The organism is Bifidobacterium sp. LH_416, from assembly GCF_056357055.1.
Genome location: NZ_JBKEVJ010000004.1, coordinates 115,343 through 173,013 on the forward strand (window position 1 = coordinate 115,343; position 57,671 = coordinate 173,013).

Sequence of the window (57,671 nt, forward strand, 5' to 3'; positions counted from 1 at the left end):
GCCGCTCGAAAATCTGAGGGGTACCCGTATATGGTGCAGCTTATCGGTTACTACATGTGGCAATCGGCTCAGCGCCAAGGCTCACGTGTGATTACTGCCGATGATGTGGCAGTAGGTTTTTCGGATGCATTACTGGCCTTTGACGATGCAGTATGTGCGCCGGCACTGGATGGCATTACCGGCGCAGAAAAGCTATTCCTTATGGCTATGGCTCAGGATGCTCCGAATCCTACACAGGTGGGCGATATTGTGGGCCGTACGCGTAGAAGTCGAAGCTGGGTGAGCAAATATCGGGCAATCCTTATTAAAGACAAACTCATCCGCTCGTCCGGTCATGGTCAGTTGGAATTCACAGTGCCGCATTTAGGCCAGTATTTGCAGTCATTGTAGCGCCGGACGATCAATTCATCGGAGTCGAGCCGGCGCTTGTAGCAACGGTGGCAACGTTAGAAGCTCAGCACTTCGATGCGGCCGGTGTCGAGCTGATAACGGGCGCCCACAATCATGAGCTGTTCGGAAGCCAGCGCCTGCTGAATCACGGGGGAGCGGTCCACCAGCGTTTCAATGGTATGCGCCACATGCACGCGCTCGATGTCGTCGAGGCAATCGAGCTCAGCCTCGCGTGCCTGCCAAACGGAAATGCCGGCCTGGCGCAGCACAATGGAGTCGGACTGGGCGATGCGCTCGTCCAAATCATCCATAATGTCCGCAGTTTCCGAGGAATCTTCGGCTTCGGCGGTGATCGTGCGCAGTAGCTCGTTGTATTCGCGCTCGGCAACTTCCAGCGCGCCGCAGCGGCCATGGCCCAGCACGCACAGCAGGCTGACGTGCAGCTTCTTCACCGCGTATTCCAGTGAAGCGATGACGGCGTCATCAATCATCTGGCCAGCGGTACGCACGGTGAACAAGTCACCTAAGCCCTGATCGAAAATGATCTCCGGAGGCACGCGCGAATCCGAGCAAGACAGTACGGCTGCATCCGGCTTCTGGCCGTCAGTGAGCATGTGGCGGGTTTCCTTATCCTGCCAAGGGTGCTCGGCCTTGCCTTCGGCGAAGCGCTTGTTGCCCTGGAGCATGCGGCTCCACGTGGCGTTGGCGGTGGACTCGTGCAATTCGCTGGGCAGGGGAGAGGTTGGCGGAACCGACTCAGCGGGTTGCGGTGTTGGCGGTTCCTGCTGTGCTGGCTGCTGTGCTGGCTGCTGTGCCTGGGATTCCTGTGCTGCCTGCTGCTCCGGTGCGGCTGGTGCCGTCTGTTCGTTCTCGTTCTTGTTCTGTATATCCTGCATGTTCTGTTCAAAGTCCGACTGTGTCATAAAACCTCCATAATCGGCTTATTGCTAGCTCTTCATAGTAGCGGGGGAGGTGGTACCGGCTTATTTTTTCGAGATTTGGCCTACGTTCGTGAAAATAGGTCGCTGAAACCGGCGATATCTATCGAGCAAAATCATAAGCGCGCTGTGATAAGGCTCATAGGGAATTTCGATACGCTACCGAAACCTCCACGTTACGATAGAGATTGGCAATGCTAACGGATTCCCGAAAGGACCGATGATGACTCTTCTGCAGCATGAACTGACCGATTTCAAGGTGAACGCTTTCCAAAACAACGACTTCCATGAGGTGACCAAGGAAGACGTGCTGGGCCACTGGTCCCTGTTCTTCTTCTACCCGGCCGACTTCACCTTCGTGTGCCCCACCGAGCTTGAAGACCTGGCCAAGAACTACGCCAAGTTCAAGGAAATCGGCTGCGAGATCTACTCCGTCTCCTGCGACACCCACTTCGTGCACAAGGCTTGGCACGACGCCAACGAGAAGATCGCCAAGATCGAGTACCCGATGCTTGCCGACCCGACCGCCCTGCTGGCCAAGGATCTCGACACCTACAACGAGGCCGATGGCATGGCCGAGCGCGGTGACTTCATCGTGAGCCCCGAGGGCAAGGTCGTGGCCTACGAGGTCATTTCCTCCAACGTGGGCCGCAACGCCGAGGAGCTGCTGCGCCGCGTGCAGGCCTCCCAGTTTGTCTACGAGCACGGCGACCAGGTCTGCCCCGCCAACTGGACCCCTGGCGAGGAAACCATCGAGCCCAGCCTCGACCTCGTCGGCCAGCTGTGATCAATACGTTTTTTCGTGGCTCCCTCTGATGAGGGAGCTGTCAGCGAAGCTGACTGAGGGAGAGAAGCTGCGGCGTAGCCGCTGAATAAGGTATCGGCTAAAAGCCGATTCGATATGCTCGGCGAATGCGCCGCGGTCTCTCCCTCAGTCTCACTCCGTTCGACAGCTCCCTCGTCAGAGGGAGCCTTTTATCGGTAAGGAACTTTTCATGAGTGAATCTCAAAACAACCTCTACGATGTTGTGGTTATCGGCGGTGGTCCTGCTGGCCTGACGGCCGGCCTGTACCTGGCCCGCGCTCGCTACCGTGTGCTGATTCTTGAAAAAGATGATTTCGGCGGCCAGATCACCATCACCAACGAAGTCGTCAACTATCCGGGCGTGGGCCGCACCACGGGCCGCGCGCTCACCCAAACCATGCGTCAGCAGGCTCAGGACTTTGGTGCCGAATTCCTCTCCGCCGAAGCCACCGGTCTCGACGTGGATGGTGACATCAAAACCGTGCACACCTCACGCGGCGACCTCAAGACGTTCGGCATCCTCATCGCCACCGGCGCCAGCCCGCGCAAGCTGGGCTTCGAGGGCGAGGCCGAATACGCCGGCCGTGGCGTGGCCTACTGTGCCACCTGCGACGGTGAGTTCTTCACCGGCAAGGAAGTGCTGGTGGTCGGCGGCGGATTCGCCGCGGCCGAGGAATCCGTGTTCCTGACCAAATACGCCTCCAAAGTCACCGTGCTCGTGCGCGAACCGGACTTTACATGCGACGCCGCAGTGGCCGCCGAAGCCAAGAACAACCCGAAGATCGACGTGCGTTATCAGGTCGAGCTGAAGGGCGTCACCGCCGGCCAAGGCGGCCTGCGAGAAGCCTCGATCCTGAACCTTGCCACCGGCCAGACCGAAACGTGGAAGCCCGCCGACGCCGGCACCTTCGGCGTCTTCGTGTTCGCCGGCTATGTGCCCGCCACCGATCTGGTGCGCGGCGTAGTGGAGCTCGATGATCACGGTTACGTGGTCACGCACGACTACCTCGAAACCTCGGTGCCGGGCGTATACGCGGCCGGCGATCTGCGCGTCAAGAACCTGCGCCAGGTGGTCACCGCCACCGCCGACGGCGCGATTGCCGCCGTGGAACTGGAGCGTTATGCCAAGCAGATGAGCGAGAAAACCGGCTTGGTGCCGCCGCGTCCCACTGCTTCCGCTTATGAGGAGTCCGAGGCCAAAGCCGCCTCCGCCGCCTCGGCCGCTGGCACGACGCCCACCCCGGCTCCCGCCAAGCGCAGTGCCGATGCCGCATCCAGCGCCGCCAAGAAGTCCGGCGAACTGTTTTCCGCCGCCATCAAGCAGCAGCTTGGCGTGGTCTTCGGCCGCATGGCCCGCCCGGTCACCCTTGCCCTTGAGCTGGACAGCACCCCGCTTTCGGCGGAATTGCAGGGGTTCATCGGCGAGATGGTCGCGTTGTCGAATGGCAAGCTGAACTCGGTCGCCGTCGATGCCGCAGGGCTGATCACGGCGGTGGATGGTGCTTCTGCGCCTACTTCTTTGGTGGTTGGCGAGCCATTGGCCGTCACTTTGCCGGACGGCACCGAACTGCCCACTTATGGTTCGTTGGACGATTCCGGCCGCGCCACATTCGACGTCGCCGGCGTCCTGCCGCTCGCCCGCCCAACTGTGCGCATCTGCGTGCCGGCTGAGGGCGACGGCAAGGCCGGCAAGGACGGCAATGGTTCACTGGTCTTCACCGGTCTGGCCTTCCACGGCGTACCTTCCGGCCACGAGTTCAACTCGTTCGTGCTTGGCCTGTACAACGCGGCCGGTCCCGGCCAGCCGCTGGGCGATGACCTGGTCGAACGCGCGAAGTCCATCACGGGCCCGCTGAACATCATGATCCTCGTCTCGCTCACCTGCACGATGTGCCCGGAAACCGTGCTTGCTTCCCAGCGCATTGCCTCCCTGAGCCAGGCCGTGCGCGCCGAAGCCTACGACGTCTCGCACTTCCCCGAACTTAAGGACCAGTACGGCGCGATGAGCGTGCCCTGCATCGTCATCACCCACGCCGACGGCACCCAGCAAGTCGAATTCGGCAAAAAGAGCATCCCCCAAATGCTCGAACTGGTCGGCGCGTAAGCCGCACGGCCTCAGGTACTCAACAGCAACAACAACGATTCTGCCAAAATCGTGACGTACATCGATTGATGCGATCGATGCGCCCGACTCCGGCAGAATCGTTGTTTTGCGGCAGCTCAGCCTCGGTCTTCGACGGCCTTCGTGACGTTTCTGTCGCCGAGGTACTTGACCAGGCTGATGCTGATCAGGGCCACAACGAACAGGCCGGTGAGCACCGGGATGAGTGCGGCGTAGCGGTGGGCCTGATCAGGCGCGTGGGCAACTACGAACGAGGCCAACTGGTTGCCGGACAGACCGGCGAACGCCCAGGCGCTCAGCGTCAGACCGTGCGTGGTGGAGACGGTTTTGGTGCCGAAGTGCTGATCAAGCAGCACGGGCAGCGTCGAGAAACCGCCACCATAGCCCGCGTTGACGAGGAACAGCATCGCCAGCACGGCCCACAGCAGAGCGTTGCCGATGCTGTTGGTGAAGATCTGCAGCAAGCACACGGCAATCGACATGATGAAGATTACCTGATAGACGGTCTCGCGGCGCTTCAGGTGGTCGGAGAGTGTGGAGAAGCCCACGCGGCCAGCCGTGTTGAACACGGAGTCCACGGCGAGCACCAGTCCGATGATGCCGGAGATGGCGGCGGCAAACTTGGCGGGGTTCAGGTTGGCATACTGCGGGAAGGCCTTGAGCACATCGTGCAGGATGTCCTTCTCTTGGCTGATGAGGGCCAGGCCACAGGTGATGTTGATATAGAAGGCTATCCAGATGCCCCAGAACACGGGCTTCTTGAGGATTGTCTTGCGGCTGACGTGTGAGGTCGCGGGATCATACACCCAGCCGGCCGGACGCTTGATGAGCAGGAAGCCGACGAACATCATCACCGCGTAGACCGCGGCGAGGATGAAGAACATGCTGACCAGGCCAACCGTGCCGATGAGATATTCCATCAGTGGGCTGGCAATGGCCTTGGCCAGGCCGAAACCGGCGACGGCGATGCCGGTGGCGAGGCCCTTGTTGTCGGCGAACCAAAGCATCAGGTTCTTGACCGGAGTCAGATAACCGACGCCCAGGCCGATGCCCATGATCGCGCCATAGCAGATGAACACGCCCGGCAGGAAGTTCAGGGCGATGCTCACGCCCGTGCCGGCGAAGCCGACCACGAAGCAGACCATGGAGACGAGTGCGGATTTCTTGATGTTTTTCTCCACCATCGGCCCGGCAAACGCGGCGGACATGCCGAGGAAGAAGATGGCGAGTGAGAAGCCCCATTCCACGGAGGCGGGGCTGGCGTGGAGACGGTCAGCGATAAGCTGCTTGAACACGCTCCAGCAATAGACGGTTCCGATTGGGATATGAATCAGCAGTGCAGGGATAATCGCGCTGGTCCAACGATTCTCGGTAAACCTTGCCATATATGGGCGGATCCTTTCGTAACTGGTGTACGATGGCCTGCCGGCCCGAACGAGAGTCGCCTCGCCCATATCCACGCACATCACGGCGGCATGCCCCGTGAACCGTCCGGGCTGCACGAATCGAATCAAATCGAATCGTGCGAACTGCGAACAATTCGCTAAACATCCTTGGTGTGCATTTCATCGGCGCTGCTGGCTCTTGTCGACGCCGACAAACAGCACTATAACGCTGTTACGGGGTTGCCATGGCTGATTTCTGTGGTCGGAAGCTATGAGCTTTCTCACATCGAAAACAGTTATATGACGGTATCGGCGTGATTGATACGTGACGTCTGCCCGTGGACGCGGCATATCCCTCTCGGAAAACAATGACTCCGTCATGTCCATTTCTTGGTTTGACATGTTTTCGTTTGCAGCGTCGGTGCTCACCACGGTGACCGCGGCGTTCGAGTCGCCGGGCAGGGCCTCGACCGAGGGTCTCATCCTCGGCTGAGATGTGGGCGGTACTATGGATTCTTATCGATAAGGTTCGTGATATGCGGAGATGGTAACGATGGTGACCTTAAAGGATGTCGGCGAACTGGCCGGAGTGACCGCCACCACCGCCTCCGCGGCCCTGCGAGGCAAGGATTACGTCAAGCCCGAAACCACGCAACGCGTGCGTGACGCCGCCCGCAAACTCGGCTACAAAATCAACCTGTCTGGCCGGTCCCTGCGTTCTGGGCGGTCCGATACCATCACCTTCCTTACCTCGGGCCTCGAGGGCGACTATTTCTCCCATCTGGCCATGTGTGTGGCTGAGGAAGTGCACAAGCGCGACTCGCACATGCTCATCGAACTGTCCCGGTATCTTACCGACGACAACGATCTGTCGTACACGTTTTCGGACGGCATCATCGCCATCAATGCGCCACGTGCGGTCGATATCCTGAAGCGGCATCCGGCCGTCATGCTGGAAAACTACGACACCAGCCTGCCTATCGACACCGTGAACGCGCCGAGCGACGCCGGCTCACGGGCGGCAATCGAACACCTTATCGCGCGTGGCTGTGCGCGCATCGGCATCGTCGGCGACAATCACGATCCCAACAATCCCAGCATCATTCCCGGCTCGCGTGATATTCGTATGCGGGCCGCCAAGGAGACGATTCTCGCGGCCGGACTGCCGTTTGACGAGCGCCGTGATTTCATCAAATCCTCGTGGTCGATTGACGGCGGTATCGAGGCCGGGCGCGGCTTGGCCAAGAAAGGCAAGTGCAAGTACGACGGTCTGTACTGCCTGAACGACGGTATTGCGCTCGGTATTCTGCGTGGTCTGGCGGACGATGGCGTAAGTGTGCCGGGCGATGTGCGCGTTATCGGCTTCGACGGCCTGAGCCAGAGCATGTACAGCGTGCCGACTTTGACCACCGTGGCCACCGATTTCAAGGGCATGGCGGATACCGCGCTGACCTTGCTTATGCGGCGTATCGAGAACCTGGACGACGAGTTCTTCCCGCAGACCGTGAATGTGGGCTATAAGCTCATCGAGCGCGAATCCACTGCGGCGTAGAGTCTTTGGCCGTGTTGAGCTTCAATTGGGTGATTGGACTGGCACCAGCGGCTGATATCAGATATGCCGAAAGCAGCGATGATCGGATTTAAGTTGCTGGAGATGACAGGATGGATTGCTCTTTACCCCTTTCACCATCTTGCAATAATTCTTACATGTAAGAACTCTCTGTTTACATGTAAGAATTATTGCAAGATGATGAAAGATGCACACAAAACGGGGAAGCCCCGCTCGATGTGAGCGGGGCTTCCCCATATGCGCTGGTGTGTAGATCAGCCTGTGTTCTGCAGGCCGGCAGCAACACCTGAAACGGTGCAGAGGATCAGATAGATGAATCCTGCCTGCTGGCTTTGCGAGAGCTCTTCCTTGTCCACCTTCTTGCGTAGCGACTTGAGCGCCAGCACCTGAGTGACGGACAGCGCGTCCACGTACGGGGAGCGGATGCGGATGGCCTGGCCGAGCACGTGGCGGTGCTGCAGCGGCCACTTGTCGCCCACGATGGCCAGAACCCACTTGCGGGTGAGCTCCATCTCGTTGAGCACCTTCTCATTGAGGTCCTCGCGGTCGCCGAGGGCAAGGTACATCCTGGCGATGCGCTCATCCGTCTTGGCGATGGACATCTCGATGTTGTCGATGAACGTGGAGAACAGCGGCCATTCCTCGTAAGCCTGACGCATGGTCTCCAGATCGCCGAACTTCTCGCATGCAGTGCCGAGACCGTACCAAGCGGCCAGGTTGATGCGTGCCTGAGCCCAGGAGAAGATCCACGGAATCGTACGCAAATCGTCTAGGGACTTGGCGCCAAGGCCGCGCTTGGCCGGGCGGGAGCCAATCGGCAGCAGACCGATTTCGGTCAGCGGCGTGACGATCGAGAACCACGGGGCGAAGCCATCGGTGTTCAGCAGGTCGAGGAAGCGGTTGTGCGCGGCCTCGTCGAGCTGAGCAGCCATGTCGGCGTACTTCTTGGTCATGTCGGTGTTGCGCTTCTCCACGCTCGGCGCGGACTGCAGCAGGGTCGCCGCAGCCACGGACTCGACGTGGCGGATGGCCAGCACCGGGTTGCCGTAACGGGCGAAGATGACCTCGCCCTGCTCGGTGAGCTTGAAGCGGCACTTGACGGAACCGACCGGCTGGGCAAGCACCGCACGGTTGGCAGGGCCGCCACCACGACCGACGGCACCACCGCGGCCGTGGAACAGGGTCAGATCGATGTCGTGCGATTCGGCCCACTTGGCGATGCGCTCCTGAGCGGAGTGCAGGGCCAGCGTGGCGGAAGTCGGGCCGGCGTCCTTCGAGGAATCGGAGTAGCCAAGCATGACCTCGAGCTTGTTGCCGGTGGCCTTCAGGCGAGCCTGAACCTCGGGGATCTTAATCATTTCTTCGAGCACATCCACCGAGTTCTGCAAATCCTCAAGCTGCTCGAACAGCGGGATCACGTCGATGGTGGGCACATCCTCCGGGTGGGAGAATGCCAAGCGGTTGAGCTCGTAGACATCCTTGATGTTCTGGGCGCTCTTGGTGAAGGAGATGATGTAGCGGCGGGCGGCCTTGAGGCCGTTGCGCTTCTGGATGGCACCGAGAGCACGGAAGGTGTCGAGCACCTCGTGCGTCATCGGCTGCAGTTCGCCGCGCTCGCCGTGCAGACCGTGCTCGCGGATATCCGCAAGGGCGCGGGCATGCACCACAGAGTGCTGACGGAACTCCATCTCCACCATGTGGAAGCCGAAGGTCTCGGTCTGCCAAATCAGATCCTGCAGCGGGCCGTAAGCGGAGCGCTTGGCGCCGGCGTCAGCCAGCGACTGCTGCACGGTCTTCAGGTCGGTAATGTAATCCTCGCAGGTGTGATACATCAGGTCAGCATCACGCTCGATGGTGTAGTGCAAACGATCAGCAATCACCAGCATGACTGCACGATGCAGTTCCTTGGTGGAAATCAGGGCGGCCTTATCAGTCAGACGCTCGCTCATTTCCTTCTGGTGATTCCACAGAATACGCAAATCAGCGCTTGGCGGAGTGGTCTCAGCTTCCATCGTGAGGTTCTTGCCCACAGTGCGGGTAGCTTCCTCGAGAGCGGCAAGCACGTGGTCAGAGAACTTGCGTGCCACCTGACGGCTGACCTTAGCGGTGACGTTCGGGTTACCGTCTCGATCGGAGCCAATCCAGCTGCCGGGGTGGAAGAACGCCGGGCAAACCGGCGGCACGAGACCAGCCTTATCGCCCAGGACCCAGTCGTCGAAGCGACGGTACACCTGAGGGATGGTGTGGAACAGCGTGTTGTCGAAGATGTCGAGAATCGTGTCCGCTTCCTCAACCGGAGTCGGCTTCTTCAGTGCGATCGGAGAGGTACGGAACAGGGCGTCAATCTCGTTGTAGAGACGACGGCAGTTCTCCTTCTTGTCCGATCCACCGAGAATCTTGTGCTCTTCGAGCAGCTCGGAGATGCGGCGAATCTTGCCTTCCACGGCCTTACGGCGAGCCTCGGTGGGGTGGGCGGTGAAGACCGGGTGGAACTCGAGCCTGTCGAGCAGCTCCTTAGCCTTGGCCGGGCCCATCTCATTGATGAGCTGGTGGTAGGCGGAAGTCATTTCGTTAACCGGGTCAAAGGCCTGATTGTCGGTGACTTCGTTTTCACGCTGACGCAGCACGGAGACGCGGTAGTTCTCCTCGGAAAGGTTGGCCAGATGGAAGTAAGTGGCGAACGCGCGGGCCAGCAGTTGGGCGTCGTGCAGGTTCATCTTATCGATGACCTCAACGGCGGCCTTCAATCCGTCATGACCAGGGTTCGGATCCTCAACGCCACCGAAGTGCTCAGCGCTAGCCTCAACCGCGTAATTGCGCACGGTATCGAACGTGGAAAGCAGTTCGGGGTTGTATTCGCCCAGTACGTCGCGCAGGATTCGCAAGCACAAATCCATGTCGTACTTGAGGTTTTGGGGAAGATCATGCTCCTCCGGGCCCTTTCGACCGGTCCCGGTGGTGACGATGGCAGCGTCAGCCGGAGTGATCTGTTCTTCGGATGTTGCCATATAACCTCCTTTGCCGAATATTAGGTTGCTCGGTCTACTGGTCGTCCGCGGCTCCTCCGCGGTTGTTGAGGCCAATCGTTGCGAGCCCACAGCCCATATTCAACGTGGTTGTTGTGTGGGCAATAGTGTATCGCCGGGTATTCGCCATTTACGTTACGAAGTCCATTTTCAGCCGACAGATTGCTCGAATATCGACTGACTTATGTCCGAAAAATGGACATGAAAGTGTGTGCTGGGGTGTGCGGGGAAGGCGGCGCGCTACCTTGAATCCTCGGGAAATCTCGTCAATCAACACGATCTGCGGCAGATGCCGTACAAACCGGATTGGGAATCACATGGAACAGCAGACGAACCATACTGAACCACATCAGGAGCACCATAAGCCCAATGAACATGGTGCTATTGCCGTTCAGCATTTCCATACCCACTCCATTCCTCTGGATATGGAAGATATCGAGCGCGATTGGGATAAGCCCATCGCAGAAGCCGGTATCGCAGCCAAAGCCAGCGTGATTGTGCGCGTTGGTCTGCTTGACTTAAGCGCCGGTACCGGTTCCTTCCGCGTACGCGAAATGATGCATCGCATCGCCTATCCGTTGGGCGTGCACGTGCGCGCCGATGTGAATCTGACGGACATCGAAGCCGCCTGCACGGACGGCAAGGACCGCATCACCGAAGTCATCGATCTGCCGACCACTGGCGTGAACACCGAGCGCATCTGGCTGCTCGAGCACTACGCCGACTGGTTCAGCGTGAACCTCGGCGAGGAGTCGATGTACCACGTGCAGCCTGAGGTATCGCAAGGCCTGATGCAGCATCTCGACACCAAGGATGCTTCCCAGGTTTCTGCGAACCTCTCCAAGAAGTTGCGTGAAGAGGAAAAGGAAAAAGAAACGCAGCAGGCCGGGCAAGACGCGGTACTTGACGCGCTTGAAGTAGCCAGCGAGCATAGCGATCCCGGCGATCCTCGCGCTCATCAACTGCACGTGCACGAGACGGATTGGTCGCAGTCGGCAATGACGCAATCATTGGCGGTGCGTGCCGCCGACGAACAGAAGCGCGAGGCTGAGCAAGCGGCTGAGCGGGCCGCGCAATCAGCAGCAGAAGCAGGCGCGCAAGCGCATCCGGATGCCATGGAAAGCGATTTTCCGGACGCTGAGCCGCATCAGTCGAATCAATCACATTCAAATCAAACAGATACCGCGCCACGCAAACGCAAACTTGCCGACCGCAAGCCGCCCAAGGAATATGCCGAGCATTTCGACTACATTGACGCAGAATCGCAGTCAAAGAACCCCTCGGGCATTACTGTGCGCCAGGCTCACGAGCGACTCGACATGATCGAACATCGCAAGCCTCTGTACTCGCCGGCCTTCGCGGGCCTGGCCTCTGCCATTGCCTGCGCATCCTTCGTGTTCCTGCTCGGCGGCGGCCCGTACGACATGATCGGCGCATTTGTGGGCGCCGGCTTGGGCCATTGGCTGCGGCGCAAGCTGTTCGCGCATCATTTGAACCAGTTCTTCGTCACCTTTGTGTGCGTGGCGTTGGCGGCTCTGGCATGTACCGGAACCTTGCGTCTGATCGGTCTGTTCGATCCGGTGGCGCTGCAGCATGATACGGCGTACATTGGCGCCATGCTGTTCGTCATCCCTGGATTCCCGCTGATTACCAGCGGTTTGGATATGGCGAAAATCGACTTCCCCTCCGGCATTCAGCGCCTCGCGTACTTCCTGTGCATCGTGCTGATGGCCACGCTTGCAGGCTGGATGGTTGCGGTTATTGTGCACTTGAACCCAGAAGGATTCGAGCCGCTCGGCCTGAACGTGTGGGTGAACGGCGGTCTGCGATTCGTCTTTGCGTTCCTTGGTGTGTGGGGCTTCTCCGTGATGTTCAACTCTCCGCAGCGCATGTGCCTGGTGGCGGCTGTGATTGGCGCTATCACTGATACGCTGCGTTTGGAAATTGTGGATCAGGGCGTGCCGCCGGAAGCAGGTGCGTTTATCGGCGCTCTACTGGCCGGCCTGTTGGCTACGGCTTGGCGCTCCTCCGTGCGCAAGGGGTGGCTTGCCCCGCATTTGGGTTACCCGCGTATCTGCTTGACCGTGCCGTCGATTGTGATCATGGTGCCGGGCATGTATATGTATCAGGCCATGTTCCACTTGGGTTCGTTCGATACGCAGTCCGCGCTCGACTGGGCATTCCGCGCGTTCATGGTGATTATCTGCCTGCCTATTGGTTTGGCGATGGCGCGCGTGATTACCGATAAGTCCTGGCGGTACGACATTTAGCGGCTTGCAGGCCGACTTGGGCCGACTTGGTTGCAGGCGGTTGTCAGTGATTCTTCGGTGATTCGACAATAAGCGCCACACTATGAGACATAACCGTCTCATTTGTGGCGCTTTGTCCGTGCGTTCCGCGAAGGTCGGCCAAAGAGAAAGTTTTTCAAGGCTCTTTGTGCATGGCGTATCTTCCCATGACTGCCCTTATAGAACGGCATATTGCCGTAAGTTCCCTGTTCCAAGGGAATCACGATAGGGGAGGGCCATCAATTACGGCTTAAGGCGGTTAGCGTGGCGAACGATTTCTGGATTCTCTTGGCCATGGTCCTCTATTTTGCGGCCATGCTGTCCATCGGATTCGTGTACTCCAAGCGTTCCAACTCCTCGTCCAAGGAGTATTTCGCGGGCGGTCGTGGCGTCGGTCCGTGGCTGACTGCGCTTTCCGCTGAGGCGTCGGACATGTCCGGTTGGCTGCTCATGGGCTTGCCGGGCCTCGCTTACTTCACTGGTGCTGCTGACCCGATGTGGACCGCGCTGGGCCTTGCCATCGGTACCTATATGAACTGGAAAATCGTGGCCCGCCGCCTTCGTCGCTACTCAGTCGTGGCCGGCGACGCCATCACCATTCCAGACTTTTTCGCCAAGCGATTCCATGACACCAAAGGCGTGATCTCCACTATCGCCGCCATCATCATCCTCGTGTTCTTCAGCGTGTACGTGGGCAGCTGCTTCGTGACTGTGGGCAAACTATTCGCCACACTCTTCGGCTTTGACTATCACCTGATGATGATTCTGGGCGCGCTGGTGGTGTTCGTCTACACCGTTGTGGGTGGCTACCTGTCCGTGGTTATGACCGACTTTATTCAGGGCTTGCTGATGTTCTTCGCACTCGCTGTGGTATTCATCGGCACGGTTGCCAATGCAGGTGGCGTCGATAATACAGTGGCCTTCCTGCAGTCTATTCCCGGCTACCTTTCCGGCGTGCAGGTGGCAGCTCCCAAGCTCGACCCATCAACCGGTCAGCAGCTCGTAGAGGCTGGCCGCGCGGTATTCGGCGCCCCGAGCGATTACGGCATTATCACCATCGTGTCCATGCTGGCATGGGGTTTGGGATACTTTGGTATGCCGCAGGTGCTGGTGCGATTCCTCTCCATTCGTAGCGTTGAGGAAGTGCGCAAGTCTCGTATTATCGCCACGCTGTGGTGCGTGCTGTCGCTGGCCAGCGCTGTGTGCATCGGTTTGGTAGGCCGCGCGATGATGCCGACTGAACTGTTGACCTCCACAGACGCGGAAACGATTTTCATTGTGCTGGCGCAGACTCTGCTGCCAAGCTTCATGTGCGGTGTGGTGGTGTCTGGTATTTTCGCCGCCTCGATGAGCTCCAGCTCCTCCTACATGATCATTGGCGCTTCCGCCATGGGCGAGAACATCTTCCGCGGCCTGTTCCACAAGAAGGCCACGGACCGTCAGGTGATGATTGTGGCCCGTGCCACGCTGGTGGTGATGTTCCTATTCGGCATCCTTGTGGCATACGACCAGAACTCTTCGATCTTCCAAGTGGTGTCATACGCGTGGGCCGGCTTGGGCGCGTCCTTCGGCCCGTTGATGCTGTGCTCGCTGTATTGGCGCCGTGCCAATAAGGCTGGCGCTGTGGCGGGCATGCTTTCCGGCACCGCAACGGTGCTGATTTGGCATAATCTCATGAAGCCTTTGGGCGGTGTTTTCGCCATTTACGAGCTGTTGCCGGCATTCTTGATTTCACTGCTGTTCATTGTGGTGGTGTCGCTGCTCACCGAGAAGCCCAACGAGCAGATGCTCTACGAATTCGATCACTACATGGACGATCCGCTGCCCGGCACCCTGCCCTCCGGCTCAGTGCTGGTGGATGAGCCGATGGAAGCCATGGAGGCCGAAGTTCGAGGCGAGAAATAATGCGAGGTAGCGTGCTTTGATGCGCTCTGGGCGCAGAAAGCTGCGTTCGCCGGTTTCTTGGCACGCTTTCTGCGTTACGAGGGGCTGATTTGAACTGCACCCCGATCATCGAACCTGAATTACTCCAGTCCAACAATCGGGGTGCAGCTCACTTCGTGATGCAGCATGCATATCGGGAGTCTACGGTGCTAAACCACAGACTGTCTACAGTCCCCATTTTTCAGTGGATAAATGTGGATAACTCGGTGGATAAGTGCCAAGAGGACCATTAAAAAGCGTTAGTATGCGAGGCTGAATTTCGCCGATCTGAGCCATTTACTTTCCATGTGGAAACTGTTATACTTTCCATACGGAAAGTTTGTTTGTTCCGGCCCTTACTGCATTTCTTATATCTTCTTCGTACTTCATCGGCCATGGTTTACGCAACGCAGCGATAAGCCAAGAAAGGAACAATCATGAAGCAGTCACATGTATCGCCATCCTCAATTCCGTCAACCGCCGACGCCGCAGCCGCACTGCACCAGTTGCGTGCAGACCGAACTCAATTGAGCACAAGGGTCACGCTGCCGCTATGGGGCCAAATCACTTATTCAATCGGCTGGGGGCTTGCCGTCAATCTATTTGGCGAGGAAATCAATGCTCTGACATTGGTATTGCTGGCATTGTTTGCCGCATGCATGATTGCCGCCTATATTGCATCGCGCAAACAGCGGGGCAGTCACATAGATTCAATACCGCGCAATCGTGAAATGCAGGCATTGCTAGGCGTACAAACTGTGATCATCGTGCTGGGAGCTGCCCTGAATTATGCATTTTCTTACCTGCCAACAGAGTCTGTGCTGATTGATATCGCGCGGCATGCATTGCTATCGATTGCTGTGGGCATTGGCATGTTCCTCGCTGGCTGGCTATATCAACGCGCATTGGGTCGCATGGTGAGGGCTATGCATGATACTGCACTGTCTGCAGCGGCAGCACGAAACGCGGCATTGTGGTCCACTGTGGTTCCTCAGGCAACTTCATCGCGAATCAGCGGCGGCGTGGACAGCGCAGAACGCGATGCAAAGGCGCCACAGCCATGACTGAAGCATATTTCGACGAATTCATTCACTCCTCGATCCGATTGCGCATATGTGGATTGCTGATGACGACGACCTGCATGCAGTTTGCTGTTATCCGAGACACATTGGGCATCAGCGACGCAGCCTGCTCCAAACAGCTCAGAGCATTGCAGGAGCATGGATATGTGGCGTTGCGCAAGGTCGATAGCGCGCTCAATAAACACAAGGTGATTGCAGTGATGCTGCTGCCGGCCGGACGGCACGCATTTGAGGGGCATATGGCTGCATTGGAGCAGATTGCGCGCGGTGCCATTCACACAACAGTGGCATGATGGCGGTATGAGTAGCTTGGTACGTATTGACAATGCAGGCATTCCTGGGTCTGAAGACCGTGTTGATATCGTTGTGCGAGATGGCGTTATTGCTTCCGTAACCCCCGCGGGTACTGACGCCGCCGTTGATGCAACGCGTGTCTTGCCGGAAGATGTGGATACGACAGATACAACTGTCATCGATGCCGATGGGTTATGGGTTATCCCTGGTTTGTGGGATTGTCATACGCATTTCACGCAATGGGCTAAAACGCTGGGCCGACTGGATTTGATTAACGCTCGTTCGGCCAGCGAGGCGATGGCCATGTTGCGCGCCCATTTGGAGGAACGCCGCGCGGCCGGGACACTCGACCCGAACACGTTCGTAGTGGGTATGCGCTTCCGGCATTCGCTGTGGACTGACGACGAGCAGCCCACGCTTGCTGCCATCGATGCGGTAACCGGCGAGCAGCCGGTGGCGCTCTCCAGCGCGGATATGCACTGCGGTTGGGTGAATTCTGCTGCCGCCCGCCGCCTTGGCGTGCATGTGGATGAGCGCACTGGGCTTGTAGGAGAGCTGGAATGGTTCAACGCTTATACCCAGTTCGATAAGGCTCCTGGCGCAGCCGAAGAAACCGACCGGTTGCTGCGTGAGGCCGAGCGAGATGCTGCGTCCAAGGGCATTGCGGGCATTCACGACTATGAGATGGCCGAAAATATCAACACGTGGATCAGTCGCTTTGCCGCTGGCATCAATGGACTGCGTGTGGAGGCCGGCGTATATCCCGAGCGTCTGCATGACGCCATCGATGCAGGCTGGCACACCGGCAAGCCTCTGCCCGGGAGTAACGGGCTTGGTCATGTCGGGGCTATGAAGCTTATTTCGGACGGTTCGCTGAACACGCGCTCCGCCTATTGCTCCACCCCCTATTCCGGTATCGAGCCGCCGACCTACGGCACGTTGAGCTATACGCCGCAGCAAATCGAGGATTATATGCGGTTGGCCACTGAACATGGCTTTGATATTGCTTGCCATGCCATCGGCGATGAGGCGAACACCATTGTGCTGAACGCCGCTGCCGCCACGCATGCCCATGGTTCTATTGAGCATGCGCAAATGCTTAAACCCGTGGATATCCCACGATTTGCCGAGTTGGGGCTTACCGCAAGCATTCAGCCGCAGCATGCCATGGATGACCGCGACGTTATTACCCGCTTCTGGGCTAATCCTGCTGGCATTCCCTATCCGTTCCGCTCGCTGCATGACGCGGGCGCCAAGCTGCGCATGGGCTCGGACGCCCCTGTTGCCCCGCTTGACCCATGGTTGGCCATCTCCGCCGCCGTGTTTGGCACAGAGAGCTCCGCGCGCGAACCATTCCAGCCCGAACAGTGCCTGGACGTGCGAACGGCGTTGGCTGCTTCTACTGCAGTGGGAAGAGACCGCGTCGAAACTGGCGACCCGGCAGATTTGGTGCTTATCGATGCCGATCCCTATGCCGCTGCCACACCCGAAGTCATGCGTGCCATGCCGAAGCACATCAAGATGACGTTCTTGGCCGGCAAGCGCACATACTGAATGCAAAAGGCCTGGGATTGTGTGTTCACAATCCCAGGCCTTGGCGCTCAGTGCGTTGATGCGTTGAGTGTTTCAGTACTTCATGCCCATGGCTTCGCGCACCTGGTCGAGGGTTTCCTCGGCGATGGCGTTGGCGCGCTTGTTGCCGTCATGCAGAATGTCGCGAATGGAATCCATGTCCTTGGCCAGCTCGGCGCGGCGCTCGCGGTGCGGAGCGAGGAACGAGTTCACGGACTCGATCACGTAAGCCTTCAGTGCGCCTGCACCGGCATCGCCGATTTCCTCGGCGATATCCTTCGGGTCGCGGCCGGTCACGAGGCCTGCGGTGGTCAGCAGTGCGGAGACCTGCGGGCGTGCGATCGGATCGAAGGTGATGCGACGCTCGGAATCGGTGGGGCTCTTCTTAATGAGCTTGGCGGTTTCCTCAGCGGTGGCGCCCAGCATGATGGAGTTGCCGTAGGACTTGCTCATCTTGCGGCCGTCGAGACCCGGAATCTCAGGAGCGTCAGACAGAATGGCGGCCGGCTCCGGGAACACCGGGTTCTTCTTGGCGTAACGCTCGTTGAAACGACGGGCAATCGTGCGGGTAATCTCCACGTGCGGCAGGTTGTCCTTGCCGATCGGCACCACATTGGCCTTGCAGAAGAGAATGTCGCACGCCTGATGCACTGGGTAGGTGAGCAGCAGGCCAGTCAGCGCGTGGCCGGAAGCCTCCATTTCGGACTTCACGGTCGGGTTGCGGTGCAGCTCAGCCTCGGTGACCAGGGAGAGGAACGGCAGCAGCAGCTGGTTCTCGGCCGGCACTGCAGAGTGGGTGAACATCATGGTCTTGTTCGGGTCGATGCCCGCGGCCATGTAGTCGAGCACCAAGTTCAGCACGTTGTCTTGAATATGCTCGGTGGTGTCGCGGTCGGTGATGACCTGGTAATCCGCGATGATGATGTTCGTGTTCACGCCACGCTCCTGCATGGCGACGCGCTCGCGAATGGAACCGAAGTAGTGACCCAAGTGCAGGCGGCCGGTCGGGCGATCGCCGGTCAGCATGGTGAAGGACGAGGGATTGGACTCAAGCTTGGCGAGCGTCTCGTCGGAACGCTTCTTCGCTGCGAGGAAGCTTGCGCTCATCTCGTTGCCTGCCGCTGTCAGTTTCTGCTCGTCGGTCATGCCGGATTCCTTTGAAATAGCCTTAAAATAAACGCTTTTATGGTAAAAGTGTGAGCCGACAACGAACATGCACATATTAGGTGGTACTCTCTTAAGTTGATGATTCGAACAGCACAGTAATTTCAGGGGGTCAGATGGGCCGCGGACGTCAGAAAGCAAAACAGCAGAAAATTGCCCGTAAGCTGAAGTATCTGACCACCGACACTGATTACGATGAGCTGGCCAAGGAACTCAGCGAGCAAGAGCCGGGAACGGGGTCTGTTGACCCGTTTGCCGACGTCGAAGACCAGTATGTGGACACTGAGGTGAAATCTTCTGATTCCGCCGACAGTGCCGAAGATGATCTTGACGAGTACGCCAAGTGGGCTGCCGAGGCTGCGGCCAAGGCAACCAGTGGTGAATTCCCGAAGACTGCGGCCAAGCCGGCAGTTCCGCATAAGCCAATTCCGATGCCGAAGCCTCGCCCGATTCCGAGCGCGCTCAAGCCCAAGCAGTGATTGGTGGCAAATACCATACTTCAAGGCACCTGCGTCATAGCAGGTGCCTTTTTCGTTATTCGTTGTGGTGGACTGTTGCGGTCGGTTGATGGTTGGGTGGGGAGGTACGCATCTCGACACACTCAAGGCCGTTCGGCCAAGCTTACGGTCGAGATGCGTACCTCCCCACCCAACCATGCTGTGGCGCCGTATAACGGTTAGCGCGTTAGCGGTAGCAAATCGCTTAAATCGTCTCGCTCGCCGACTGCGCTGATGTGGCCGGCATCCTTCTCCTGCGCCCATGTGGTGATGCCGCAGGCAAGACGCAGCCAGACATCCGGATCGAGCTCGATAACGTCCGGTGGCGTCAGGTTGTGCGGGTCTGATTCCGGCCCGTCCAGAATCTTGATTGCGCCCCACGGCGCCACGCGCACTTCCACGCCGGGCCCGGGTGCGCGTCGCTCCAACAGGAACAGCGAATAGCGCACCGCCATAGCCCATGTGCTGCGCGGCAGCGTTGGATTCACGGTGATTGCTTCCGTTGATTGCAATGATGCTTGCGCTGCTGTGCGCCACTGTTCAAAAGCGACGCGGCCTCGTTCCAAATCCTTTTCGAGAATGACTGCCATGCTTTCCATCATGGCACGCTCCAGGCCAGAATTCTCGGCTTTTGGGCGAGTGCGGCGCAATTGCGATGACCATTGCATGACCATTGCATGACCATGCCATGAAAACGATGACATGCTAACTGTTTAGCTTATGAGGCGGCATTGTGGTAGCCTCGTGATGAGAACGTATGCATAACATGATGTCGATGACGTTACGGAGAGTTCATGCTTACGTTTATGCCGCGATACCCAGCGCGCGGCATAATAATCTCGGGCACTTATCCCGGAAGGAAAGTCAGAATGACCGAAATTACCGCACCAAAGTCTCCCGTTACGGCGGACCAGTTCGCCGACGAGATTCGTGAACAACTCAAGTACACTCAGAACGTCACCGCCGAGCAGGCAACCGCTGCCGACGTGTACGTGGCTGCTTCCAAGGCTGTGCGTAACCACCTCGCCGACTCTTGGTTCAAGACTCAGGCTGACACCGTCAACGGCAACACCAAGGCCGTGGGCTACTTCTCCGCCGAGTTCCTGATGGGCAAGCAGCTGGAGAACGCACTGCTGAACGCCGGTCTGACCGAGCAGTTCGACAAGGCTGTTGAAGCCCTGGGCTTCCAGCCGAAGGACATTATCGACGCTGAATACGAGCCGGGCCTCGGCAACGGTGGTCTGGGCCGCCTCGCCGCCTGCTTCATCGACTCCCTTGCTTCTCTGGGCGTGCCGGCCTTCGGCTACGGCATCCAGTACAAGTACGGCATCTTCAAGCAGACCTTCGATGAGAATGGCAAGCAGGTCGAAACCCCTGATTACTGGCTGAACAACGAAGAGCCGTGGGGCCACATCGACTACAACCGCGACCAGAAGGTCTCCTTCGGTGGCGAAGTCGTTGAGGAGAACGGCAAGAAGGTATGGAAGCCGGCTTGGTCCGTGCGCGCCGTCCCGGTGGACTACTTGGTTCCGGGCTACGCTTCCGGCCGCGTGAACACTCTGCGTCTGTGGACCGCCAAGAGCTACGACGAGTTCGATCTGCTCGCCTTCAACCGCTCCGAGTACATGGAAGCCGTCAAGCCGCAGGTCAAGGCTGAGAACATCTCCAAGATCCTCTACCCGGAAGACTCCACCAAGGTCGGCAAGGAGCTGCGCCTCGAGCAGCAGTACTTCTTCGTCTCCGCATCCCTGCACGACGCCATCCGCGTCTTCTACCCGGGCCAGGACAAGCCTGATCTGACCACCTTCCCGGACAAGATCACCTTCCAGCTCAACGACACCCACCCGGTGATCGGCATCCCGGAGCTCATGCGCATCCTCATCGATGAGTACGACTACGACTGGGATACCGCTTGGAACATCACCGTCAAGACCTTCAACTACACCTGCCACACCCTGCTGCCGGAAGCCCTCGAGGTTTGGCCGGCCAGCCTCATCGGCGAACTGCTGCCGCGTCACCTCGAGATCATCGAGAAGATCAACGAGCAGTTTGAAGACGAGCTCAAGGGCAAGGGTGTTGCCGACGAGACCATCGAACGCATGCGCATCTACACTGGCGACTCCGTCCGCATGGCTTACCTCGCCACCTACGGCGGCTCCCACGTCAATGGCGTGGCCGCCCTGCACTCGCAGCTGCTGAAGGACGTCACCCTCAAGGACTTCTCCGACGTCTACCCGACCAAGTTCACCAACGTGACCAACGGCGTGACCCCGCGTCGCTTCGTCAAGCTCGCCAACCCGGCTCTCTCCGACCTCATCACCGAGGGCCTCGGCACTGACAAGTGGATCTCCGACCTCGAAATGCTCGAGGGCCTGGTTCCGCTGGCCAAGGATGACGAGTTCGTCAAGAAGTTCGCTGCCGTCAAGGCCGCCAACAAGCACGCTTTCGTGGGCTTCGCCAAGGATCGCTACGGCCTCGACATCGACGAGAACACCATGTTCAACACGATGGTCAAGCGTCTGCACGAGTACAAGCGCCAGAGCCTGAAGATCCTGGCCGTGATCTCCAAGTACGCTGCCATCAAGAACGGCACCGTTTCCGCTGACGAGATCCTGCCGCGCACCGTGTTCTTCGGCGCTAAGGCTGCTCCGGGTTACTACCTGGCCAAGATGACCATTCAGCTCATCAACAACGTCTCCCGCGTGGTCAACAACGATCCGGACGTCAAGGGCAAGCTGGCCGTCCACATGCTGCCGAACTACAACATCGAGATGGCTCAGAACCTGATTCCGGCCACCGAACTTGACGAGCAGATTTCTCAGGCTGGTAAGGAAGCTTCCGGTACCGGCAACATGAAGTTCGCTCTCAACGGTGCCCTGACCGTTGGTACCCTTGACGGCGCCAATGTTGAGATTCGTGAGCGCGTTGGTGCTGAGAACTTCTTCCTCTTCGGCATGACTGTGGAAGAGGTCGATAAGCTGTACGCCGACGGTTACGATCCGGCTAAGTACTACGAGGCCGATCCTCGCCTGAAGCAGGCCATCGATCTGGTTGCCAACGGCACCTTCTCCAACGGTGACCGCAACGCTTACGCTCCGCTCGTCGCCGACTGGCTGACCAAGGATTGGTTCATGACCCTGGCTGACTTCTCCGCTTACGCCGATATCCAGGCTGAAATCGAGAAGCTTTACCGCGATCCGCTCGAGTGGAACCGCAAGGCCCTGCTCAACGTGGCCAACTCCGGCTTCTTCAGCTCCGATCGCTCCATGGAGGATTATCTCGAGCGAATCTGGCACACCGGTCCGCTCGCTGACTGACGGGTCCAGAACGCAGCTGGAGGGTGGGGAGTGCGCATCCCGACCGTAAGCTTGGCCGAACGGCCTTGAGTGTGTCGGGATGCGTACCGTACTCCCCACCCTCCAGCGTCAGCAGCTTAATACGCAAAAAGCCTCTGTAACTACTTCGGTTACAGAGACTTTTTACGTATGTCTACCAGTTGGGGGAATCAGGCTTCAGCTGGGGAGGCTTCGGGCTCCTCCTCATCGCCCTTATCCTCGGCCTTGTTCAGACCCAAATCCACCGGCGAAGAGCTGTTCTCCCACGGCTCCTCCCACGGATCATAATCCGGGTTCTGCTGCTTGTAGATGTACAGGCCGATGACTGCAGCCAGCGCCGCGCCAAACAGCAGCGCGAAGAACTTCCAACCGTTAGAAGAGCGATTCTCCATGACGGCTCCTTTCTGTGAGGGATCGTCTGGTCGGCATGCCCATTCACGACCGACCCTGCACCCTATTCTATGCCGATGATTGTGACGATTGGGTGGATTGAATTGCCCGGGCGATTTGCCGGGACGCTCGTATGCCAGAACTTTCGATACAGTGGTCTGCATGCATATGCCGACAAAACGAGAAATCAAATACGAGTGGGAGCGCGGCGGTCCGGTTATCACGTGGGCGCTGATTGCTGTGTGCACGGTGATATGGCTGATTGAAGTGCTGCTGGGCTTCATTTCGCCGCTGTTGCAGTCATTGCTGGTGTATCAGGGCATGCTCTCTCCGATGACGTTAGTGCATCGCCCTTGGACTGCTATTACCTCAATGTTCTTGCATGCGCCGAATACGATCATGCACATTCTGTTCAACATGATTGGTCTGTATTCGGTTGGCGCGGCGCTGGAGCGGATGATGGGCCACTGGCGATTCCTTGGCTTGTATGTGATTTCAGGCCTGGGAGGTGCTCTGGGCCTTATGGTGTGGGCTGTGGCATCGCCGAATAATGGCTGGCAGATGGCTGTGTATGGTGCTTCGGGCGCTATTTTTGGCTTGTTTGCTGCGATTTTGGTGGTGTATCGCCGCATTGGTGCGGATATTCGTTCGATGCTGGTGTGGATGGTGATTAATTTCGCGTTGCCGTTTGTGGTTGGTGGCGTAGCGTGGCAGGCGCATGTCGGCGGATTCGTGGTCGGAGCATTGCTGACATGGTTGTTGACGAGTGGACTGCCGGTTTGGCGGCATAAAAGCCTCGCTTGGCGTATGCAGGTGTATGGCTGGTCCGTCACTGTTCTGGTAGTGGCTGGCATTCTGCTGTGCAATATGGCAAATCCATACGCCATGTAACTGCTTTTTCTTAACCTATTTGTTGAGCCGCTCTGTGTGAGCGGCTTCTTTTTTCGAAATAAACCTTGAGTTCGTGAAAATGCGCCGCTGAGTTATTACCGCCATTAGGGTTGTCCACAGTCCCCTTGCTGCTGTGGACGAGATATGGGAACTGTTGAAGAGCTCGGGCGCTATATATAGGGGTGCCTGCAAGTCTCCCCCAAACGCTCGTGGATAGTTGTGCACAATTGTGGAAAAGACGGTGGATAACTCAACGTCGATGTGGATAACTCACGAACTCATGTCGATAACTGTGCACAAGTCATTGACGGTGCATTGTGGATAACTCGACATTCTATGCGCCGAATTGTGTGCAATCGCCGCTTCGATTGCACTAATTCACGGTTATCCACGACTTATACACCGCTGAATACTCTTTATCCACGGGTTATCCACTACTTATCCACAAGGTTTTCCACATTTTGTGGAAAACTACAGCGATGTAATTCATCCACATTGTGTGGATAAGCGTGTGGATAACTCGTGGATAAGTGGTGGATAGCTGTGGGTAAGTGCGGTGTCCATATCAGCAGCGAATACAAAAAGGCCGGCTCCCGAAGTAGGAAGCCGGCCTTAGACAATCAGCAAAAGCGCGCTAACTCAGCGCCATCCCATAGTCATAAGGAAGCCGATCATAATCAGAGCGAAACCAATCGCCAAGTTCCAGGCGCCAATGTTCGGAATCGGCCAAGCGCCGGACGGGGAGAGGTAGTACACCACGCACCAAATCAGACCAATAATCATGAACGCGCAGAACACCGGCACAAACCAACGCGGGTTGGACTTGGTGCCCTTAATGGTTTCCTCAACGCGCTTCGTATTCTCTGCCTGACGACTCATCATGCGCTGCATCTGCGGGGTCAGCGTGGCCTTGTCGGCAGTGGCGTTCAGCACAGCCTGCACCTGATCCATATCCACACCGTAGGTCTCGTCTTCTTCGGCGGTCTCCTCAGCGGTGGTCTCAGCGTTTTCAGCAGTGTCAGAGGTCTTTGCATCATCGGATGCGACCTCATCCTGCCAGTCCTTCTGGTCCTTCGAGTCGTTTTCGTGCAGCTCTTCGTCAGCCATCAGCGTATTCTCCATTCAATAGGCTAAAAGTCATAATAGTGGCTACACTCGAAACTGGTGAACACACCGTGTAAAAAGACGGGATTTTTATGGCCAAGCACCAAGGAAAACATAGCGCACGTCGCTCTCTGCTCAGCGGAGTCGCCGCGTTTGTGCTTATTGCCTTGACTGGCTTCCTGCTGAGCACCAATGTGCGCGTAAACCGCACCACCACAGTCAACAATGACACTGCTGACCTTGTGGAGCACAGTGTGGCTGAGGTTTCCCAGCTGCAAAGCGACGTCAATGATTTGCAGAAGCAGGTCAATAATCTCACTGATGCGCTCAATTCCAAGGATTCTTCGGATAATTCAACCGATAGCAGTGATGCGGCAGACGGTGGTGATTCCAGTTTGATGCTTCCTGCCGTTTCTGGAGAAGGCATTACCGTCACCTTGGATGATTCGCCGCTTTGGGAAAACGCGGTGAACGATAATGGTACAACCGCCAATATCAATGATTATGTGATTCATCAGCAGGATGTGGAATCTGTGGTGAACGCATTGTGGGCGGGCGGCGCTGAAGCCATGAAAATTATGGATCAGCGTGTGCTGTTCAATTCCGCCGTGATCTGCTCAGGCAATGTGCTGTCCATTCACGGTAAGAAATACGCGCCACCGTTCACTATTTCCGCTATCGGAGATCAATCTTCGATGCGCAAGGCGTTAAACGATTCGAATGCCATCACTATTCTGAAGCAGTACGTCAGTGCATTCGGCATCGGATATAAGGTGGAAAACAAGGATAATCTTCAGTTCGAGGCCACTACGGCTTTGCTGCAGCAGTTCAAATACGCCACAGTCGATACGTCGAAGGCCAAAGACGAGGAGCAGAATCAGCAATGAGACATACTAGCAGCGAGAATGCGAATACTCAGTCTGAGGTCAGCTTAAACGATTTTGCGGTTCCTGAGGAACCCCAGCAGCCGAGCGGCTATGAATCCGGCTATGAGTCCAGTGAGCCGCGTCGGCGTAGGAGCCGCCACGCTCGCTCCTCGTCCGCCGCATATACACGCGGTTCTGGTACGGTTGCCGCTCGCCGTGGCCCAGTGTGGCAAGCACTTGGTATTGTGGCCGAAATCCTGCTCACCGCTGCCGCTATTTGCGCGCTGTACATCGTCTGGCAGATGTGGTGGACCGGCGTGGAAGCGGAACAGACACAGGAAGCAACTACGAAGTCAGTGAACTGGTCCGATCCTGCTGCTGACGGCGGCACGGTGAAAATCGCCAAAGCTCAAGAGGGAGAGCCGCCTGTCCAGCCGGAAAATCCGAAATACGGCGATTTGATCGCTCAGGTATACATTCCACGATTCGGCAGCCAATGGCACCGCAATCTGGTGGAAGGCACTACGCTCGAGCAGATTAACCGCCACGGCCTTGGCCACTATCAGAGCTCGCAAATGCCGGGTCAGGTTGGTAATTTTGCGCTCGCCGGCCACCGTAATGGTTATGGCCAGCCGCTTGGCGATGTGGATAAGCTCCAAGAAGGCGATGCGATTATCGTTCGTACGCAGGATTATTGGTACGTATACCATTACACGCGCTACGAGATCGTGCTGCCCACGGATATTTGGGTGATTGCGCCAAACCCGGAGAATTCCAGCGTGGAACCCACCAAGCGCATGATTACGATGACCACGTGCGAGCCGAAGTACTCCACGCCGACTCATCGTTGGATTAGCTACGGCGAATTCTCATACTGGGCCAAAGTGTCTGATGGCGTACCGAAGGAATTGGCAACCACTGATTCTTCTGGCGCTGTGAAATTCGCCATTTCCGAAACCCCGTCCGTCGCCTCGCGCATTGGTTCTTTGGACAAAGTGGTGTATTTGGCCCTAGTGGCATGGGTGATTCTGTTCATCGCTGCTGCAGTAGCTTGGCGCTGGCCGGTGCTGCGTGCGATTCGCCTCGGCGAACGCCGCCGCCCGGACGCCAGCATCTACGGCACCCTGCTCCGACTGCAGCCGGGCGTTATGCCTATTCGCTGGCTGTTGCTGCTGTTGCTGCTGCTCGCTGCTGCTGCCGCGCTCTTCCAATGGACCTTCCCATGGGCCGCGGCAAATATCCCATTCCTGCAACAGATGTCGAACTTCGTGGCCGTACCGGAGTAAAGCCGGCCAAGCTGAAGTAGTATGGCATGCAAGTCGACTTCAAGGAGAGCAGCATGACCGATTCCGCGCACATTCTGGTGGTGGATAACTACGATTCATTCGTCTACACGATTGTGGGATATTTAAAGACGCTGGGTGCCACGGTAGACGTGGTACGCAACGACGCCATTGATCCTGCCGCGCAGGGAGTGCTTGACGGCTACGACGGCGTGTTGATTTCCCCTGGCCCGGGTGCTCCGGCTGATTCCGGTGCCAGCGAAGATATGATTCGACTGTGCGCGGCCAACGACGTGCCTATGTTTGGCGTTTGCCTTGGTTTGCAGGCGCTCGCTGAAGTGTATGGCTGCACAGTGGATCATGCGCCCACGATTATGCATGGCAAGACCAGTTTGGTTGAGCATATCGATGATGAAATCTTTGAAGGCGTCGCTAATCCGATGACCGCTACCCGCTACCATTCGCTGGCTGTGGAACCTGATTCTGTGCCGGATACTTTGGTGGTGACCGCATGGACTCAGGGTGACCATATTGTGCAGGGTGTGAAGGTGAAGGATAAGCCTATGTACGCGGTGCAGTTCCATCCAGAATCGGTGATGACTCAGGACGGCTACCGTCTGCTCGCTAACTGGCTTAAGGTCTGCGGTCAGGATAATGCCGTGGCCAAGTCTGCTGGATTGCAGCCTAAGGTGACGAAGTAAACGGCACTTGTATTACACTCCTCAGTCAGGAGTAAAAACAGGGGCTCTGTGCGTTACTGTGACGCACAGAGCCCCTTAGATTATGAGAGATTGATGTGATTATTCGTCGGTACCTGGCGTAGTGCTGCCGGTGCCGCCGTTCGTGCCTGCATCTTTGGTGGTGATGGTGACTGTAGATCCCTTATCCACCTGAGTGCCGGCAGCGGGATCGATGCTGACCACTACGGCAGAACTATCGGTCGGGCCGTTAGCAGCGGCCACCAAGCCCACAGCTTCCAGTTGCAGCTTGGCAGTAGCGTAATCGGTTCCTGCACTAATAGAAGGCACAGTGACCTTTTCTTTGCCGGTGGACACCCAGATCGTAATCGTTCTGCCCTGTTCGATATTCGAGCCAGCTACAGGATCGGTACGGGTAATGGAACCGGCATCTACCGTATCAGACGACTCTGTTTCCACAACAAAGTTGAACATGCTGCTGTACTGCGAAATAACCGCGTCCTTGGATTGACCCACCAGATTCGGCATGCTGGTCATACCAGAAGACACGTAAATCGTAATCGTAGTGCCCTTCGGCGTTGGCGAACCAGCTGCAGGATCGGTGCGGGTCACCATATCCTTCTCAATATCAGCACTGTCTTCAGTCTTCACCGTGGAGCTGACCTTGAAGCCAGCATCTTCAAGCTCGGTACGAGCCTCATCCTGGCTCATATTCTTCACGTCCGGCACTGGTACCGACTGCGGGCCAGCAGAGAACCAGACAGTCACCTTGGAACCCTTGGCCACCTTAGAACCAGCCTTCGGACTCATCTTGGTGCACGTGCCTGCAGCTTCAGTGGAGTCAGTATCCTGCTTCTCCACCATTTCCAGACCAAGCGCGTTGAGCTTAGCTTCCAAGCCGTCCTTCGACGTAGTAGCCGTGCAAGCTGGCACAGTCACCATTTCCACAGCGTTCTTCTGCGCATTGTTCATAGCGAACACCACGCCAACCACAATGGCAATAGCAGCGATAACACCAATAATCGAGCCGATAATAATCTGCTTCTTCTTTTTGGCTTTAGCTGCTGCAGCACGTTGTTCAGCACGCGTCTTCAAGGCGTTCTGCGCGGCCACATTCGGCGGCACCTGCTCGAACTGACCAGTTACCGGGTTGAACGCCTGAGTGGGCTGCTGTACCGCCACGGTAGGCTGTTCGCGCTCGGCCTCCTTGCGGGCCTTCACGTTGGAAAGATCCGTCAACGGGTTGAACGCAGCGGCCACAGGCACGCCACCGTTCATATAGGTCAAGATATCGTTCTTGAATTCGCCAGCGGTGGCGTAACGGTTCTGGCGATCCTTCGCCATAGCCTTGGCCACGATGGAATCCCACATCTTCGGCAAGCCGGGCACCACGGCACTCGGCGGCGTTGCCACTTCAGACACATGCTGGTAGGCGATGGCTACAGCAGAGTCACCAGTGAACGGCGGGCGGCCGGTCAGCATTTCATAGAGCACACAGCCTGCGGAATACAGGTCGGAGCGCATGTCTACGGTCTCACCACGCGCCTGCTCAGGGGAGAGGTACTGGGCAGTGCCCACCACGCCCTGCGACTGTGTCATCGTGGCGGCGGAATCATCCAGTGCGCGAGCGATACCAAAGTCCATGACCTTGACCACGCCCTGCTCGGAAATCATAATGTTGCCGGGCTTGATATCGCGGTGAATAATGCCCATGCGATGCGAATAATCAAGCGCGCTCAGCACGCCGAGCATCACCTGTTCGCAATCGCGCTGGCTCAACGCGCCATTCACCTTGATGATGTCACGCAGGGTCTGGCCCTTCACGTATTCCATCACGATATAGGGCAAGCGTTCAGTATCGCCGGCGTCCGTGGTAATGGTTTCTTCGCCCGAATCGTAGATGTTGACGATATTCGGGTTGTTCATCTGCGCGACGGAACGAGCTTCGCGGCGGAAACGTGCGAGGAAGATTTCGTCATTGGCGAGTTCCGCGCGCATAATCTTCACGGCCACGGTACGGCCCAAACGAGTATCGAGAGCGATACGGACCTCGGCCATGCCGCCGCGTCCGATGAGCTGGCCCAGCTGGTAACGGCCACCGGCCAGTGCGTTAGGCATGCTGCTCATTGCTTATTTCCTCCCAATCTTGAGACAGGAGTCTCCAAAACGATGCGTGGCGTGCTCATCACTCGGCGAGGCACACGCATTCCGGAAGTCACCATGGTCTGATCCGCCATTTCGGTCTGCTGATCGAGCAGACGGCGTTCAATACGGGCCAGCGTACGGGATACTACGAGCGCGTCTTTCGGACGGTCGAGCGGATCCTTAGCCAGCATGGACATTATGAATTCACGAAGCTGTACGTCTACTGAATCCGGCAGCGGCGGCACCGGATTGTTCACATGAGCGGCCGCAATATCCACAGGGGTTGCGCCAGTGAACGGGCGATGCCCAGACAATCCCTCATACGCCACCACACCCAGTGAATAAATATCAGATTGCGGTGTGGCCTGCTTGCCCTGAGCCTGCTCTGGGGAAATGTATTGCGCGGTTCCCACCACCATGCCATCTTGAGTAATCTGACCCTGACCGGTGGAATAGCTCACGCCGAAATCAGTGATCTTCACCTCGCCAGTGTCCGAAACCATAATGTTGGCAGGCTTGACATCGCGATGAATCACACCGTGAGAATGAGCGATAAACAAGCCGCGCGCAGTCTGAATAAGAATCGGCAGCAGTTCAGTCGGATCCATCGCACCCTTGTCATGGAACAAATCCGCCAATGATTTCGACGGAACATATTCCATAATGAGGAAGCCGATGCCATCATGCTCATAGTATTCAAACAATGCAGCGATATTCGGATGCGCAAGATTCGCGGAATTATGAGCTTCCGCACGAAGTCGACGCAACTTAGCTTCCGCATTCGTAGCGTCTGAGCGCAGCGCCTTAATAGCAACCGGGCGTCCGAGCTGAATGTCATAGCCCTTCCACACTTCGCCCATGCCGCCCTGAGCCAACCGCGAGTCGAGGCGGTAGCGACGATGAATAAGCTGTCCTTCAATCAGTTTCATTGTTGCAGTGCCTCCTGAATTATCGCGCGCATAATCGGGCCGGCTGCGAGCGAACCAAGCAGATCAGTGTTGTGCACCATCACAGCCACGGCGATTTGCGGATCATCCGCAGGCGCAAAACCGATGATCCAACCATCGATGCTGCTGTTATCCACACCGATTTGTGCAGTACCAGTTTTAGCCGCGATGGAGATGCCATCAATGGCCAATGATGGATTGGCTTCGGTGACCACGCTTTCCATCATCGTGGTGAGCTTATCAGCAGTATCCTTGCTGAACACTTTAGCCATGGTTTGCGGCTTGGTTTCGCTGATTACCGACAAATCCGAAGCTCGCACACGATCAACCAACGTGGGGCGCAGCAGCTTGCCATCGTTAGCGATAGCCTGAGCCACCATAGCCATCTGCAATGGCGTGGCCTTGGTATCGCCTTGGCCGATAGAGGCCAGAGCCAGTCGATCAGGCGTGGTGCCCGAGGGGAAGGTGGATGCCGTAGCCGTCATCGGAGTGCCGGTTGCAGTGGTGCCATCGATGGTAATCGTGCTGCCAAAGCCCAGAGACGTAGCCATATCGCTGATTTTCTCTTCGCCAAGCGCCACACCCAACTGTGCGAATGCAGTGTTGGACGAGTATGCGATAGCGTTCTGCAACGTGATCTTGCCGTCAGTGCCGTTGGCCTGCCATACTGCGTTCGGCAGCTGCGTATTGGTGCCCGGAAGCGTATAGCTTGAGCCTGCAGGAATCTCAGTATCGGTCTGGTATTGGCCGGTTTCCAACGCTGCGGATGCCACGATGGTCTTAAACGTGGACCCCGGCGGGTACAGCTGAGATGTGGCGCGATTAATCAGCGGGCTGTTCTCGCCTGCTGCCAAATCGTTGTACGCCTTGGCAGCAGCGGTGGCATCATGCGTGGCCAGCTGGTTCGGGTCATAGCTCGGCGTGCTCACCATCGCCAAAATACGGCCGGTTTTGACTTCCGAAACAACAGCTGCGCCATCGCGCGAGCTGAGCTGATCGTAAGCAACCTGCTGCAGTTTCGGGTCGATGGAGGTCTCGATAGATGCACCCTGGTTGGTGCTGCCGGTGAGCATGGCCTTGGCGCGCTGCCAAATCAAGGAATCAGCTTCACCGTTGAGCAGCATGCTTCGCGAAGCTTCCAGACCGCGATCGGCAGTTTGATTGATGGAGAAGAAGCCGGTGATCGGCGCATACAGCGGACCGTTGGAATATGTGCGCTGATATTTGAATGCATCATTGACCGGCTCGGATTGTGCCATAACCGTACCGTCTGAAGCCAAAATAGCACCACGGTAAGCGCCCAACTCGTGGTACAGGGAACGGGCGTTACGCGAATCACTGTTCAGTGAATTAGCGCGCACAGCCATGATGATTGATGAGGACAGCCCGAGCACCACAAACAGGCAGACTACAGCGGTGAACAGCTGACGCAGATACTTATTCATGCGCGCGCACCTCCATGTCTTGGACCGTGATGATTACTAGTGGAACGATAGCCATTCGCTGGCGGAATCGGTGGGACTTGCGGTACTTGCGGTACCTGAGGCATCTGTGGGGACTGGGTTTGCGCAGTCGGAGGAACAGGCGGCATCGTGCCAGTCGGCGCGGTGTATTCCTCGCCTGCAGTCGACTCTGGAGCGCGGCGAGTAGTATCCACAATCTCACCGGAAGGATCATCCAAGCCATATGCGTTGGCAGCCGTGGCCGAAGCCGTGCGCGGGCGAGCAATCGGCTCAGTGGCGCGAGCTCGTTCTTCAAGCTCCTTATCGCGCAACACAGCCAGCGCCTCGTATTGGAAAGATTCGGAAGTGAGCTCCGGCTCCGGCTGGTTAGCCGCATCGGAAATAACGATGAGCAGTGCGGCGAGAACATAATTGGCAATCAAGCTGGAACCGCCGGCTGCCATGTACGGCAGCGTCAAACCAGTCAACGGAATCACCAAAGTGACGCCGCCCACCACAGTGAACACCTGGAATGCCATAGTGAACACCAAGCCAGAAGCGAGCAGCTTGCCAAAACCATCCTTGATTTTCATCGCTGCAATAAAACCGGAGGCGATGAAAATCAAATACAGCATCAAAATGGCTAGCACACCAGCCAAACCAAGCTCTTCGCCCAAAGCCGTGTAAATGAAATCGGAATTAGCGAATGTAGTCAGCGCAGGGTGGCCTTGGCCCAAGCCAGTGCCTACCATACCGCCTGAAGCCAAGCCGAAAATACCGGTCACCAGCTGCCAGGAGCCGCCGTATTCCTTGTTGTACTGCTCGTTGCTGAACGGGTGCAGCCAAGCGTCAACACGCTGACCCACATGGCTGAACATGCTGGCTGCCAGTACAGCACCCACGGCGAATGCCAGCAGGCCAATCACAATCCAGCTTTTACGGCCGGTTGCCACATACAGCATTGCCACGAACATGGCGAAGAACATCAGCGACGTACCCAAATCGTGCTGCATAACGAGCACGCCCATCGAAGCCACCCATACTACGATGATCGGGCCCAAATCCTTGATACGCGGCAGCTGCAGGCCGAGCACTTTCTTACCGCCCACAGCCAGCTGATCACGATGATCGAACAGGTATGCGGCAAAGAAGAATGCGAGGAACAGCTTGGCGAATTCACCAGGCTGGAACTGGCCAAGACCGGGAATCTTTACCCAGATACGTGCGCCATTCACTTCCTGGCCGAGCACTGGAAGCATCGGGGAGAGCAGCAGTACTAAGCCGACCACCATAGACACGTAGGAGAAGCGGCGCAGTACGCGGTAATCCTTGAGGAACACGATGATCAGCGCGGACAATACCAGCGCGATGCACAGCCACATGAGCTGGCGTTGAGCCACGCGAGTATCCATGCTTTGATCAATGCGCGCAATCATCGTAATGCCAATGCCCGTGAGCAGTAGCACGCACGGCATAATCGACTGGCTGGCATACGGTTGGAAGCGTACGGCAAGCGCCCAAAGCACGAGATACAATGCCGCAGCCACACACAGCACAATGAGGTAGTTCGATGGTATTGAATTCGTGGTGCGCTCAAACATTTGAATGAAGGCAAGCGCACTGATGGCCATGGAGACAAGCAGCAGGCCAATCTGGCGTAAGCGGGTAGCGATCATTGATTGCCCCCTGTTGCGGCATCATTTGCCGCGCCAATGCTCGGCTGATCAGAAGATGAGCTTGAATCATTGGAATTATCAGAACTATTGCTATTGGAGTCCGTATTGGAATCAGTGCCAGAGCTTGAAGAGCTATTGGAAGACTCAGATTTCTTCGCGTTATCCTGCTCTTGCTGCTTCAGGAACTTATTCATTTCGGTACGAATAATAGACACGTGAGACTGAGCTTCGTCCAACGAATCAACTGCAATGCCCTGATTGATTTGGTCGCGCCAGGTTTGCGGCAGCTCAGACAGCGAAATAGTGGTGCTGCTGACCTCATGGGAAAGTTCCATGCCGAAAATGTTGGTGGGCACTCCCTGATAAATCGCCACCTTACCGTTGCTATTGCCAACGTAATAGCGCGTTTGGCTCCACAAATACGTGCCGCCACCCACGCCGAACAATGCGGCGATCACAATAACCACAGTGAAAATCAATGCGAGACGAACCCGGTGCTTCTTCACTCGGGTAGCCTTAGTCTGCTGTGCCTGCTCATTGCGGATAGCCTGAGCCACTACCGGATCGTTCGGGTCGGCAGAAATACGACCATCAGGGCGCTGCACTACTGGGATCTCACCAGTATCAGGGTTGGCACGTTCGCCGGATTCCTCACGTACGGAAGAGGGCTGTGCCACGCGGGCGCCAGACGGTTCCGCAGTGGTAGCGGCATTGGATTTTGCGTGCGCACTTGCTGGCTGCATGAGAGCAGCTGCGCGCTGAGCCGGGGAATTATCCACACGCAGAGCGGGAGCTGTAGCCACTGGTTCGTTGACAATATCGGCAATGGTTTCAAGACTATTGCCGGCAGCTCCGCCCACCAGCGGTGTCTGATGAGGCAAGTCAAAAGCATTAGCGTCCAAGGCAAGCGTGGCATCTGCAATCACTGCAGTGACATTATCTGTGCTGCCTGCGCGCAATGCCATCTGTACTAGGTTTTGGGCGCATTCGCCTTGATCGGAGAGCGTGGTCATCGTCTCTTCGATGGTGGAATCTTCCAGTACGCCACACAAGCCGTCAGAGCATAGCAGCCAACGGTCTGCGGGATGGGCGCGACGAATGGAGATATCCGGATGCGGGTCGATGTCGAAATCGCCCAGTACGCGCATCACCACGTTGCGCTGCGGATGATTCTTCGCTTCAGCGGGCGTAATGCGGCCGGTATCAATCAAGTGCTGCACATAGCTATGGTCGCTGGTGATGCGGCTGAGATGCCCGTCACGCAGCAGGTAGGCGCGGGAATCGCCAATATGAGCGATAACCCAGTACCCGGCAACCAAAGCCACAGCAGTGACCGTAGTGCCCATGCCGGCAAGCTTACGTTCGCGCTTCGCCTTACCCACGATGGCATCATGCGCGGCCATAACCGAGGTTTCCATCATGTGGGAGATGGCCTGCACATCGCCGCCAGTATCGTCCTGCTCGATATGAGCCAAGGAGCGGATGGCGATGGTGGATGCCGTGTCGCCGCCCGCATGACCGCCCATACCATCGCAGATGGCGATCAAATGCTCGCCGGCGAAGGATGAATCCTGATTATTCGCGCGCACTGTGCCTACATCAGACACAGTGGTGGAGTACAGGAACAACGGTTGTGAAGCGGCGGAATTAGGCATGCGGCTACCTCAGTTCGAAGGTTGTGGCGCCGATGCGCACAGGAATACGGGCAGGAAGAATCGTCGGGCGATTAATACGCTGTTGATTCACCACAGTGCCATTGGTGGAATGCAGATCTTCAATAGCCCACTGGCCAGAGGCTGCATCCAAATAGACACGAGCGTGGTGCGAGGAGACGAATTCATCGTCAAGTACCACAGTATTCGAGGTGGCGCGTCCCAAGGTGATTTCGGATTCGGCAAGCGGCACTGAACTGCCGGCCAGAGGGCCATCAATAATCACCAGCAACGTGGGCTGCTGAGTATGGCGGCCTGCCGCGGGTGCTGCGGAACTGCGTGCAGCCGGAGCGCGCGGGGCCTCGGACTTAACCTTGTGGGCTTCGCGCTCGCGGCGACGGCGAGAACGCGAAGGGCGCGGGCTAAACGTTTCGATGTCTTGACGCAACGAACGCACCGCAAGCCATATGAAAACCCACAGTAGGGCCAGAAAACCATACTTCAGCAGGGCGAAAGTCAATTCGGTCATAGGAAGGACCTTTGAGCGAGCGGGTGCCCGGGCTTACTCCTGTGCCTGTGCCGAAGCCCAGAACAGGATGCGCGTGCGGCCGATGGTAATGGTGTTGCCGTCGAGCAGCGTGGCAGCGGGTACCTGATGGCCCTCCACGTACGTGCCGTTGGTGGAACCAAGATCGCGCGCGATAACACCGTTGGGAGTGATGTCAATCTCAAGATGCTTACGAGAGATACCCGGATCGTCAATCACGATGTCGCAGCCGGAGCCACGGCCGATGACGGTCTTCTCCTTGGTAAGCAGGTACTGGTTGCCATTCACCTCGAGCACCGGGCTGTCTTCGGTCTGCGCGTCCGTGGTGACCGGCACGGCATTGCCCTGCACGGATTCGGACGTGAGGTTGAAATTACCCTTGGTGAGGTTCAGATCCTCTTCGAAGATCACCACTACTGGGCCAACAAATGCGTAATGCTGGCTCTTGGCGTACTCGGTGAGGTTATCTGCGAGCTCGTTGGCCAAAGTCTCGCTGCCCCATGCTTCGATACGGTCAAAGTCCGGGGTGCTGAGCTTAAAACGATATTCATTCGGGGCCACCGTGCGGTCGCGGCCCACCGGCATGGCTTCCGCGTCGATCTCGCGCTCCAGGGCGCTGGAGAGATCAACAGGCTGCAGGTCTTTGGAGCCAAACTTAGCGAAAACTCCGTTGACTGCACCCTCCACGCTTTTTTCAAAACGGTCGAGAACGCTCATAGTCCTCCCTTTCTAATCGTCACCTATCCTACGCGGCTATGGGAATATGGTGCAAAAAAGCGGCCAAATACCCAATTATGAGTGCAGAATTTCCAAAAATACAGGGCCGGAATGGGTGTGGCGCACCACTTGGTGTGGGTTGCGCGTGTTGCGCGGCGCATTTCAGGGAATGCGCTGCGCGGGCGCGCTGACTGGGCGGGCGCGTAGGTTGGAGGCATGAGTGAAAACGCGAATGCCGGGCGTAGCGAAGCTGCAGCAGCCCAGAACGAATCCCAGAACGAACAGAGTGAGTATGACGCAATCAAGTCCTTCCCCCGCCGCAAAGCGCGAACGCTGAGGTTCACCAGTGGCGCGCCGCGGTCGGCGCAGGTTGTCGGAGACGGTTCGGCAGCGCTGTTCCTGCGCTCTGATGGGCCGGAAGATTTGGTGACTGCTTTATGGCTGAGCTGGTTTGATGCAGCCGGCGAACATCATGAAACCAAGCTTGCCGATCCGCGTGAGCTCCTCGGTGCCACGGCGGATAGCGAGGATGTGCCCGCTGAGGAGCGTGCACGCCGCGAACGTGCGCGCGAAGGCGGCACCGGCATCGTGAGCTATTCAGTGGATGACGCCGGCCATCGTGTGGTCTTTACGATTAACGGCCGACTGTACTTGACTGAGATTGATTGGCAGGAGGCTTCTGACGCAACGTCCAAGGCTCCGGTGGCGCACACTCGCGAATTGGCCGGCGAATGGTTGGACGAGGATCCGGGTACGTATGCGCCGGTTTTGAATCCGCGTATCGCCCCTGATGGCTCCCATGTGTTGTACACCACGGGAACCTACTTGATGTTGGTGGATATTGCTGATTTCGCTGACTCGCTCCACCCGCTGACCGATCGCATCACCGCAGTCTATGGCGTGAGCGTGGAAGATGAGGACGGCAATCCGGCAGAGAATACGTGGAAGATTGGCTTGGCTGAATTCGTGGCCGGCGAGGAGATGAACCGGTACGACGGCTTCTGGTGGTCGCCTGATTCTCGTCACGTACTGTTCGAATCCTTCGACACTGTGGATGAGCCAACGTGGTACATCAGTGATCCGGCCGACCCCGAGCATGCTGCAGCTGGCCGCCGCTACCCACGCGCGCTGACCCGCAATGCCGATGTCTATTTGACTGTGATTTCACTGGTGTTCGACGAGAATAATCGGTATGCCGGCATTACCTCAAACGCTGATGTGGATTGGAACCGCGAAGCGTACGAATATGTGGCTGCAGTGAATTGGGCCAAGGGCCATGATCCACTGGTGCTGGTGCAAAATCGACGCCAAACCCGCGATCAGGTGCTCGAAGTGGCTGTGACTGCTGCTGAAGAGCCGGAACTGCTTGATGATGCAACGGTGGCTGAATGGAATATAGCCATCGCCAATAATGCTGAGGATGCCTTTGGCATGGTGGATGCGGCCGATATTCCGGATGTCTCAGGCTTGGGAAGTGCGCCTGCGTTTGGTGCCACTCGTGTGCTGGAAGAGCATACGAATCAACAGTGGATTGATTTGATTCCTGGCACTCCTGCATATACGCCGAATGGCCATATGGTGTGTGCACTCAACGATATGGAATCCGATACCAATCGCCTGACTATAGACGGCCACCCGTTCACGCTGGCTGGCTGGAATGTGCGCGAAGTGCTGCACGTGGATGATGCGGAAGTACTGGCCGTGGTGCAGCGCGAGCCTGATTTGGCTCCTGAAGTGCCATCGGTTTGGGCTGATCGTGGCGACGAGCATGATGCTCGCAGCTTCGATGTGGTGCTGTTCGATTACAGCAGCGAACATGGCGAGACTGATGGATGCCGCGTTGTGCCGATTACAACGCACCCCGGTGTGTGGACGGCATCTCAAGGTAAATGCGGCATGGTGATTACCGGCCGTGACATGGACCACGCCAAAGTCGAAATGACGCATATCGTATCTTCGGCTGGAACTGCCTCTATCGCCAATTACGCGGCCGAGCCTGGGTTCACGCCGAACGTGTATTTCACTCGCCTTGGCGAGCATCGTCTGTACACAGCCATCATTGCGCCGAGCTCGAGCAGCCCGTATGCTCACGCCGCGAACCTGCCTGTGTTGATGAAGCCGTATGGCGGCCCTGGATTCCAGCAGGTTGTGGATGCGCAATCCTTCTATTGGGAAGGCCAATGGTGGGCCGACCAGGGCTTCCTTGTGGTCACGGCGGATGGCCGCGGCACCACCGGTCGTGGCCCGGCATGGGATCGCGCCATTTTCGAGAACATGAAAGACATCACGCTCGCCGACCAAATCGAAGCCGTGAGCGCCTTGCCGGATGCGATTGTCAAGCTGAACGAATCACTGCCGGCGTCCGCATCGCCGATTCCGGCTCCAGACCTCGATAAAGTCTGCATGATTGGCTGGTCCTACGGTGGTTTCCTCTCTGCGCTCGCAGTGCTTGATGCTCCGAACGTGTTCAAGGCCGCATGCGCTGGCGCTCCGCCTACCGACTGGACGCTGTATGACACGCATTACACCGAACGCTACTTGGGTCTCGACCCTGAGGTGTATCGCCGTAACGGCATCATCCAGGACGCTCCCAAGCTTGAGCGTCCGCTGATGCTGATTCACGGTTTCGCTGACGACAATGTCACCATTGCTCACAGCCTCAGGCTGTCGCAAGCGTTGATGGCAGCCGGCCGTCCGCACACCTTCCTGCCGCTTACCGGCATCACTCACATGACCAACGACGAAACCGTAGCCGAAAACCTGCTCACCCTCCAGCGCGACTTCCTCAAAGAAGCACTGGGCTGAACCCACCCATGGCTCCCCTTGTCAGGGGAGCTGACAGCCGTAGGCTGGCTGAGGGGTAGTCATAAAACATTGTGAGGAGTATCTCCTCTGATGCTGTGAAGGTTTTAAGATAGTGACATGCAGCTGACAATGATCGACGAAAACAAGTACGCCGAAACCATGGAGCGTACGGTGATTCCGGCGCTTGAGCAATGCCGTGACGAAGGCTGGTTCGACCCTTCCGCCGCCGAGCGTGCGGCCGGCATCGAACCGCTTTCCGGCTTGACGGACACCGGCGGACGATCCGGTCAGCTGCATTACCTGTGTTATGACGCCGGCAAGTTCGACGCTATTCGTGAAGAAGGCGCCACCGCCACATTCCGCGGCGCAATCGTCATCAGTCACGGTTTCACCGAGTTCGCTGAAAAGTACGACGAACTGGTGTGGTACTTCCTTCTCGCCGGCTACTCAGTATGCGTGCTCGAACATCGCGGTCACGGCAAATCCGCGCGCGATGTTGAGAATCCTTGCATGGTGTGGATTGATGATTGGCACCGATATGTGGTCGATCTCGCCGCGTTCGCCGAAACCATCGGCCAGCAGTATGCAGCCGGTATGCCACTGAATCTGTTCTGCCATTCGATGGGCGGAGGCATTGGTGCCGCAGTGCTTGAGCAGTATCCGACGCTGTTCGATAAGGCTGTACTGTCCGCTCCAATGATTGCGCCTGCCACCGGTATGCCGCTGAACGTGGCTCGCGTACTCGTGGGCACATTGTGCGCCCTGGGATTCAGCAAGAAACGCGTGTTTGGCCAGAGTGATTTCACGCCCGAATTCTCTATGAAAGGCAATGAAGGCGCATCTGAAGCGCGCGAACGCTGGTACTTCAAGTTGCGTTGCGAAAACCCCGAATACCAGACCTATTGTGCTGCATTTGAGTGGGTGCGCCAGGCGCTGAAACTCAATCATGCGATTCTTAAGCCAGCTGCATGCGCGGAAGTGGAGACGCCGATTCTGCTCTTCCAATCCGGCCATGATATTTGGGTACTGAACAAGCCACAGAATCGTTTCATTCAGCTGGTCAAAGACGGCGGTGGCGAGGCTAATCTGGTGCGCTTCCCTGAATCACGCCACGAGATTTTCTCAATGCCGAACAGCACGTACAAGCCATATTTGGAGAAGATTCTAAGCTTCTACGACGATCCTATGATTGCCAGCGCCGCTTACTGATTCTTGCCGACTACGTAGCCGGGTGTAGTTCTTCATCGAGAGTTCACTTTGCGGTCATCTTGAGGTCGAACCCCCTTTATGCGAGGGGAGAACAATGGAATTATGGGCATTGTCTCTTCTCTTCGTCGCCGTGCCGCAGCGGTCGCGGCACTGGTATGCGCTGGCGCACTTGCACTGACCGGTTGCTCGGTAAGCTCCGGCCAGAATTCAGACGGTTCGGACGCCGCGAACGTCAACACGCAAACATTCAAGCCGTCCGGCAATAAGCAGCCGACCGCGACGCTGAACATCGCATCCGGCTCGGAAAATAAGGAAGTGGCCACTGCCATTCAAAAGGCCGCCGATGAATCCAATGTGGCCATCACCATGCACTACATGGGTTCGCTTGAAATCATGAACGCGCTCAAGGATGGTGGCCAGGATTATGACGCCGTCTGGCCCGCCTCCTCAATGTGGATTTCAATGGGCGACACCAAGCACATCGTTAAAGACGCCACCAGCACATCCACTACACCGATTGTGTTCGGCATCGCCAAATCCAAGGCAATCAAGCTCGGTTGGGCAGACGATTCCGGCGCAACCAAATCAGTTTCCACAGCAGACATTCTCAAAGCAGTCAGCGATGGCGACCTCAAATTCTCAATGACTTCTGCCACCCAATCAAACTCAGGCGCTTCCGCTTACCTAGCTTTTATGACCGCATTGCGCGGCGGCGACCAACCGTTAAGCGAAGAGGACCTGAATAACACGGAGCTCAAGGATTCCGTAGCCAAACTGCTCTCCGGCGTGGACCGTTCCTCCGGTTCTTCGGACTGGCTCAAAGACATGGTGGTAGCCAATCCCGACCGATTTGATTCGATGGTCAACTACGAATCCCTGGTCATCCAGGCCGACAAGGCACTGAAAAAGGCCGGTCACGATCCGCTGGTGGCCATCTATCCATCCGATGGCATCGCTGTCTCCGATTCGCCACTCGGTTACGTGGACCGCGGACAAAAACTCAAGGATGCGTTCGACTCCTTCGCCAAAGCTTTAAGCTCGCGCGACGCCAAAATCGAATTCGAACGAGCCGGCCGCCGCACAGGCCTCGGCGGCACCCTGAACTACGCCACCGATTTACAGGTACAGCGGTCCTTCCGCGCCGACTGGGGTATCAACACGGACGCCTCGATGCTGAAGACCATCCCGCTGCCATCCGCATCCGTTATCAACAGTGCGCTGAACGTATACCAGACTGCTTTGCGCAAGCCCAGCTGGACTGTATGGGTGGTTGACTACTCCGGTTCGATGTCTGGAGAAGGTAAGGATGGTGTAGTCAAAGGTCTGAACGCAGCGCTTAATCCGACCCAAGCCAAGGCCTCCTACATCGAGCCTGCGGACGGTGACGTGAACATACTGATTCCGTTTGAATCCGAAGCTCATGACCCGATTAAGGCCACCGGTACGAACACCGGCAAGTTGCTGAATGATGCGAAAGTTACCGAAGCGAGCGGTGGTACCGATATTTACGCAGGCCTCGAGGCTGCGTTGGAGCAGCTACCCAGCGAATCGGAAGCCTCGCAATACACCACGGCCATCGTGCTTATGACCGACGGCCGCTCCATGACCGACAATCAGAAAGCATTCGAATCCGATTACAAGAGCGACGGCCGCGATGTACCAGTGTTCTCCATCATGTTTGGCGACGCTGATTCCAGTCAGCTGAAGGCGCTCGCAACCTTAAGCAACGCCAAGGTATTCGACGGTCGCTCCGGTGACCTCGCCTCCGTGTTCCGCCAGGTCAAGGGGTTCAACTGATGCTTCAAGTGATTTGTGGATTCGTGGCCGGGCTGGCGCTCGCCGGATTCGGCTTTTGGCTGGCCGGCGGTGGCGTAGTCGGTACCGGTGTGGCCGTAGTGCTGGCCGCACTCGGCTACGTGGCTGCTTCCACACTGACCGAGCCCGAGCGGCGAATCGGTCGGGCACTGGCCTCCGCGCTGCCGAACGGGCAGAAAGCGGCCGACGCCATCGATGCGGCCAACACTCGGTTGCGTGCCATTGCTGCATTGACTTCGCAGGTGCGCGATTCGGCTGTGCGCGCGGAATCCAATGACTTTATCGTGGCCACGCGCGATTTGGTGAACTATGTAACCCGCGATACGTCCGCCTACCAAACGCTGCGCCACTACATCACCGTATACGGCGAGCAGACCGAGCAATTACTGCGCTCTTATGTAGACGTGGAAAGTTCCGGAGCGCATGATCAAATCGCCAAAGCGCGCACGGAAACCATCGAGGCATTGCAGGTGTTGGAACAGACTGCAGCCGGTGAGCTGAGCCGCGCAGTCAGTGCCAAAACCTTGGGTATTGCCGCTGATTCCGATGCCATTCAGCGCTTGGCTCGAATGGATGGGTATGACATGCAGCAGCCGGCAGGAGGGCGGCAGGAGCAGGAATGAAACTATCGAAATCAAAAATCATCGGACTTATCGCTCTGCTCGCAGTAGTTGCGATAATCTGCGGTACTTTGGTGTGGCGCCAATCGCAGCCGGAGCCCGCTGCTCCCGTGGAACAAATCGATGTCAACGGATACTTGGGCGGCGAGAAAATCGGACTGTTTGATGACGCCAAATTCAAAGCGCTCGCTGCCGAGCAGGGACTGAACGTCGACTACCGTAAGGCCGGCTCACTGGCCATGATGGACGCCGATACCAAAGGCATGGATTATCTGTTCCCATCGTCGCGCGCGGCCGTGGAATACGGCAAAGCCCAAGGTGTAAAGGCCACGCAAAGTGACATTGTGTTCAACTCGCCGATTGTGCTGTACACGCACAAAACCGTGGCTGAAGGGCTGATAGCAGGTGGGCTTATTACCAAGGACGATTCCGGCGTCTATCACATGGACATGGCCAAAGCAGTGGATGCGATGGTCAACAACAAGACATGGGTGGACGTGGGATACGCGAATGGTTACGGACAGTTCCGCATTGACTCCACCGACCCAGTGCAGTCGAATTCAGGCAACGAATATGCGGCACTGATCGCCACCGTGCTGAACGATGGCCAGCCAGCCACCGTGGATTCCGTGACTCGTGACGGCGATAAAGTTCGCGCGATTTTCGCCAAATCAGGTTGGATGGAAACCTCCTCGGAAGACGCATTTAACCAATTCCTGACGCTCGGCGTGGGCTCCAAGCCGATGATGGTGGGATACGAATCACAGCTGTTGGATTTGTCGGTCAACCAGCCGGACGCGTTCAAGCAAATCAAGGATGACGTGGTGATTGTGTACCCCACGCCGACCGTGTGGAGCACGCACACGCTTATGGCTTTGGACGATAAAGGTACCAAGCTGCTCAGCCTGCTGAAAAGCTCCAAAGTGCAGAAACTGGCATGGGAGCGTCACGGTTTCCGTGCGGCCAACTTTGCGGGCACCGACTCCATCAAGCGCTTCGGCGTGCCCGGCACGTTGGAACAAATCCCTGCCGTTTCCGAACTGCCCAACAATGACGCCATGCAAAAACTTATCTCCACGTTGAAGGGCGTGGATCTGCAGCAATAACCCCCTAGTGGCTCCCCTCCCTGAGGGGAGCTGTCGGCGAAGCCGACTGAGGGGAGCACAATCACCAATAGTCGTACGAAAGGAACCAAAATGACCACGCAAATCACCCTCGCAGACCTAGCCAAAGGCAATACCGCAGCAGTCACCAACCCTGCGCTCGGCTTGAACGGCACCGGCGCAGCGAACGGCGCTCTGGTACCCACTGCCGCCGAAGCACAGGCTGCCGCAGCGCTGACCCCAGACCAGCAGATCGCCAAACTGCCCGAAGCCGACCAGCAGTCGGTCCAGCAACTCGCCTCGCAGATTGACTTCACACGCGAAGGCATCGAATCGTCCTACGGCAAAGACGCACAGCGCGCCACCTCAACCTTCGCCGACGAAATCCTTTCCGAAACCCGCTCCAAAGATACGGGCGAGGCCGGCGAGCTGCTCAACACCATGCTCGTCACCATCGATGAGGCCGAGCTCGGTGGCTTCCGCAAGATTCCGATTCTGGGGCAGGTGGCTGTTTCCATCGACAAGCTGCGCCGCCGGTACCAGAAGGTCGATGCGCAGATCGACGAAATCATTGTGAAGCTGGAAGCGGCACAGTCGCGTCTGGTGGCGGACATTTCCATGTACGACACGATGTACACCCAGAACGCGCAGCAGTATCGCGAACTGAAAATCACCGTGCTGGCAGGCAAGAAGGCGCTCGCCGACTTCCGCGCGACCCAGTTGCCGGCATTGGAGGCCGAGGCGCAGAAAAGCGGCGATCCGATGCAGGCGCAGCTGCTCAAGGACTTCAAGTCCAAGCTTGACCGCTTCGAGAAGCGACTCGATGATCTGGACCGTATTTCCGTGGTGACGTTGCAAACCGCGCCGCAGATCAAAATCATCCAGAACGCCGACCAGACGATTGTGGACAAAATCGACACCACGATTTCCACCACGATTCCGGTGTGGAAGAGCCAGATGGTGATCGCGCTGGGCCTGTCCAATCAGCGCAAGGCGTTGGACCTGCAGAATAAGGCCGATGACGTGACCAACAAGCTGCTGCAGAAGAACGCGGCCGCCTTGCACAAGGGTGCGGTGGACGCGGAGAAGGCCAATCAGCGCTCCGTGGTGGAGATTGAGACGCTGGAGAAGATCAACTCCGAGCTCATCGCCACCCTGAAGGAAACCGTGCAGATTCAGCGCGAAGGCAAGGCCAACCGCGAGGCCGCGCAGGTCAAGATGCGTCAGATCGAATCTGACCTGAAGAACGCGCTGATTGAGAACGCTCAGCAGATGTGAGTGTGAGTGCTTGCTCCGCGGCGTGTGTTGTGCGGTGTGCAGTTTGCGGCATCGTGCATAACGCTGTGCGCATAGCCCATTGGCCGGCTGTGCCAGAAGACTGACGGTTTTCGATTAAAGACTGTAGGGTTTCGATCATTGACTGTAGGGTTTCCGACGAAAAACGTCGGTTTCCCTACAGTCTTTGTTGGAAACCCTACAGTCTTTGTTGGAAATCCTGCAGTGATTCAGGCTTCTCTCGTGCAATCTGACGATTTCACTGTGGGTAAAACTCCGGAATGATTGCCGCCCTTGGGAATTGGGTGAAGTGAAGGTCAAAGGTTGAGAGCCCGGGAGGGTTCCGGAACCTGCCACGATAACCACTGTGAGCCCCGCATAGGGTCCACGGCTGGTAGCCAAACAGGTTCTCTCCTAGTTGAGGAGTACCGATTATGGCAATGTTTCCGGCTTTGATGAATGACACGATGTTCTCTGATCTGTTCGACGATCCGTTCTTTGAGGGTTGGCGCAACATGGACAACCAGGTGGCTGCGGCCATGCCGGCGAACATGATGAACACGGATGTGCGCGAGACCGCCAATGGCTACGACGTTGATATCGATATGCCTGGCTTCAAGAAGGACGATATCAAGCTCGAGCTCAACAACGGTTATCTGACCGTGTCCGCATCTCGCACCAGCGAGCATGAGGACAAGGCCCCTGAAGCTGCAAACGGCGAGAATGCTCAGGCTTCCGACTCGAAGTGCGCATGCGCTTCCGATGAAGGTCGTTGGCTGCGTCGCGAACGCTACATGGGCTCTTGCTCTCGTAGCTTCTACGTTGGCGACGACGTGAAGGAATCCGATATTCACGCCAGCTACAACAACGGCACGCTGTGCATCCAGGTTCCGAAGATGCAGGCTCAGCCGCAAGTCGAGTCCAAGCACCAGATTGCGATTGAAGGCTGATTTAGTCTCGATTGCTGTTGGACTTCGTTCTGAAGCTCAGCTGTGAAGCATATGGTTCGGTGGCATTGCCTGCCGAACCAGCCTTCTGAACGAGAAGGCAATCTACTGAAGTTGCAGAACGTGAGTTCTCGATTGCGAATATCATCGCAAAAATATGTTCCCTGCGCTGCCCGTTCTACGTTTTCTACGCCGACTAGTCAGCGGGCGGCGGGAAACATAGCCAACAAAATGCCGAGTGAGGCAATATCTCACCCGGCATTTTTTGTTGCCGCCAGCGTTGCAAACGGGTCGAGATTGTACATAGTCGACAGGTAGAGTAGCCCAAGGAATATGCGGGGATAGAAGGGGTTGCCGTGGCGGAGAATAAGCTAGCTGGCGGGCATGTGGTATCTTCAGGCGCCACGGTCGTTGGACTCATGGCCATCGTGTTGTGGAGCTTCATGGCCGGTACCGTGCGCATCGTCTCCGAAGGCTTTGGCGCCACGCTCGGTTCGGCGTTGATTTACACGTTCGGTGGCATTCTGCTGCTGATTTTCCGCCGTCCGGCTCCGCTCAAGGAATTCCCGCGCAAATATCTCATCGGTGGCGGACTGCTCTTCGTGTTTTACGAGTCTTCGATTTCGCTGTCGCTCGGTTTGGCGTCGACGGATGCGTCCTCGGTGGAAGTGAGCTTGGTCAATTACCTCTGGCCGACCATGATGGTGCTGCTCGCGGCCGGGGTCTCGCATCGTAAGCATGAAGTGGCCAAAGTATTGCCGGGGGCGATTGTGGCTACTGCCGGCGTGGTTCTGGCAGTTGGCGGTAATTCGGGGCTTGACTGGCATGCCGCAGCTGCGCATATCGCCAGCAATCCACTGCCGTATGTGCTGGCCTTCTTGGGCGCATTCGCCTGGTCGATTTATGCAGTATTCACACCGGCTTGGTCAAAAGGTGTGGACGGTACATCCGTGTTCTTCCCATGCGTGGCCGTGGCGTTGTGGATTATTCATTTCGCATCCGGCCAAGGGTGGCCGGCCCAAATGCCGAGCCTGAAGTCGTGGCTGTTTGTGGTAATCACCGCCGTGGTAATTGCAGGCGGCTATGCCTGCTGGGGCTACGGTATTCTGCACGGTTCGATGGAACGTCTGGCCATCGCATCCTATGCCACGCCGGTGCTTTCTACTGGTGCGAGTGCTGCGTTGCTTGGTTTGGCGCTATCTGTTCCCTTCTGGTTCGGCGCGTTGCTTGTAGCGGCTGGCTCAGTGCTGAACTATTTGGTCAGTGCTCGCAAATAATGCGTTAGTTTGGCTGCCGAATCTGACCACGCATGCCTGAGGTTAGTTGGCTCCCCTCTTTGAGCGAATCTGACTGAGGGGAGCTATAAAAAGCTACTTTTCCCGGCGCTCGGATGGCCTGCGAATCGGATCCAACAGTGTATCCGGATTAGAGATGCCGAGCATACTGCGGCCGCCGGTCGATTCAGGATGACGGGCCAGAATAGCCAGCGAAATCGCACCCGGAATCAGAATGATCACCGCAATAGCGGCCAATCCCCAGCTCACAAAGAAGCCAAGCCCTAGTGCAATAAGAGCTACAACAACCACCGTGCCGATAATGGTTGCGCGCGCCTGCTTTGGCCCAGCAGCCTTCGTCCATGAAGCTTTTGGCTGTTGCTGTTCCTGAGATTTTTGAGTCATATTACCTAGCATATGCCCGCTGTGGGCGATTAAGCCAGCCGATACCGGAACCGTAGTACCGTAAGGCGTATGAGCGAGAACGCAAACAGCATTGACGAGCAGAACACTGCGGACGTTGCGGACGTCGCAAACGCCGCGAGCACTCAGACTGCCTACTTCGCAGGCGGCTGCTTCTGGGGCTTGGAGCGCTACTTCCAGAACGTGGACGGCGTCACGGGCACTACGGTTGGGTATGCGCAGTCCAAGGTGGAGCAGCCCTCCTATGAGCAGGTATGCTCCGGTGAAACCGACGCTGCCGAGACGGTAAAGGTGGTGTTCGATTCGTCCCAGGTGAGTCTGCGCACCTTGGCGTTGTTGTTCTTGGAGGTTATTGATCCGTTCTCGGTGGACCAGCAGGGCGAGGATCGTGGCCGGCAGTATCGCACCGGCATGTTCTACACGGATGAGTTGCAGAAGGCTGTGTACATAGCTGCGTTGGAGCAACTGGTGGGCCGCCAGCCGCAGCGCCCGGCCGTGCTGGTGGAGCCGTTGCGCAACTTCTATCCGGCTGAGGCACATCATCAGGATTATCTGATTAATAATCCTGGCGGCTACTGCCATGTGCCGATTGCGGCGATTGCGAATGTGAAGCGTCGCCAGAAGTATGTGGAGCGTATTTGGGATTTGACGCTGGAACAGTTTGCGGTCACGCAGAATGCGGCCACCGAGCGTCCGTTCGTCAACGAGTACGACGAGGAATTCGAACCGGGCATTTACGTGGACATCGTCAGTGGTGAACCGCTGTTCTCGTCGCGAGACAAGTTTGATTCCGGCTGCGGTTGGCCGGCGTTCTCACGCCCGCTGAAGAGTTCGCTGCTCACTGAGCATGAGGATCATCGCATTCCCGGCCGCGATCGCATCGAGGTGCGTACCGCTGAAACGCAGATTCACTTGGGTCACGTGTTCGAGGACGGCCCGGCTGAGCGTGGCGGCCTGCGCTACTGCATGAACTCCGCTGCGTTACGCTTCGTGCCGCGCTCGCAGATGGAAGCCCAAGGATACGGCGATTGGATTGCTGCCGTGGATGGTGCTGGTGATTAGTCTGTGATAGCGTCGACTAGCGGCTGCAATTGTGCAACAAGATGCGGTGCATCCTTGGTCACGGTATCGTACAGTGATTCAACGTCGATTTCGTCATAATCATGGACGATCACATTGCGTAGTGCGCGTAATTCATTCCAGGGTAAATGTGGCATTGCATCCCGAAAACCGTCTGATAGTTTTCTGGCACACTCCTGTACTTGTGTCATCTCCATTGCTACGGAATTAAAGCGTACGCGATTGTCCTCTAGTGCTGCAGATGACGGTATGTCTCCGACATCGTTGATGGCGTTAATGAGATGTTCCAACAGCCGAATGAGCGTACTTTGGTCGCGGAATTCTTGATCGTTATGATGAATCGCTGTTTGCATTATGCCACCTTTATTAAATCAGGAGTGATGTGGTCTAGAAAACGCTTGCTGGCGCGGCTACGTTTGGCATGACGTAGTAAAGAGTCGTAAGAGAGGAGAGATACTTTTCGCCCGAGCATGGATTCCAGGTCATCAATGAGCTGCTGTTTTTCCATTATTGAGTATGATGCTCCGGGTTTAAGCCGATAAATGAGATCCACATCTGAGTCCGGTCGTGCATCTCCTCGGGCTACTGATCCGTATACATACATTTCGGCAATGTGATGCCGCTCTACTAAGCGAGCCACGATGAGCTTTAGTGTGATGATTTCTAGGGTGCTGTTGGATGGGTCGCTGGCGTCTGCGCCTGCTATATCTTCAGCATTCGAGGCTGTTGCACTACGCGTGAGGGCGTTCTCGGCCAGGGTCTGCAGCGCGCGTTCATAACGCTGGAGAAAATCTTGCGTTGGATTGCCTTCTCGCTCCGCGCGCGAAAGGGCCGACTGGGTAGTTCCCATCGTTTTGGCGGCCTCGCTTTGACTGATATGTGAGCGCACGCGCTCTTCGCGTAATTCAGCAATCGTTTTCATGTATTCAATATAGCATATATGCTATATCTCGTATGGTTTCGTGTAGTGCACAAGCTTTTCTGCCTCATTTGAACATGCAATGAGGCAGAAAAGCGGCAAATGAGGCAGAAAATAATGCAGAAAGCAGAACGGAAGCAGAGCGAATGGCGCAGGTCATCATCCAATCAAATGCCGATACAGCTCCGGATCCAACGGCTTCGCCAGACGCAGCGTAGAAAGCGTGACCTTAACTGACTTCTCTCCAGAAGCGTCCGGCTTCATTTGCTCATATCGTGGGCAATGACTTCACCGATGCGGTGAGGGATTTCAGTGACTAACGCGTTGCCCATGCAAAAAGCGCGACGGCCATCGCTCATGCCGGTGTTGGTCCAACCTTTCGGGAACATCTGCAGCTGATCTAATTCATCTGGTACTAGGCGACGAAGTTTGCCGTCTTGCTCAACCACGTGTTTTGTGCGGCTGGCTCCGGCTCCGCCCTCGCCTGTCAATATGGTTCGGCTGGGAGAAGTAAGCGGATCGGGGAAGGCTACAGGTCCCTCGGAGTAAGTATAGGTATATCCAGCAGAGGTAGTGCGCTCTTCTTTTTTGCCTCCCTTGAGATAAGTCCAAGAAGGAAGCTTGGTCTCGTCAATCCAGAACTGTTCGGGAACGTCAGCGGCAGGAACTAGTACGTCACCTAAGGTCATGTGGCTGCCTGAATATTCAGGGTCTGCCTTCATGGTGACTACTTGCCCGTCAACCATGACTCCGGAATTGCGGAATCGGCTGACTTTATCTCCCTTGCCGAAGTTTTGTGTGACTTCGTAGGGATCGTTTCCGATATTGAAATAGACGAGGTCTTTGTCTTTTTCGTTCGGGCGAATGGGGAAAGCGCGTGTCATAACTCCAGTGGAAAGAAGTCGCTCTTCGGGCTTTCCCCATTCGGAGTTGTGCTCTGCGTAAATATACACTCGTCGTCTACGTTGTGGCATGCCATACTCGGCAGCATTGACTACATGCCATTCCACGTTGTATCCCAATCGATTCAGGCAAGACAAAATAATGGCGAAATCTCGACCTCGCTGGCTTGCGGGAGACTTGAGCAGCCGGTCTACGTTTTCCAATAGAACGATTTTCGGTAGCCGCATCTCTAGAAGATGATTGATGCTCCACCATAAAACACCTTTTCGGCCTTCAATGCCGGCTGCAAGGGCGAGTGGCTTTGCAACGCTGTAGTCTTGGCAGGGGAATCCGCCGACAAGCATGTCAAAGTCGGGAATCGTTCTCTCTCCGGCATCAACTTCTTCTAAGACTTTGGCGATGTCCTCGTTCACACAGGAGTCTTTGCCGAAGTGCTGTTCGTAGCAACGCCATGCAAATTGCTTGGACTCTTGGCCCATGGGTTCCCATTGGTTTGCCCACACGGTACGGAATGGGCCTGCTGGCTTCATATAGAAATCATCGCCGGGTTTACCGTAGCCGTCGAGCCCTAAGCGGAACCCGCCGACTCCGGCAAACAACTCCGCAATTCTTATCTCAGCAGCCACAAAGAATCCTTTCGATCCGAACGATCGTTCTATGTTTACGGCTTAAGTATAGCTGAAAAAGGGCTTTTGATCAACCTGTGGGTTGCAATTATGGCAATAAAGGCTTGTGAGAAAGTAGACTATTGCTGAAACCGATAGCAAAGGGTGTAGCAATGGGGCAATATTCTGATGTGATTTTGAACGAGAGTCGTTCATATAGCACATTGCAAGAAGTAATGGATATTCTTACGAGCGCAGAGGGGAAGACTTTCCGTGAATTGGATAAGACGGGTCGTGCTGATGTTTTAGCCAATAAAGGTGCCCTTGGCAATATCATCGAAGAGTCTGTGCTGGGATACCCTGTTAATTCGGATGCCGAAGCGGATATTCAGATTGGTAATAGTCGTTATGAGCTTAAGGTGACACCCCTAAAGCATGTGCGGAATGGTAAAGAGACTTCTGCAAAAGAGCGGCTTGTTATCGATGTTATTAATTACTTTAAGCTCGCTCAGGAAAGGTCTTTTGAGACCTCACAAATGTGGAGCAAGGCACAAAACATCATTTTGGTGTATTACTACGATGACCGCACTGATACGAAGAAGGAGCTTCGTGTTGATTGCACTGTTTTGATGGCTTATCTGTTGCAATATGCGCCTGAAGATTTAGCGACAATACGTCAAGACTGGAAGGTTATACGAGATAAAGTCGCTAGCGGGCATGCGGACCAGTTGAGTGAAGCTGATACTAATTATCTTGCTGCATGCACTAAAGGGGCAAATTCTTCCACTTTACGTGATGCTCCAGCTCCGGTGGACAGCCCTAATGATTTGATTCGAGCTAAACAGCGCGCTTTTAGCTTCAAAGCGTCTTATATGACAGCTGTTATCAGAAGATTGCTCCATGGAGCAAGCGGTGAGTCTCTCCCCTTCACGCCTGATCAGGCGCTAGAGGATTATATTCATAAGAAAGTTTCACGTTATTTCGGGAAAGCTACAGGTTCTATAGCACGAGATTTACATTTGTTATCTGCTGCGCCGAAGCAGTTCAATTCACAACTGGCTTTAGGAATGCTCGAATCTGCGCAGCGGTCTATTGGTAATATTGAGCAGTTTGCAAAGGCCAATGTGACCGGTGTCAAGACGATTGTTATGTATGAGGGTGTTACTCGCCCTCAGGAGCATATGTCTTTCCGGCAAATATCCGAAGAAGAATGGCAGGAGTTGGGGAATTCTTCCGTGGAATGGTATGACTCCTTCCTTTATAAATTCTTTGAAGAGAATCGATTCTTGTTTATGGTTTTCCGCGCCAGTGGCTTGCGTCGGTCGCAAAGTAGTAAGTTGGATGATGTCTTCACTGATGCATTTTTGTGGAATATGCCTGAAAAGGATATCGAAAAGTACGTTCGGCCTGTCTGGGAATGGTTGCATGAGGCAATGATTGCTAAGAAGCCCTTACATTATGGCAGGGGGACGAATGAATTGCCGGGGCCATCTTTTAATGGTGTTTTTCATATTCGGCCTAAAGGCAAAGATGGGAAAGATACGGTGCTTTTGCCTAATGGTGAGAGAATAACCAAGCAAGCGTTCTGGCTGGATAGGCAGTATATCGCAAAGATTGTCTCGAGCAGATATGGATGGAGGTAATGCACTATGATTTTGTCGTGTGCGCTGCAGTGTTTTTCCGCAGCGCACACGACAATAACTCATAACTTATGCATCCTTGTACTTGTCGAAAGACAATGTACCATCCTCTTCTATGCTGTATGTCACTAAAGTTAGGTCATCCCATTGCGCTGTTTGGACAGGACGGTGATTTATGGTGTAATTCCTGATTATGGAATTGGAGACGTTGGCTGGTGCCTCTTCAAAATCATGTGCTATCAGAAAGGCCTTGATTTGTGAGTAGTCCCCATGAGCATAGTTGTCGCATACCCAATCCACATATTTCATCACTTGGGCGGTTGCCTCTTCGCAGTCTAGCCCGGTAAGAATACCTTTCTTTATCTCGACAATAAGATATTTATTAATCACTTTATCGGGAATATCTGGAATCCATCGATAACCAAAGACGTCGATGAAATCCATGTATTGGACCGGCTTCAAGGGTGAAGCTGCTACTTGGTGGGACAGATAGTCCCAGTGGCCGAATACTTGTTCAGCTTCTGGTGATGCTTGAGTGAGTTGTTCCAAAAGTCCGGCTTCCACTAGCATTTCTGCAGATGATGAGCCATCGGGCTGCCGTCTGCTTTCAAGTACTGGTTTAACCGAGGTTTTTCTACTGAGAAGTGATTCTCTGTATTTTGTGAGTCTTGAGGTGATTTGTTCCAGAGTATTCTCTGGATTGCTGTGTATGACTTCTGGTGGTGTATCAGTGTCTTCTCTGAAATTAGCGCGGAACAATGCCGCCCGAAATGCATTGTTTTCTTTATCGTCAAATTTAATAAAGGATTTGCTGGAAAAAACCCGCAGGGAGCGAAACGCTGAAGGGTCGGATTCTAGCAGTGTATCCATGTCAATCCCCTGCTTATAGAAGTAAGGAGAAGGAACAAAACGAATAACCCATTGTCGTACTTTATTGTCTTCTCTTGCTGGTGCTGGGTTTAGCGTCGTGTGTTTCGTATTAACTACATTGGATTGTATCGATGGGTAGTTATTGATTACTGTTGTAGAGTCTGCGAAATTAACTATTTCGCCAATGCCATATACCATTCTTTCCGTAAAGAAATACACATTATCGCCTGGTTTCATGGCTAAATAATCGGCAAATGTGGCATACTTTATTTTCCCCCATCTCGGTGACACATACGTAGAATAAACACCTTTTTCAAAGCATTCGACTATAGATTCGATGCTGTCCATCGTGAAAATATACCCCGCCATTCTCAATCCCTTCGTTGGGCTACGGGCTCCATACTAGAATGATTGTATCGTCTGTGCTAGCTGGTGCGTGTGCTGAGACACGGGGATAATGCGCAAATGAGACTGCCTATAGGATTGCAGTAAACGCGGGTCGGCGCTCGTTCGTAACCGCCTGCGCAGCGTCTGCAACCGCGCCCACAGCAGCCAAAGGAGACTTCCATGATCCTCGTCACCACAACTCCGTCCGTCGAGGGATACGCTATCACCAACTACCAGGGCATTGTGTTCGGCGAAGTGGTTGCCGGCGTGAACATGTTCAAGGACATCGGTGCCAGCTTCCGCAACATGTTCGGCGGCCGTAGCCAGGGCTATGAGGAGGAGCTGATGAACGCGCGCAACGAGGCAATCGCTGAAATGCAGCAGCGCGCGGAGGCGATGGGCGCGCACGCGGTGGTCGGCGTCGATATCGACTACGAAGTGCTCGGCACGGACGGCTCCATGCTCATGGTCACCGCGTCCGGAACCGCCGTGCAGCTCGCGCGCAAGGGCTGACTGAACACCACTTAGCTCTCGGAATCGCTCATAGATTCCTCATCGACTGCACTGCCGCCAACAATCTGCTCGTACAGCTTCGCCAGTCGATCTTCGCGCGCAGCCTTGCTCAGCTCGCATTCCCACACCACGATGACGCGCCACCCGGCAGCCGCTAACTCGGCGTGCTGGGCGGCGTCGCGCGCACGATTGCGCAGCAGTTTCGCCGTCCAAAATTCCACATTCGACTTCGGCATCGAATGCTTCGCGCACCCCTCGTGCATATGCCAGAAGCAACCATTCACAAACACAATGGTGCGGTACTTCGGCAGCACCACATCAGGGTGACCGGGGTAGCGCTTATCGTTCTTACGAAACCTGAGCCCGCGGCGGAACAAATAGCTGCGCACCAGCATCTCAATCGACGTATCCTTGCCGCGGATATGCGACATTGTGTACGATCGCGTACCCCGCGCATACTTTTCAGGTTTAGTTGATTTGCGCGGTTTCCGCTGCATTCGTGGTTTGCCGCCGTTGCTGTTTACCATGGCATCTGGGCGTTACCGCCGGAGAACGGGTCGCTGCCGGAAACGCGGACATGGGGCTCGGGCGTGAAGTCGGTGCGTGCTGGAGTCGCTGCGCTGGGATTCGTGTTGGATTCCGTATTGGATTCCACGGGATCGGAGTGCGCGCTCGCGGGGGATGCCTCGTCGACTGCTACGCCATTAGCCAGCTCTTTGAGGAATTCGTCGACTTCGTTCATGTCGTATCCCTCTTTGAAACGCACGGTCTGGAATGTTTGCGCGTCGAGCTCCGCGGGCGTTATGGGACGGTCGGCCTTGGCCCGTGCAATGACCTGGTCGAGGAATTCGTCGACTTCGTCCACGTCATACCCTTCCCTGAACCGCACGGTCTGAAATATTTTGGTCTCAATATCTTTCGTGCTAATCAATCTCAATCATCCCCTCATTGATCTGCTCTGTGCCTTTGTTCAGCACTGTTATAGTGCGCTGACGCCGCCGTCGACGTGGATGGTTTCGGCGTTCATGAAGCCGTTGCGCATCAGGAACAGATAGGCGTCCGCGACCTCGCCGATGGCGCCGAGCCGTTTGAGTGGGTTGGCGCTGGCCATCTGCTCGGTCTGGGCTTTGAGCTGCTCTGGGGTCATGTTGCGCCATAATCCGGTCGGCGTCCACCAAGGAGCCACTGCGTTGACGCGCACGCGCGGGGCCGATTCGATAGCCAGGCCCTGTACCAGCGTTTCGATTGCCTGATTGCCCAGTACTGCGCCGGAGGCGTTGTATGGGCGGCCGCCGGAGCCTGCGGTCAACGTCAGGGAGCCGCCGTCCGCAATATGCGGCAGTACGATGCGGGCAATGCTTAGCGCAGTGAGGTACTTGCCGTCCACTGCAGCGCGGATGGCGTCGTTGGTGTTGTCGAGGAATCCGCCACCCATTGCGCCGCCCATCATTGAAACAACATGGTCGAATAGGGCGTGGGCTTCGGTGAACTGAGTGAGCTGCTCCTCGTCTGTTGCATCGAGAGCGGTTACTTCCGCATGCACATTGCGGTTGGAGATTTCGGCAATCTCATCCAATGCGGATTTCGCGGAGTCGAGGTGCTCGGGCGACCGACCAATTGCGATTACGTCAGCTCCTTCACCGAGGGCTTGTTTCGCGATTTCCAGCCCAAATCCCGAAGTGCCGCCGATGATAAGCACACGTTTGCCGTTGAGTGCTGTCATGATTCGCCTGCCTTTTATGCTTTCATACTTGATGTTGCCGCGCTGCCGGGCAGTGCCATGGCCAAGCAGCGTCCAGCATCATTCAGCATTATGATAAAGCAAAAGGGCTGGAACCTTTCGGTTCCAGCCCTTTGTTGCTGGTGCGAGTGGGGGGAGTTGAACCCCCACGAGCATACACTCACTGCCACCTGAAGACAGCGCGTCTACCATTCCGCCACACTCGCAGACAATCGGCTAATTTACACCCGCAGGTGCAATTGCACAATCCTCGGCGTGTCGCGATTGTTCTTGAGGCTTATTCCCGGGATTGCCGCGCTTATACATGCTGAGAGCGGCCTCGCAGTCGCCTAGGTGTTGCGGCTCCTTTCCGTCTAACGAGAAGGGAGCCGCAAGAGTAAGCGCGCAGGCTCACAGGCCCGGCTTGCGTGCCCCGTTGCCGTAGAAGTGAGCCAGCGTCTCGTCGCGGAATTCGTCGAAATATCCGCCGTCAATCGAAGCGCGAATATCATCGAGCAGCTTGACGAAGAAATGCTCATTATGAATCGTGGCCAGCGTGAAACCGTTGAACTCGCGGGCTCGCAGCAGATGATCCACATAGGCGCGCGAATAATGCTGGCAGGTATAGCAGGTGCAGCCTTCCTCCAGCGGGCCGAAATCAAACTTATGCTGAGCGCGCTTGATGTTGTAGCGGCCGGCGCGGGTGAAAATCGCGCCATTGCGGGCGCAACGGGCGGGAGCCACACAGTCGAACGTATCGCCGCCATTCTCCACGCAAGCGAAAATATCATCCACAGAAGCAATGCCCAGCACA

General features: G+C 56.4%; 48 protein-coding genes, 1 tRNA gene and 2 pseudogenes (2 of these 51 running past the window's edge). 26 read left to right on the forward strand and 25 right to left on the reverse strand.

The window, feature by feature from the left end; genetic code table 11:
• Nucleotides 1–390: the 3' end of an ATP-binding protein gene (locus AC1AY0_RS08795; RefSeq protein WP_033891467.1), read on the forward strand. Its footprint begins 747 nt before the window's first position; 390 of the gene's 1,137 nt are visible here — the last part of the coding sequence; the start codon falls outside the window, past its left edge; the stop codon is at nucleotides 388–390.
• 56 nt (nucleotides 391–446) lie between these two features.
• Here the strand turns inward: AC1AY0_RS08795 and AC1AY0_RS08800 are convergent, their stop codons facing one another.
• Nucleotides 447–1,076, reverse strand: coding sequence for a carbonic anhydrase (locus tag AC1AY0_RS08800; protein ID WP_051917477.1), 630 nt, complete (start codon nucleotides 1,074–1,076; stop codon nucleotides 447–449).
• Nucleotides 1,077–1,551: 475 nt separating this feature from the next.
• Between AC1AY0_RS08800 and ahpC the strand changes: the two genes are divergently transcribed.
• Together ahpC and AC1AY0_RS08810 are read left to right on the forward strand one after the other, a co-directional pair.
• Complete coding sequence (ahpC, locus tag AC1AY0_RS08805; protein ID WP_033891466.1) at nucleotides 1,552–2,115, forward strand: alkyl hydroperoxide reductase subunit C; 564 nt, start codon at nucleotides 1,552–1,554, stop codon at nucleotides 2,113–2,115.
• Between the two features lie 208 nt (nucleotides 2,116–2,323).
• Entirely contained in the window at nucleotides 2,324–4,237 is a 1,914-nt protein-coding gene (locus AC1AY0_RS08810; protein ID WP_033891465.1) for an FAD-dependent oxidoreductase, read from the forward strand.
• 116 nt (nucleotides 4,238–4,353) lie between these two features.
• Here AC1AY0_RS08810 and AC1AY0_RS08815 read toward each other — a convergent pair whose 3' ends face one another.
• A complete protein-coding gene (locus AC1AY0_RS08815; protein WP_033891464.1) occupies nucleotides 4,354–5,640 on the reverse strand; it encodes an OFA family MFS transporter in 1,287 nt (428 codons plus the stop codon).
• Between the two features lie 553 nt (nucleotides 5,641–6,193).
• Here AC1AY0_RS08815 and AC1AY0_RS08820 point away from each other — a divergent pair.
• Complete coding sequence (locus tag AC1AY0_RS08820; RefSeq protein WP_033891636.1) at nucleotides 6,194–7,192, forward strand: LacI family DNA-binding transcriptional regulator; 999 nt, start codon at nucleotides 6,194–6,196, stop codon at nucleotides 7,190–7,192.
• Nucleotides 7,193–7,464: 272 nt separating this feature from the next.
• Here the strand turns inward: AC1AY0_RS08820 and AC1AY0_RS08825 are convergent, their stop codons facing one another.
• Entirely contained in the window at nucleotides 7,465–10,218 is a 2,754-nt protein-coding gene (locus AC1AY0_RS08825) for a phosphoenolpyruvate carboxylase (protein ID WP_476526246.1), read from the reverse strand.
• A 335-nt stretch (nucleotides 10,219–10,553) separates the two neighbouring features.
• Between AC1AY0_RS08825 and AC1AY0_RS08830 the strand changes: the two genes are divergently transcribed.
• The 5 genes from AC1AY0_RS08830 (at nucleotide 10,554) to AC1AY0_RS08850 (ending at nucleotide 17,377) form a co-directional block, all read left to right on the forward strand.
• Nucleotides 10,554–12,506, forward strand: a complete 1,953-nt coding sequence (locus AC1AY0_RS08830; protein ID WP_476523067.1) for a threonine/serine exporter family protein — start codon at nucleotides 10,554–10,556, stop codon at nucleotides 12,504–12,506.
• A 282-nt stretch (nucleotides 12,507–12,788) separates the two neighbouring features.
• Nucleotides 12,789–14,429, forward strand: coding sequence for a sodium/proline symporter (locus AC1AY0_RS08835; RefSeq protein ID WP_476523066.1), 1,641 nt, complete (start codon nucleotides 12,789–12,791; stop codon nucleotides 14,427–14,429).
• Nucleotides 14,430–14,884: 455 nt separating this feature from the next.
• Complete coding sequence (locus AC1AY0_RS08840; RefSeq protein WP_476526247.1) at nucleotides 14,885–15,511, forward strand: hypothetical protein; 627 nt, start codon at nucleotides 14,885–14,887, stop codon at nucleotides 15,509–15,511.
• The gene (locus AC1AY0_RS08845) at nucleotides 15,508–15,822 is read left to right on the forward strand and encodes a transcriptional regulator (RefSeq protein ID WP_476526248.1); all 315 of its coding nucleotides are present in this window, start codon (nucleotides 15,508–15,510) and stop codon (nucleotides 15,820–15,822) included. The genes AC1AY0_RS08840 and AC1AY0_RS08845 overlap by 4 nt, the downstream gene beginning before the upstream one ends.
• 7 nt (nucleotides 15,823–15,829) lie before the next feature.
• Nucleotides 15,830–17,377, forward strand: a complete 1,548-nt coding sequence (locus AC1AY0_RS08850) for an amidohydrolase (protein ID WP_033891455.1) — start codon at nucleotides 15,830–15,832, stop codon at nucleotides 17,375–17,377.
• A 72-nt stretch (nucleotides 17,378–17,449) separates the two neighbouring features.
• On the opposite strand, the gene trpS is transcribed toward AC1AY0_RS08850, so the two are convergent.
• Nucleotides 17,450–18,541: a tryptophan--tRNA ligase gene (gene trpS, locus AC1AY0_RS08855; protein WP_476526250.1), complete on the reverse strand. Its 1,092-nt coding sequence runs from the start codon at nucleotides 18,539–18,541 to the stop codon at nucleotides 17,450–17,452.
• A 134-nt stretch (nucleotides 18,542–18,675) separates the two neighbouring features.
• Between trpS and AC1AY0_RS08860 the strand changes: the two genes are divergently transcribed.
• On the forward strand, nucleotides 18,676–19,038 hold the full coding sequence (locus AC1AY0_RS08860; protein ID WP_476526251.1) for a DUF3073 domain-containing protein: 363 nt from the start codon (nucleotides 18,676–18,678) through the stop codon (nucleotides 19,036–19,038).
• A 197-nt stretch (nucleotides 19,039–19,235) separates the two neighbouring features.
• Here AC1AY0_RS08860 and AC1AY0_RS08865 read toward each other — a convergent pair whose 3' ends face one another.
• The gene (locus tag AC1AY0_RS08865) at nucleotides 19,236–19,658 is read right to left on the reverse strand and encodes a sterol carrier family protein (RefSeq protein WP_476526320.1); all 423 of its coding nucleotides are present in this window, start codon (nucleotides 19,656–19,658) and stop codon (nucleotides 19,236–19,238) included.
• A 267-nt stretch (nucleotides 19,659–19,925) separates the two neighbouring features.
• On the opposite strand from AC1AY0_RS08865, the gene AC1AY0_RS08870 reads away from it, so the two are divergent.
• Nucleotides 19,926–22,373: a glycogen/starch/alpha-glucan phosphorylase gene (locus tag AC1AY0_RS08870; RefSeq protein WP_476526253.1), complete on the forward strand. Its 2,448-nt coding sequence runs from the start codon at nucleotides 19,926–19,928 to the stop codon at nucleotides 22,371–22,373.
• A 188-nt stretch (nucleotides 22,374–22,561) separates the two neighbouring features.
• On the opposite strand, the gene AC1AY0_RS08875 is transcribed toward AC1AY0_RS08870, so the two are convergent.
• Nucleotides 22,562–22,783 carry a hypothetical protein gene (locus tag AC1AY0_RS08875; RefSeq protein ID WP_033891449.1) on the reverse strand — a complete coding sequence of 74 codons (222 nt, stop codon included), beginning with the start codon at nucleotides 22,781–22,783 and terminating at the stop codon, nucleotides 22,562–22,564.
• A gap of 160 nt (nucleotides 22,784–22,943) precedes the next feature.
• On the opposite strand from AC1AY0_RS08875, the gene AC1AY0_RS08880 reads away from it, so the two are divergent.
• On the forward strand, nucleotides 22,944–23,672 hold the full coding sequence (locus AC1AY0_RS08880) for a rhomboid family intramembrane serine protease (RefSeq protein ID WP_476526255.1): 729 nt from the start codon (nucleotides 22,944–22,946) through the stop codon (nucleotides 23,670–23,672).
• 639 nt (nucleotides 23,673–24,311) lie between these two features.
• Here AC1AY0_RS08880 and crgA read toward each other — a convergent pair.
• Nucleotides 24,312–24,779, reverse strand: a complete 468-nt coding sequence (gene crgA, locus AC1AY0_RS08885) for a cell division protein CrgA (protein ID WP_033891447.1) — start codon at nucleotides 24,777–24,779, stop codon at nucleotides 24,312–24,314.
• Between the two features lie 89 nt (nucleotides 24,780–24,868).
• Between crgA and AC1AY0_RS08890 the strand changes: the two genes are divergently transcribed.
• Genes AC1AY0_RS08890 through AC1AY0_RS08900 form a run of 3 tightly spaced genes read left to right on the forward strand, consistent with a single transcriptional unit; the run spans nucleotide 24,869 to nucleotide 27,626 of the window.
• Nucleotides 24,869–25,663: a DUF881 domain-containing protein gene (locus AC1AY0_RS08890; RefSeq protein ID WP_033891446.1), complete on the forward strand. Its 795-nt coding sequence runs from the start codon at nucleotides 24,869–24,871 to the stop codon at nucleotides 25,661–25,663.
• Nucleotides 25,660–26,928: a class E sortase gene (locus AC1AY0_RS08895; protein ID WP_476526256.1), complete on the forward strand. Its 1,269-nt coding sequence runs from the start codon at nucleotides 25,660–25,662 to the stop codon at nucleotides 26,926–26,928. The genes AC1AY0_RS08890 and AC1AY0_RS08895 overlap by 4 nt, the downstream gene beginning before the upstream one ends.
• A 53-nt stretch (nucleotides 26,929–26,981) precedes the next feature.
• Entirely contained in the window at nucleotides 26,982–27,626 is a 645-nt protein-coding gene (locus tag AC1AY0_RS08900) for an anthranilate synthase component II (protein WP_033891444.1), read from the forward strand.
• 99 nt (nucleotides 27,627–27,725) lie between these two features.
• Here AC1AY0_RS08900 and pknB read toward each other — a convergent pair whose 3' ends face one another.
• The 7 genes from pknB to AC1AY0_RS08935 are packed head-to-tail and all read right to left on the reverse strand — an operon-like array spanning nucleotide 27,726 to nucleotide 36,749.
• Nucleotides 27,726–29,750 (reverse strand): Stk1 family PASTA domain-containing Ser/Thr kinase, encoded by a 2,025-nt coding sequence (gene pknB, locus AC1AY0_RS08905; protein WP_476503417.1) that lies wholly within the window; start codon nucleotides 29,748–29,750, stop codon nucleotides 27,726–27,728.
• Nucleotides 29,747–30,697 carry a serine/threonine-protein kinase gene (locus tag AC1AY0_RS08910; RefSeq protein WP_033891442.1) on the reverse strand — a complete coding sequence of 317 codons (951 nt, stop codon included), beginning with the start codon at nucleotides 30,695–30,697 and terminating at the stop codon, nucleotides 29,747–29,749. The genes pknB and AC1AY0_RS08910 overlap by 4 nt, the downstream gene beginning before the upstream one ends.
• Nucleotides 30,694–32,160, reverse strand: a complete 1,467-nt coding sequence (locus AC1AY0_RS08915) for a peptidoglycan D,D-transpeptidase FtsI family protein (protein ID WP_033891441.1) — start codon at nucleotides 32,158–32,160, stop codon at nucleotides 30,694–30,696. The genes AC1AY0_RS08910 and AC1AY0_RS08915 overlap by 4 nt, the downstream gene beginning before the upstream one ends.
• The gene (locus AC1AY0_RS08920; RefSeq protein ID WP_476526258.1) at nucleotides 32,157–33,833 is read right to left on the reverse strand and encodes an FtsW/RodA/SpoVE family cell cycle protein; all 1,677 of its coding nucleotides are present in this window, start codon (nucleotides 33,831–33,833) and stop codon (nucleotides 32,157–32,159) included. Before AC1AY0_RS08920 ends, AC1AY0_RS08915 begins: the two co-directional genes overlap by 4 nt.
• Nucleotides 33,830–35,488 carry a PP2C family protein-serine/threonine phosphatase gene (locus AC1AY0_RS08925; protein ID WP_476526260.1) on the reverse strand — a complete coding sequence of 553 codons (1,659 nt, stop codon included), beginning with the start codon at nucleotides 35,486–35,488 and terminating at the stop codon, nucleotides 33,830–33,832. The genes AC1AY0_RS08920 and AC1AY0_RS08925 overlap by 4 nt, the downstream gene beginning before the upstream one ends.
• A 4-nt stretch (nucleotides 35,489–35,492) precedes the next feature.
• Complete coding sequence (locus AC1AY0_RS08930) at nucleotides 35,493–36,014, reverse strand: FHA domain-containing protein FhaB/FipA (protein WP_476523061.1); 522 nt, start codon at nucleotides 36,012–36,014, stop codon at nucleotides 35,493–35,495.
• A 33-nt stretch (nucleotides 36,015–36,047) separates the two neighbouring features.
• Nucleotides 36,048–36,749, reverse strand: a complete 702-nt coding sequence (locus AC1AY0_RS08935) for an FhaA domain-containing protein (RefSeq protein WP_044089509.1) — start codon at nucleotides 36,747–36,749, stop codon at nucleotides 36,048–36,050.
• Between the two features lie 216 nt (nucleotides 36,750–36,965).
• On the opposite strand from AC1AY0_RS08935, the gene AC1AY0_RS08940 reads away from it, so the two are divergent.
• The 8 genes and pseudogenes from AC1AY0_RS08940 to yddG all read left to right on the forward strand — a co-directional run bounded on the left by AC1AY0_RS08940 (nucleotide 36,966) and on the right by yddG (nucleotide 47,800).
• Nucleotides 36,966–39,554: a prolyl oligopeptidase family serine peptidase gene (locus AC1AY0_RS08940; protein WP_476526261.1), complete on the forward strand. Its 2,589-nt coding sequence runs from the start codon at nucleotides 36,966–36,968 to the stop codon at nucleotides 39,552–39,554.
• Between the two features lie 117 nt (nucleotides 39,555–39,671).
• Complete coding sequence (locus tag AC1AY0_RS08945) at nucleotides 39,672–40,763, forward strand: alpha/beta fold hydrolase (RefSeq protein ID WP_476523059.1); 1,092 nt, start codon at nucleotides 39,672–39,674, stop codon at nucleotides 40,761–40,763.
• A 1,194-nt stretch (nucleotides 40,764–41,957) separates the two neighbouring features.
• Nucleotides 41,958–42,560: pseudogene (locus AC1AY0_RS08950) on the forward strand (VWA domain-containing protein); the annotation flags it as partial.
• Complete coding sequence (locus AC1AY0_RS08955; protein ID WP_476523058.1) at nucleotides 42,560–43,201, forward strand: 5-bromo-4-chloroindolyl phosphate hydrolysis family protein; 642 nt, start codon at nucleotides 42,560–42,562, stop codon at nucleotides 43,199–43,201. The pseudogene AC1AY0_RS08950 and the gene AC1AY0_RS08955, both read left to right, overlap by 1 nt.
• Entirely contained in the window at nucleotides 43,198–44,304 is a 1,107-nt protein-coding gene (locus AC1AY0_RS08960; protein WP_476523057.1) for a hypothetical protein, read from the forward strand. Before AC1AY0_RS08955 ends, AC1AY0_RS08960 begins: the two co-directional genes overlap by 4 nt.
• 90 nt (nucleotides 44,305–44,394) lie before the next feature.
• Nucleotides 44,395–45,579: a toxic anion resistance protein gene (locus AC1AY0_RS08965; RefSeq protein ID WP_476523056.1), complete on the forward strand. Its 1,185-nt coding sequence runs from the start codon at nucleotides 44,395–44,397 to the stop codon at nucleotides 45,577–45,579.
• Between the two features lie 431 nt (nucleotides 45,580–46,010).
• The gene (locus AC1AY0_RS08970) at nucleotides 46,011–46,526 is read left to right on the forward strand and encodes an Hsp20/alpha crystallin family protein (RefSeq protein ID WP_476523055.1); all 516 of its coding nucleotides are present in this window, start codon (nucleotides 46,011–46,013) and stop codon (nucleotides 46,524–46,526) included.
• 353 nt (nucleotides 46,527–46,879) lie between these two features.
• Nucleotides 46,880–47,800 carry an aromatic amino acid DMT transporter YddG gene (gene yddG / locus AC1AY0_RS08975; protein WP_476523054.1) on the forward strand — a complete coding sequence of 307 codons (921 nt, stop codon included), beginning with the start codon at nucleotides 46,880–46,882 and terminating at the stop codon, nucleotides 47,798–47,800.
• Between the two features lie 93 nt (nucleotides 47,801–47,893).
• Here yddG and AC1AY0_RS08980 read toward each other — a convergent pair whose 3' ends face one another.
• Entirely contained in the window at nucleotides 47,894–48,202 is a 309-nt protein-coding gene (locus AC1AY0_RS08980; protein ID WP_476523053.1) for a hypothetical protein, read from the reverse strand.
• 69 nt (nucleotides 48,203–48,271) lie between these two features.
• Here AC1AY0_RS08980 and msrB point away from each other — a divergent pair, with 69 nt between their 5' ends.
• Nucleotides 48,272–49,282: a peptide-methionine (R)-S-oxide reductase MsrB gene (msrB, locus tag AC1AY0_RS08985; RefSeq protein WP_476523052.1), complete on the forward strand. Its 1,011-nt coding sequence runs from the start codon at nucleotides 48,272–48,274 to the stop codon at nucleotides 49,280–49,282.
• Here msrB and AC1AY0_RS08990 read toward each other — a convergent pair.
• The 3 genes from AC1AY0_RS08990 to dcm form a co-directional block, all read right to left on the reverse strand.
• Nucleotides 49,279–49,653, reverse strand: coding sequence for a HepT-like ribonuclease domain-containing protein (locus AC1AY0_RS08990; RefSeq protein WP_476523051.1), 375 nt, complete (start codon nucleotides 49,651–49,653; stop codon nucleotides 49,279–49,281). The two genes, msrB and AC1AY0_RS08990, sit on opposite strands and share 4 nt — an antisense overlap.
• The gene (locus tag AC1AY0_RS08995) at nucleotides 49,653–50,222 is read right to left on the reverse strand and encodes a nucleotidyltransferase domain-containing protein (RefSeq protein ID WP_476523050.1); all 570 of its coding nucleotides are present in this window, start codon (nucleotides 50,220–50,222) and stop codon (nucleotides 49,653–49,655) included. The genes AC1AY0_RS08990 and AC1AY0_RS08995 overlap by 1 nt, the downstream gene beginning before the upstream one ends.
• A gap of 257 nt (nucleotides 50,223–50,479) precedes the next feature.
• Nucleotides 50,480–51,748 (reverse strand): DNA (cytosine-5-)-methyltransferase, encoded by a 1,269-nt coding sequence (gene dcm / locus AC1AY0_RS09000; protein WP_476526263.1) that lies wholly within the window; start codon nucleotides 51,746–51,748, stop codon nucleotides 50,480–50,482.
• Between the two features lie 152 nt (nucleotides 51,749–51,900).
• On the opposite strand from dcm, the gene AC1AY0_RS09005 reads away from it, so the two are divergent.
• Nucleotides 51,901–53,370, forward strand: a complete 1,470-nt coding sequence (locus AC1AY0_RS09005) for a Sau3AI family type II restriction endonuclease (protein WP_476526265.1) — start codon at nucleotides 51,901–51,903, stop codon at nucleotides 53,368–53,370.
• A 66-nt stretch (nucleotides 53,371–53,436) separates the two neighbouring features.
• Here AC1AY0_RS09005 and AC1AY0_RS09010 read toward each other — a convergent pair whose 3' ends face one another.
• On the reverse strand, nucleotides 53,437–54,585 hold the full coding sequence (locus AC1AY0_RS09010) for a hypothetical protein (RefSeq protein WP_476526267.1): 1,149 nt from the start codon (nucleotides 54,583–54,585) through the stop codon (nucleotides 53,437–53,439).
• A 219-nt stretch (nucleotides 54,586–54,804) separates the two neighbouring features.
• On the opposite strand from AC1AY0_RS09010, the gene AC1AY0_RS09015 reads away from it, so the two are divergent.
• A complete protein-coding gene (locus AC1AY0_RS09015; protein WP_476523045.1) occupies nucleotides 54,805–55,137 on the forward strand; it encodes a putative heavy metal-binding protein in 333 nt (110 codons plus the stop codon).
• Nucleotides 55,138–55,148: 11 nt separating this feature from the next.
• Here the strand turns inward: AC1AY0_RS09015 and AC1AY0_RS09020 are convergent, their stop codons facing one another.
• The 6 genes and pseudogenes from AC1AY0_RS09020 to tgt form a co-directional block, all read right to left on the reverse strand.
• A complete protein-coding gene (locus tag AC1AY0_RS09020; protein ID WP_476523105.1) occupies nucleotides 55,149–55,634 on the reverse strand; it encodes a very short patch repair endonuclease in 486 nt (161 codons plus the stop codon).
• A 23-nt stretch (nucleotides 55,635–55,657) separates the two neighbouring features.
• Nucleotides 55,658–55,969, reverse strand: coding sequence for a DivIVA domain-containing protein (locus tag AC1AY0_RS09025; RefSeq protein ID WP_476523104.1), 312 nt, complete (start codon nucleotides 55,967–55,969; stop codon nucleotides 55,658–55,660).
• Nucleotides 55,952–56,074, reverse strand: a pseudogene (locus AC1AY0_RS09030) (DivIVA domain-containing protein); the annotation flags it as partial. The pseudogene AC1AY0_RS09030 and the gene AC1AY0_RS09025, both read right to left, overlap by 18 nt.
• Before the next feature lie 42 nt (nucleotides 56,075–56,116).
• Nucleotides 56,117–56,860, reverse strand: coding sequence for an SDR family oxidoreductase (locus AC1AY0_RS09035; protein ID WP_476523044.1), 744 nt, complete (start codon nucleotides 56,858–56,860; stop codon nucleotides 56,117–56,119).
• Between the two features lie 138 nt (nucleotides 56,861–56,998).
• Nucleotides 56,999–57,084, reverse strand: a tRNA-Leu gene (locus AC1AY0_RS09040).
• Between the two features lie 184 nt (nucleotides 57,085–57,268).
• Nucleotides 57,269–57,671, reverse strand: partial view of a tRNA guanosine(34) transglycosylase Tgt gene (gene tgt, locus AC1AY0_RS09045; protein ID WP_476523033.1) — the 3' end only. The gene runs 908 nt beyond the window's last position; the window shows 403 of its 1,311 coding nt (coding positions 909–1,311); its start codon lies beyond the right edge, outside the window; its stop codon occupies nucleotides 57,269–57,271.

Coding starts and splice junctions, on each gene's coding strand:
- AC1AY0_RS08850 (WP_033891455.1), top strand. CDS start 15,830: ATGAGTAGCTTGGTACGTATTGACAATGCAGGCATTCCTGGGTCTGAA.
- AC1AY0_RS08900 (WP_033891444.1), top strand. CDS start 26,982: ATGACCGATTCCGCGCACATTCTGGTGGTGGATAACTACGATTCATTC.
- AC1AY0_RS08890 (WP_033891446.1), top strand. CDS start 24,869: ATGGCCAAGCACCAAGGAAAACATAGCGCACGTCGCTCTCTGCTCAGC.
- AC1AY0_RS09035 (WP_476523044.1), bottom strand. CDS start 56,860: ATGACAGCACTCAACGGCAAACGTGTGCTTATCATCGGCGGCACTTCG.
- AC1AY0_RS08870 (WP_476526253.1), top strand. CDS start 19,926: ATGACCGAAATTACCGCACCAAAGTCTCCCGTTACGGCGGACCAGTTC.
- AC1AY0_RS08970 (WP_476523055.1), top strand. CDS start 46,011: ATGGCAATGTTTCCGGCTTTGATGAATGACACGATGTTCTCTGATCTG.
- AC1AY0_RS08990 (WP_476523051.1), bottom strand. CDS start 49,653: ATGCAAACAGCGATTCATCATAACGATCAAGAATTCCGCGACCAAAGT.
- AC1AY0_RS08955 (WP_476523058.1), top strand. CDS start 42,560: ATGCTTCAAGTGATTTGTGGATTCGTGGCCGGGCTGGCGCTCGCCGGA.
- AC1AY0_RS08915 (WP_033891441.1), bottom strand. CDS start 32,160: ATGAATAAGTATCTGCGTCAGCTGTTCACCGCTGTAGTCTGCCTGTTT.
- AC1AY0_RS08920 (WP_476526258.1), bottom strand. CDS start 33,833: ATGATCGCTACCCGCTTACGCCAGATTGGCCTGCTGCTTGTCTCCATG.
- AC1AY0_RS08815 (WP_033891464.1), bottom strand. CDS start 5,640: ATGGCAAGGTTTACCGAGAATCGTTGGACCAGCGCGATTATCCCTGCA.
- AC1AY0_RS08995 (WP_476523050.1), bottom strand. CDS start 50,222: ATGAAAACGATTGCTGAATTACGCGAAGAGCGCGTGCGCTCACATATC.
- crgA (WP_033891447.1), bottom strand. CDS start 24,779: ATGGCTGACGAAGAGCTGCACGAAAACGACTCGAAGGACCAGAAGGAC.
- AC1AY0_RS08935 (WP_044089509.1), bottom strand. CDS start 36,749: ATGAGCGTTCTCGACCGTTTTGAAAAAAGCGTGGAGGGTGCAGTCAAC.
- AC1AY0_RS09005 (WP_476526265.1), top strand. CDS start 51,901: ATGGGGCAATATTCTGATGTGATTTTGAACGAGAGTCGTTCATATAGC.
- AC1AY0_RS08810 (WP_033891465.1), top strand. CDS start 2,324: ATGAGTGAATCTCAAAACAACCTCTACGATGTTGTGGTTATCGGCGGT.
- AC1AY0_RS08910 (WP_033891442.1), bottom strand. CDS start 30,697: ATGAAACTGATTGAAGGACAGCTTATTCATCGTCGCTACCGCCTCGAC.
- AC1AY0_RS08880 (WP_476526255.1), top strand. CDS start 22,944: ATGCATATGCCGACAAAACGAGAAATCAAATACGAGTGGGAGCGCGGC.
- AC1AY0_RS08980 (WP_476523053.1), bottom strand. CDS start 48,202: ATGACTCAAAAATCTCAGGAACAGCAACAGCCAAAAGCTTCATGGACG.
- AC1AY0_RS08965 (WP_476523056.1), top strand. CDS start 44,395: ATGACCACGCAAATCACCCTCGCAGACCTAGCCAAAGGCAATACCGCA.
- AC1AY0_RS08895 (WP_476526256.1), top strand. CDS start 25,660: ATGAGACATACTAGCAGCGAGAATGCGAATACTCAGTCTGAGGTCAGC.
- AC1AY0_RS08940 (WP_476526261.1), top strand. CDS start 36,966: ATGAGTGAAAACGCGAATGCCGGGCGTAGCGAAGCTGCAGCAGCCCAG.
- AC1AY0_RS08930 (WP_476523061.1), bottom strand. CDS start 36,014: ATGACCGAATTGACTTTCGCCCTGCTGAAGTATGGTTTTCTGGCCCTA.
- AC1AY0_RS08865 (WP_476526320.1), bottom strand. CDS start 19,658: ATGATGGAAAGCATGGCAGTCATTCTCGAAAAGGATTTGGAACGAGGC.
- trpS (WP_476526250.1), bottom strand. CDS start 18,541: ATGACCGACGAGCAGAAACTGACAGCGGCAGGCAACGAGATGAGCGCA.
- AC1AY0_RS08820 (WP_033891636.1), top strand. CDS start 6,194: ATGGTGACCTTAAAGGATGTCGGCGAACTGGCCGGAGTGACCGCCACC.
- ahpC (WP_033891466.1), top strand. CDS start 1,552: ATGACTCTTCTGCAGCATGAACTGACCGATTTCAAGGTGAACGCTTTC.
- AC1AY0_RS08830 (WP_476523067.1), top strand. CDS start 10,554: ATGGAACAGCAGACGAACCATACTGAACCACATCAGGAGCACCATAAG.
- AC1AY0_RS08825 (WP_476526246.1), bottom strand. CDS start 10,218: ATGGCAACATCCGAAGAACAGATCACTCCGGCTGACGCTGCCATCGTC.
- pknB (WP_476503417.1), bottom strand. CDS start 29,750: ATGAGCAGCATGCCTAACGCACTGGCCGGTGGCCGTTACCAGCTGGGC.
- msrB (WP_476523052.1), top strand. CDS start 48,272: ATGAGCGAGAACGCAAACAGCATTGACGAGCAGAACACTGCGGACGTT.
- AC1AY0_RS08925 (WP_476526260.1), bottom strand. CDS start 35,488: ATGCCTAATTCCGCCGCTTCACAACCGTTGTTCCTGTACTCCACCACT.
- AC1AY0_RS09010 (WP_476526267.1), bottom strand. CDS start 54,585: ATGGACAGCATCGAATCTATAGTCGAATGCTTTGAAAAAGGTGTTTAT.
- AC1AY0_RS08945 (WP_476523059.1), top strand. CDS start 39,672: ATGCAGCTGACAATGATCGACGAAAACAAGTACGCCGAAACCATGGAG.
- AC1AY0_RS08800 (WP_051917477.1), bottom strand. CDS start 1,076: ATGCTCCAGGGCAACAAGCGCTTCGCCGAAGGCAAGGCCGAGCACCCT.
- AC1AY0_RS08875 (WP_033891449.1), bottom strand. CDS start 22,783: ATGGAGAATCGCTCTTCTAACGGTTGGAAGTTCTTCGCGCTGCTGTTT.
- AC1AY0_RS08845 (WP_476526248.1), top strand. CDS start 15,508: ATGACTGAAGCATATTTCGACGAATTCATTCACTCCTCGATCCGATTG.
- AC1AY0_RS08960 (WP_476523057.1), top strand. CDS start 43,198: ATGAAACTATCGAAATCAAAAATCATCGGACTTATCGCTCTGCTCGCA.
- AC1AY0_RS09015 (WP_476523045.1), top strand. CDS start 54,805: ATGATCCTCGTCACCACAACTCCGTCCGTCGAGGGATACGCTATCACC.
- AC1AY0_RS09020 (WP_476523105.1), bottom strand. CDS start 55,634: ATGCAGCGGAAACCGCGCAAATCAACTAAACCTGAAAAGTATGCGCGG.
- AC1AY0_RS08860 (WP_476526251.1), top strand. CDS start 18,676: ATGGGCCGCGGACGTCAGAAAGCAAAACAGCAGAAAATTGCCCGTAAG.
- AC1AY0_RS08840 (WP_476526247.1), top strand. CDS start 14,885: ATGAAGCAGTCACATGTATCGCCATCCTCAATTCCGTCAACCGCCGAC.